Genomic DNA, 56,942 nt, shown 5'->3' with positions numbered 1-56,942 from the left:
GGTGATTCCATTGTCGTCAACGTCGCCGACGATGCGCAGCGCGCAAAGGCGCTGGCAACGCTGCAGGCACTGGCTGTTCCCGTCAGTGGCGGCCTCGGCCTTGGCGGCGGCACGCCGGACATCGAGGTCACCACTGCCGACAAGCAGATCAAGGTCGTGCTGACCGAGGCTGGCCAGCGCGACAAGCTCGACGCAGCCCTTCAGCAGAGCCTCGAGATCGTGCGCCAGCGTGTCGACCAGGTCGGCGTTGCCGAGCCGACGATCCAGCGGGTCGGCAGCGACCGCATGCTCGTCCAGCTACCCGGCCTGCAGGATCCGACCCGCTTGCGTGAGCTGCTTGGCAGCACCGCCAAGATGACGTTCCACATGGTGGCCAATGTCGCCAATGGCGAACCGTTGCCGCGTGGCGTCACCATGCTGCCCGACGCCAAGTCCGGCGCACAATATCCCGTCGAGGACCGTGTCGCGCTCGATGGCGCACGCCTCACCGATGCGCGCGCCGGCTTTGACCAGCGCACTCAGGAACCGCTCGTTTCGTTCCGCTTCGACAGCGTCGGCGCGCGCCAGTTCGCCGAGATCACCGCCGCCAATGTCGGCAAGCCATTCGCCATCGTGCTCGACGGCAAGGTGCTGTCGGCGCCAAACATCCGCGAACCGATCACCGGCGGTTCCGGCCAGATCAGCGGCAGCTTCAGCGTTGAAGAGACCGTGACGCTGTCGGCGCTGCTGCGCGCCGGCGCGCTGCCGGCACCGCTGACCGTCATCGAAGAGCGCACCGTCGGTCCCGATCTGGGCGGCGACGTCATCAAGATGGGCATCTACACCGGCATCGCCGGCTTCGTGGCCGTCGTGCTGTTCATGGTGGCGCTCTATGGCACCTGGGGCATGATCGCAAATTTCGCGCTCTTGCTGCACCTGATCCTGACCTTCGGTGTGTTGACGCTGATCGGCGGCACGCTGACTCTGCCTGGCATTGCAGGCATCATTCTCGGCATCGGCTTCGGCGTCGACGCCAACATCCTGATCAATGAACGCATCAGGGAGGAATCGAAGAAGGGGCTCAGCGCCTTCGCCGCCTTGGACAACGGCTTCAAGCGCGCGTACTCGACGATTGTCGACGCCAATGTGACGTCGCTGATCGCCACCGGCCTGCTGTTCACGTTCGGCTCCGGTCCGGTGCGTGGCTTCGCCATCACCATGTTCCTCGGCACCTGCCTGTCGATGTTCACCGCCGTTTCGGTGACCCGTATCCTGATGGCGGCAGTCGTTCGCCGCAGGCGCCTGAAGACCATCACCATCGAACCGCTGGTCCGCTTCTTCCCGGAAAAGACCTCGATCTCGTTCATGAAGGCGCGTTATCTCGGTATCGGCATGTCGATCTTCCTGTCGCTGGCCTCGATCGGCCTGTTCTTCAAGCCGGGTCTCAATTACGGCATCGACTTCAAGGGCGGCATCCAGGTCGAGATCGCGACGTCGACGCCGGCCGACCTGGCGCAACTGCGCAGCACGCTGGGCGGCTTGAACATCGGCGAAGTGGCGTTGCAGCAGATCGGCAGCGACGGCAACGTGCTGATCCGTGTCCAGCGCCAGGAGGGCGGCGAGGCGGCGCAGACCGCTGCCGTCGACACCATCAAGTCAGCGGTGCAGAAGCTCGACCCGAGCGTGAAGTTCGAACGCACCGAAGTGGTCGGACCGAAGGTCAGCGGCGAGCTGGCGCAGTCCGGCATCATGGCGGTGGTGCTGGCAGCCCTTGCCATGCTGGTCTACATCTGGTGGCGCTTCGAATGGAACTTTGCCATCGGCGCCATCGCCACGCTGGTGCTGGATACCACCAAAATGGTCGGCTTCTTCGCGCTGTTCGGGCTGGACTTCAACCTGACGGCCATTGCCGCGCTTTTGACCATCATCGGCTATTCGGTGAACGACAAGGTGGTTGTCTATGACCGCATGCGTGAGAACCTGCGCCTGTACAAGAAGATGCCGCTGCGCGAGATCATCGACATGAGCATCAATCAGGTGTTCGCGCGTTGTATTTACACCTCCGTCGCCATCCTGCTGTCGATGCTGCCGATGGCGATCTGGGGCGGCAGCGCGGTCGAGAACTTCGCCGTCCCGATGGTCTTCGGCGTGTTCATCGCAACGACGTCGTCGATCTTCATCGCAGCACCGATCCTGCTCCTGCTCGGTGATTGGTGGCAGCACCGCAGTGCAGGCCGCGAGCCATCGACTGCGGTTGCCGCAACCAAGGCCTAGCTGTCCCTGTCGGAGCCGTCCTTGTGGCGGCTCCGACAAAAGCCGACCTCAGGCCGGTCGGAAGCGCGTCATTTAAAGTCGTATGCGGTCAGCACATACAGGCGCTTGCGCCCGTGAGAATAGACTTCACGAGCGACGTCCTGGATTGAGATGCGAGCTGCATCGAAGGCGGCAAGATATCGCGTTTCATTGTCAACCGCCGGCTGGCTGGCTTTGAGCGCCTGAACCTCGACGAAAAACGGAACTTCGAACGTGCCGTCGTATCCAAGGAAACGTATGGCTCGCGGCGTCATAACTGCGGCTTCTGTTGGGAAAGGCAAGTGACATCGGTTGCTCCAATACAATGTCGTCGGGAAGATCAGATTGCCGAAGGGCGCCCAACGAATGGTGAGCCACCAAGGCGCTAGGTCCCAGGCGTAGCTTTGGCTTCCTGCGGATTGGAACCCAAACGTCCATCGCCTGGAAATCGGTTCGCTCTAATCAGGGGCGCCGATCGCGCTCATGTTTTCGGAATTCAGACAGTTGGAAGACAAGGGTGTCCTCCTTTCAGTTGGGGCTAGGGCACGATGGCCGCCCTCAATCAGCCGCGCCCTAAGACGAGCGGCCGACAATCGACCCTGCGCCTTTATTAAGTTCCCGTCTATGCGGTTGTGAAATATTTCGCGCGGCAAACGATTCTGAAATGGCAAAGAGCAGAGCCACGTAATACGTGGCGCGTTGCATTTGGAATTGCTTGCGCTGGGCAAAGTCAAGCGCCGAGGGCGTATGGATTGGGGTGCGTCTGGTTAGCTTGCGCGAATGAGCGTCTCAACGACGCATTTGGCTGCATACTGGCTTCATGATTCTTGCCTCCTGTCGGACGCCCGACCTTCCAAACGATGCGCTCGAATTTGCTGATGACGCGCTGCTCGATATCGTGCAGCGGCAGACGATCCGCTATTTCTGGGAGGGTGCCCATCCGGTCAGCGGTCTTGCCCGCGACCGCCAGAAGACCGCTGGCGATGCGCCGAACGATCTCGTGGCGATCGGTGGTTCCGGCTTCGGGATCATGGCCATCATCGTTGCGGTGGAGCGCGGCTGGGTCGATCGCGCTGAAGCCCTTCATCGATTGCATCGGATGCTCGATCTGCTTGAGGGCTCGCCGCGCTACCACGGCATGTTGCCGCATTTCATCAACGGCAGTACGGGCGACACCATTCCGTTCCGACGAAAGGACGATGGCGCTGACATCGTCGAGACGGCGTTTCTATTTCAGGGCCTGATTTGTGCCCGCGAATATCTTGATCAGACTGCGAGCGAGGAGCAGCGTTTTCGCGCTCGGGTGAACACGCTGCTGGCTCAGGCCGAGTGGGACTGGTTTGCGCGGAAAGGCAAGCTCTACTGGCACTGGAGCCCCAGACATGGCTGGGCCATGAACAATCCGATCGAGGGTTGGAACGAGTGCCTACTTGCATTCGTTCTTGCGGCGGGATCGCAGCATCATGCCATTGATCCGGATTGCTACCACGACGGTTTTGCTCGCGCCCCAACCTTTGAAAACGGGCGTAACTACAACGGAATCGTCCTGCAGCTTGGACCTAACTTTGGCGGACCGCTCTTTTTCGCGCACTACTCCTTTTGCGGGCTCGATCCCAACGGTCTCAGTGATCGCTATGCCGACTATTGGCAGCAAAATACTTGCCACGCATTGATCAACCACCAGCATTGCGTGCTCAACCCGCATGGTCACAAAGGCTATGGCGCGGATTGCTGGGGGCTTACCGCGTCTCACGGGCCGACTGCCTACATCGCGCATGCTCCTGACAGGGATGTCGGGGTCATCACGCCGAGTGCGGCCCTGTCCAGTTTTCCTTATGTGCCCGACCAGGCGATGGCCGCCCTACGCGGTTTCCTGACCAAGCCGAGGGATCGTATCTGGGGTCGTTTCGGCTTTGTCGATGCGTTCTGCGAAAACCGCAACTGGTATGCCCGGACCTATCTGGCCATAAACCAGGGCCCCATCGTCGCAATGATCGAAAACCACAGAACCGGGCTCTTGTGGAAGCTGTTCATGGGGGCACATGAAGTCCGGCTTGGTCTTGCCAGGTTGGGTTTCACCAGAACTGGAGCCACACAGCAGAAGGACCACCTAGGTGCGGACACCGTTCACGCTTCGCCCTCCCGGCGCAAAGCAGCTGGGTTTGTTGCGACCTAGCCGTTGGCGGCACGTACCTCGATGCGCAACAGGGCGAGCATTTCATCGAGATCGGCCCGGTCGGCGATCGAGATGCGCAGCCATTCCGGCAAGCCGTAGTCTTCGTTCGAGCGGATGATGAAACCTTTCCTGGCCAGCCGCGCCACGGTCTCCTGGGCCCAACCGGCATAGGCGCCGGGCAGGCGAACGAAGGCGAAGTTTGCGGCACTCGACGAAATCTCGAAGCCAAGCTTGCGCAGTTCGCCTTCGAGATAGTCGCGTTCTTCGGCGGTGCGGGTCCGCACGTGCTGGACGAAGTCCTGTTCGCCGACCGCGACAGTAGCCGCCACCTGCGCCAGTCCGTTGACGTTGCCGATGCCGCGGACATTGTTCAGCGCCGAAACCACCTCCGGATAGGCATAGGCCCAGCCGGCGCGTGCGGAGGCCAGGCCGTAGGCCTTGGAGAAGGTGCGGGTGACGATGACGTTGGGGTGGTGATCGGCGATCTCGAAGGTCGCGACCGCCTCGGCCGGGTCGACATATTCGGCATATGCGGCGTCGAGCACCAGGACGACGTGTGACGGCAGTTCGCGCGCCAGCCGCGCCACCTCGTCCATCGGCACCACCGAGCCGGTGGGATTGTTGGGATTGGCGAGGAAGACGACGCGCGTCTTGGGCGTAACGGCGGCCAGCAGTGCATCGACATCGACAGAGAAGTCGGGGCCAAGCGGTGCTTCGACCGCCTTGGCGCCGAGGCGATAGGCAACGATGGCGAACTGCAGGAAAGAATAGGCCGGAAACAGGATCTCGTCGCCGGCGCGTGCATAGACGCGGCCGACGGCATCGAGCAATTCCTCCGAGCCGTTGCCGCAGACGATGCGGGCGGGGTCGAGATTGAACTGCTTGCCGATCGCCGCGCGCATCGTTCCGCAGTTCGGGTCGGCATAACGATAGACGTTGGGAGCTGCCTCCCGAATAGCCTCGACCACGCCGGGCGCCGATCCGAGCCAGCTTTCGTTGAGGCCGAGATTGACGACGCGTGCCGCACCCGTGGTGTCGATTTTCTTGACGACGGTCAGCGTTCGGGCGGACAGGTAAGGTACTGGCAGGGACATTTCGCTTCCTTGAAGTCTAGTCGGAGCCGATCAGGATCTTGGTGTAGAGCGAGCGGAAGCGCTTGCGGTCCGCCGGCGGCTCCTTGAAGTGAGTGGCGTAGTAGCCGATCTGCTGGAAATAGGTGATGCGGGCGCGGATCAGGCTCTCGTCCTGGTCATAGCCCATCGCGGTAAAAGCCCGGACAAGCAGCGCCATACGAAAATCGTCCTGTGCCTGCACCTTGCGGGCGATCACTGCCGAACCGCGCGCCCAGTCGCGGATGGCGAGATCAAGCCGCGGGCTGAACGGGTCCTCCCTGATCCACACGCCGGTTACCGCGTCGAAGAAGGCCGGGCCGTCGATGACCTCCTGGTCGATGAGCGCCTCGAACGGCTTGCAGTTGCGCTGACGCCATTCCTCGAGAAGGCTGTCGAGCAAATCCTTCAGGTTCCTGAAGTGGAAGTAGAAGCTGCCGCGCGTGACCTTCAGCTGTTTCGACAGGTGATCGATCTTGACGTTGGCGATGCCCTTCTTTTCCAGCGCAGCGATGGCAGCGGCAATCCACGCTTCGCGCGACAGCGTTTTCCGTGCTTCGGACCTGGCCGATCGTTCGGGAGACGTTGGGCTGCGCTTCATCTCGTCGTTCCTCAGGGGAGGTTGCCGAAGCGCTCCAGCATCAGCGCGAAGAAACCATCGGCGTCGATGCGGCGCAGCACGTTGCAGTTCTTGCGGCGACCGGTGACGTGCCACCAGTCGACGACGGTCATGCCGATGGTCTCGGGCGACATCAACTCGATGGTGACGTTGCATTGCTTCTGCTCGTAGAGATGCGGTGCGAGCAGGTAGCCGGTGACGCAGGCGTCGTGGATGGGCCGGGCCTCGGTCGGGAATTTGTGCGAGCCGTACTGGCGGTAGAAATCGGCCATATTGGCGGCTTCGATTGCCGAACGGGTGCCGAGCGCACGCAATTGCTGCAGCCATTCCGGCGTCATCTGGGCGGTGTAGGTGCAGTCGATGCCGGCCATGGTCACCGGCACGCCGGAATCGAACACGACCGCAGCCGCATGCGGGTCGACCCAGATGTTGAATTCGGCGGCAGGCGTGGCATTGCCGCCCTCGAAGAAGCCGCCGCCCATCAGCACGACTTCGCGGATGCGCGGGATGATGCGCGGCTCCATCACCATCGCCATGCCGAGATTGGTCATGGGGCCAAGCGTGCAGACGGTGATTTCGCCTTCGGGGGCGGCCATCAACGTGTCGACAAGGAAGTTGACGGCATGCTTGTCCTGCAGCGGCTTTTCCGGCTCGGGCAGGACGCAGCCGTCGATGCCGGTCGGGCCATGGACATATTCGGCGGTCTTGAGCGCCTTGACCATCGGACGCGAGCAGCCGGCATAGACCGGCACGTCGGACCGGCCAGCGAGTTCGGCGATCTGCAGCGCGTTGCGCGAGGTCAGTGCCAGCGGCACGTTGCCGCCGACGGTGGTCAGCGCCAACACCTCGAGCTCGGGCGACCCCAGCGCGAACAGGATGGCAAAGGCGTCGTCCTGGCCGGGGTCGGTGTCGATGATGATCTTTCGCGGCGACATGGCTCTTCCCCAAGGTTCGATCGCCGGATAGCTTCGGCGGCATTGCAAGAATTGGGCGTCAATGCATACAGTACTGTATGTTATTTTCAAGACGGGTTGGCAGACCTCCCGTTGGCACATCGGGGAGAAATGAATGGGGCCTTCAGTCGATCCGGTGCCCGCTGGCGACATCCAGCCGAAGATCGCCGACGTCGTCATCGTCGGTGGCGGCATCATCGGCGTCAGTGCTGCGCTGTTCCTGGCGAGGAAGGGCATTTCGGTCGTCGTCTGCGAGAAGGGGCATGTTGCCGGCGAGCAGTCGAGCCGCAACTGGGGTTGGTGCCGGCGAATGGGCCGCGACCCCCGCGAGCTGCCGCTGATCGTCGAAGCGTTGAAGATGTGGGGCGGCATCGAAGAGCTGGTCGGCGAAGACGTGGGCTTTCGCCGCACGGGCATCCTGTATCTCTGCCAGGACGAAAGCGACGTCGAGCACCATGCCGAATGGGTGAGACGCGCCGGCGACTATGCGCTCGACTCGAAGATGATCGAGGGAAGAGCGCTGGCCGATCTCATGCCCGGCGCGCACAAGACGTTTAGGGCAGCACTGCACACGCCGAGCGACGGCAGGGCCGAGCCGCAGAAAGCAGCACCCGCGATCGCCCGTGCCGCCCAGCGCGCCGGCGCACGCATCCTTTTGCGCTGCGCGGTGCGCGAGATCGAGACCGAAGCGGGCCGCGTCTCGGGCGTGGTGACCGAGAACGGACCGATCCGGGCGAGCACCGTCGTCGTCGCCGGCGGCGCGTGGTCGAGCCACCTCTGTCGATCGGTCGGCATCCGCTTGCCGCAACTTGCCGTGCGCTCGTCGGTGATGCGTACCGGTCCTGTTGAAGGCGGCCCCGATGGCGCTGCCTGGACGGAAGGTTTTGCCTACCGCAAGCGTCTCGACGGCGGCTACACCATCGCCGACGGCACCATCAGCTATCATCATGTGAACCCCGACAGCTTCCGCTACTTCACCGATTTCCTGCCGATCCTGTCGCGGGAGTGGCGCTCCATCGGCCTGCGCTTCGGCGATTTCCTCGGTGGCCCATTCGGGCTTTCGCCCAGGCTGGAAGGCGAGGGCAGTGTCTATGAGCGGCACCGCACGCTTGATCCCGAACCGGCAGTTGCCCCGCTCGAGGCTGCTCGCGCCAACATGGAGAAGGTCTTCCCGGTGCTGAAAGGCGTACCTACGCTGCAGCGCTGGGCCGGCTTCATCGACGCCACGCCGGATGCCGTGCCGGTGATTTCGCCTGTCAAATCGCTGCCCGGGCTGGTCATCGCCACTGGCTTTTCCGGCCATGGCTTCGGCATCGGCCCGGCCGCAGGCAGGCTGGCCGCCGATCTGGTGATGGGCAATGCGCCGCTCGTCGATCCGCAGGCCTTCCGTTACGAGCGCTTCATCGACGGCACCAGGCATCGTCCGACGACGGGGGTATGATGGTGCTCAGCCGCCGGCAAGGATGCGCTGCATCTCCCGCAGGGCGGCATCGCGCTGCGGGTCCCGGCCCGCGGCGTAGGGCAGGCTGAAAGCCACCGGAATGTCGGGTGCGACGCCGATCCCCTCAAGCCGCACATCGTCGCCGATGACAGCGTCGGAGACCGCCACTTCGAGCAGGCTGTCGTCGGGCAGCAGATAGGCACGCCCGGCCAGCAACGCGCCGGCGGTGCGGGCGCCGACGAGCGGAATGCCGTTGCTCTTCAACGCATAGGCGAACAGTTCCAGACCGCTTCGCGCGCCTTCGTCGATGATCGCGACAACAGGTTTTTGCCAGCGCATATTGGCAAGTGTCGCCTCGCCCTTGCGCGGGATGAGCCGGAATGTCGGTGTATCGCCGACAAACAGCTCGGCCGCATCGGAAGGGCCGCCGCCCCAGCGGCCGCGCAGGTCGACGACCATGCCGTCGACGTCCTTGAGGCGACCGTCGGCCATTTCACGGGCAACGATGTCGAGACCATCAGGTGCCGAAAGGGTCCATAGCCTGACATAGCCTATGCGCTTTCCGTTTTGCTCGGAGACGCCGACGCTTGCCTCGATCGCCTGCTCGAATGTCCTGAGCGGACGCAGCCGCTCCACCGCTACCTTGACGGTCGTGGGTTCGGCACCGGCGTCCCGGCGCAGCCTGATCTCGACGGTGCGGCCGACCTTGTCGCTGAATGATGCAATCTCATGATAGGGCGCGCCGTCGACCGAAAGGATCTCGTCGCCAGTCAGGATCCCTGCCCGGGCCGCCGGGGAGCCGTCATAGACGTCGCTGACGAACAGCGACCCTGCCAGCGGTTCGGCGATCATGCCGATGCCGGGATAGCTGACCTGGCCGTCGGGCGGAAACAGCCGCCGCATGTCGTTGCGGATGGCAAAGCGGAAGATGTCGGCGAGCTCGAAGTAGGCGATCGTGTCGGGTTCGAAACGGCCGGTGTGGGAGGCCTGAAGACTGGCAAGCACGGTATCGATCGCCTTGTCGACCCGCGTCTCCGAACTGTTCGCGTTGAGTGGCCCGGTGCCGATTTCCTGCCTGACTGCTGCGCTGAACCGTGGCAGCGCCGAGGCGTCGTGGAAATTGTCGATGACGAGCTCGACGGCGCGGTCAAAGACGGCATTGCCCGATTTCGGCGGTGCCTCATCCGCCATAGCTGCCAAAGGCTGCAGCAGATGGAGGGCTGTCGCCATGAGGAAGCCGAGGGTCTTGATGTCCATGGGCGGTTCCTTCTCCGGTCCATTATCGGCCTAAGCGGCGGCAGGACGAGCCCCCTTGCTGACAAGTTTGCGTGAGCGGAACTGGCGCCATGCATGCGGTGGCCGGGTAGGTTTCACCCTATCCGACAGGGGGTCGGCACATCTGAAAGAGTAGGCCCGGTCCAACGCCCAAAGGTCCGCGAATCTATCCCGGCAGGTGTTGTGAGCCGGCGGTACAAAACCGATCATCCTCCCGAAAGCCACAGACAGGCGCCACGCCGCAACAATATTCGGGAGGACTTTTCATGGCCGGCTTCAATCAGCTTTTCGTTCCAGGACCGACCAACGTTCCGGAGAGTGTCCGGCAGGCGATGAACATGCCGATGGAGGACATGCGGGCGCCGGATTATCCAACCTTCACGCGCGGTCTGTTCACCGATCTGATGAAGGTCTTCCGCAACGAGACCGGCCGCGCCTTCATCTTCCCGTCCTCGGGCACCGGCGCCTGGGAGTCCGCCATCACCAACACGCTGAGCCCCGGTGATCGCGTGCTGATGTCGCGCTTCGGCCAGTTCTCGCATCTGTGGGTCGACATGGCCGAGCGCTTCGGCCTCGATGTCGACGTCGTCGATGTCGAATGGGGCACGGGCGTTCCCGTCGAGATCTATGCCGAACGCCTGGCAGCCGACAAGGAGCACCGCATCAAGGCGGTCTTCGTCACCCACAATGAAACCGCAACCGGCGTGACCAGCGATGTCGGCGCCGTGCGTGCCGCCCTCAACGCCGCCAAGCACCCGGCGCTGCTGTTCGTCGACGGAGTGTCGTCGGTCGGCTCGATCGACTTCCGCCAGGAAGAGTGGGGTGTCGACTGCGCAGTGTCCGGCTCGCAAAAGGGCTTCATGCTGCCGCCCGGGCTCGGCTTCCTGTCGGTCAGCCAGAAGGCCCTCAACGCTGCCAAGACTGCAAAATTCAGTCGCTGCTACTTCTCGTTCGAGGACCAGATTCGCGCCAACGACACCGGCTACTTCCCCTACACGCCGGCCGTCCAACTGCTGCGCGGCCTGCGCGCTGCCCTCGACCTGATCCAGGAAGAAGGGCTCGACAACATCTTCGAACGTCATCACCGGCTGGCGACCGGCGTGCGCAAGGCGGTCGACGCGTGGGGCCTGCGCGTCTGCGCCAAGGAAGCGAAGTGGAATTCCGACACGGTCAGCGCGATCGTGGTTCCGGAAGGCATCGACAGCGCCGACATCGTCCGCCGCGCCTATAACGGCTACCAGACCTCGCTCGGCGTCGGCCTCAACAAGGTCGCCGGCAAGGTGTTCCGCATCGGCCATCTCGGCTGGGTCAACGAAGTGATGATGTGCGGTGCGATCTCGGCCGCCGAGATGTCGCTGCGCGACTGCGGTGTCAAGGTTCAGCCAGGTTCTGGCGTCGGTGCCGCACTCGAACACTATCGCCTGTCGGCTCAGCCGGCCGTCGCCAAGGCAGCCTGAGGGAGGATCGCATGAGCCATACACTCCACCACCTCCGCAAGCTGCGCCTGCAACGCTCGGAGCTCGCCGTTCCGGGCTCCAATCCGGAGATGATCCGCAAGGCCGCCGACGGCGAAGCCGACTACATCTTCCTCGACATCGAGGATGCGGTGGCGCCGCCTGACAAGGAGCGGGCGCGCAAGAACATCATCCAGGCGCTGAACGAAATCGACTGGCGCGCCAAAGGCAAGACCATTTCGGTCCGCATCAACGGCCTCGATACCCATTACATGTACCGCGACGTGGTCGACGTGATGGAACAGGCAGGTGACAAGCTCGACACCATCCTGGTGCCCAAGGTCGGCGTGCCCGCCGACCTCTATACGGTCGACGCCATGGTCACCCAGATCGAGATGGCCAAAGGCTTCAAGACCCGCGTCGGCCTGGAAGCGCTGATCGAGACAGCACTTGGCATGGCCAATGTCGAGGCCATTGCTGCCTATGGCGGCCGGCTCGAGGCGATGCATTTCGGCGTTGCCGACTATGCCGCCAGCTGCAAGGCGCGCACGGTCAGCATCGGTGGCCTCAACCCCGATTACCCCGGCGATCAGTGGCACGCCGCCCTGTCGCGGATGACGGTTGCCTGCCGCGCCTACGGCCTGCGTCCGATCGACGGCCCGTTCGGCGATTTCTCCGATCCGGAGGCCTACATCGCCGCCGCCAAGCGTGCGGCAGCCCTCGGCATCGAGGGCAAGTGGGCAATCCATCCCTCGCAGATCGAGTTGGCCAACGCCGTGTTCTCGCCGCCGGAGAAGGAAGTCACCCGCGCCCGCCGCATCATCGAAGTGCTCAAGGAAGCCGAGGAGCAGGGCAAGGGTGCCGCAGCTCTCGACGGCAAGATGATCGACGCCGCATCCGAACGTATGGCCCGCAACGTCCTGGTCATGCACGACGCAATCGAGCAGTCGGCGCGGTCGCGCAACAGCCTGCCAAACTGAGGAGGAGTTCGACATGGATATTCATGAATATCAGGCCAAGGAACTGCTCGCCCGCTACTCGGTGCAGATCCCGCGCGGCGGCCTGGCCTACAGCCCGGAGCAGGCGACCTATCGCGCCAGCGAGATCGGCGGCGGCAAATGGGTGGTTAAGGCACAGATCCATTCCGGTGCCCGCGGCAAGGCCGGCGGCATCCGTATCTGCACCACTGACAACGAGGTCTCCGAGGCTGCCGAATCCATGCTCGGCCGCAAGCTGGTGACGCATCAGACCGGCCCCAAAGGCAAGCTGGTGTCGCGCCTCTATGTCGAGGAAACTGTCGACATCCGCCAGGAGCTCTATCTTGGCATCGTGCTCGACCGCAAGTCGGAGCGTGTCATGATCGTGGCCTCCGCCTCCGGCGGCATGGAGATCGAGGAGATTGCCGAAAAGCAGCCCGACTCGATCATCCGCGCCATCGTCGATCCGGGCGCCGGCATGCAGCAATTCCAGGCCCGCGAGATCGCCTTCGGTCTCGGCCTCGACAACAGCCTGATCGGCAAGGCCGTCGATACGCTGCTCGGCTGCTACAGAGTCTTCCGCGACTTCGACGCCTCGATGCTGGAGATCAACCCGCTCGTCATCACCAAGGACGGCAATCTGATCGCGCTCGACGCCAAGATGTCCTTCGACGAAAACGCGCTGTTCCGCCGCGCCGAGATTTCGGAGCTGCGTGACAAGTCACAGGAAGATCCGCGCGAAACCTTCGCCAGCGACCGTGGCCTGTCTTATGTCGGCCTCGAAGGCAACATCGGCTGCATCATCAATGGTGCCGGCCTCGCCATGGCGACGATGGACATGATCAAGATCGCCGGCGGCGAGCCTGCCAACTTCCTCGACATCGGCGGTGGCGCGTCGCCCGAGCGCGTCGCCAAGGCATTCCGCGCTGTGCTGGCCGACAAGAACATCGAGACCATCCTCGTCAACATCTTCGCCGGCATCAACCGCTGCGACTGGGTGGCCGAGGGTGTCATCAAGGCAATCCGCGAGGTCGGCGTCAACGTGCCGCTGGTCGTGCGGCTCGCCGGAACCAATGTCGAAGAGGGCCGGCGCATTCTCGCCGAGTCGGGCGAAAAGGTGATCGTCGCCGATACGCTCGCCGAGGCAGCCGAGAAATCGGTCGAAGCGATGCGCGCCTACGCGAAATCAAAAAAGAACTAAGGGAGGTCGAAATGGCAGTTCTCTTGAATCGCCGGACGCGTGTCATCGTCCAGGGTCTGACCGGCAAGATCGGCTCGTTCCATGCCGACGACATGAAGCGCTACGGCACCAATGTTGTCGGCGGTGTCACTCCCGGCAAGGGTGGCCAGGTCCATCAGGGCATTCCGGTGTTCAACACCGTTCGTGGTGCCGTGCGCGAGACCGGTGCGGAAGCCTCCATCGTCTTCGTGCCGCCGCCCTTTGCCGCCGACTCGATCATGGAAGCGGCCGAGGCCGGCCTGAAGCTCTGCGTCTGCATCACCGACGGCATCCCCTCGCAGGACATGATGCGGGTCAAGCGCTACATGCGTCGCTTCCGCTACGAAGACCGTATGCGTCTCGTCGGCCCCAACTGTGCCGGCGTCATCACCCCCGGCCAGGCGCTGATGGGCATCATGCCCGGCAACATCTACCTGCCGGGCCGGGTCGGCATCGTCGGCCGCTCGGGTACCCTCGGCTATGAAGCCGCCTCGCAGATGAAGGCGCTCGGCATCGGCGTTTCGACCTCGGTCGGCATTGGCGGCGACCCGATCAACGGCTCGTCCTTCAAGGACATCCTCAAGCTGTTCGAAGACGATCCGGACACGGATGCCGTGGTCATGATCGGCGAGATCGGCGGTCCACAGGAAGCCGAGGCCGCAGAATGGGCCAGGCACAACATGCGCAAGCCGCTTATCGCCTACATTGCCGGCCTTTCGGCGCCGAAGGGCAAGCGCATGGGCCATGCCGGCGCCATCATCTCGGCCTTCGGCGAATCCGCCCAGGAGAAGGTCGAGATCCTGCGCGAAGCCGGTGTGACCATCGTGCCGACCCCGGCAGCCTTTGGCCCGACCGTCGCCAGTGTGCTCGAGCAGCAGAAGAAGGCCGCCTGACCCGGCCTTTGGGGGAGCCTGCGCCGACCGGCTCCCCTCTGTCCGTCTGGTGCACTGCCGATTATCGATGATCCATCGCATGATGTGTCGTTTCGAACTGCTAGAGTGCGTCGTGCGCATCCGACCGGGATGCGTGGCGCTCCAAGCATGACCAAGGAATGGAAATGAAACCTCGCGTTATCGTCACCCGCCGCTGGCCCGCGGCAGTCGAGCAGATCCTGGCGGAACGCTTCGACACGACCTTCAATCAGGGCGATGCGCCGCTTGGCCCGACCGAGCTCAAGGCGGCGTTCCTGAACTTTGACGCGATCTTGCCGACCGTCAGCGACAAGCTGCCGGCGTCGGTCTTCCCCGATGCCGACATCCGCACCAGGATCCTCGCCAATTTCGGCGTCGGCTTCAGCCATATCGACACGGATGCCGCTCGCGCCCGTGGCATCGTGGTGACCAACACGCCTGGCGTGCTCACCGACTGCACCGCCGACATCGGCATGAGCCTGCTGCTTTCGGTCGCCCGCCGTGCAGGTGAGGGCGAGCGCCAGGTTCGCGCCGGCCAGTGGGCGGGCTGGTGCCCGACCCACATGATCGGCACCAAGGTCACCGGCAAGACGATCGGCATCATCGGTATGGGCCGTATCGGCAAGGCCATGGCCAAGCGCGCGCATTTCGGCTTCGACATGGATGTCGTATTCTACAATCGCTCCAAGGTCGACGATGAGGAAACCCGCGCCATGCGCGCGCGCCAGCTGGCAAGCATCGAAGAGGTGTTGGCAGCGTCCGACTTCGTGTCGTTGCATTGCCCCGGCGGTGCCGAGAACCGGCACCTGATCAATGCCGAGCGTCTCGCTGCGATGAAGCGCAGCGCGTTCCTGATCAACACGGCGCGCGGCGACGTGGTCGACCAGAAGGCACTCGTTGCGGCACTCGACAGCGGCACCATCGCCGGCGCCGGCCTCGACGTCTATGACGGCGAGCCTGACGTGCCCGGCGCCCTGATGCGCATGGAAAATGTGGTGTTGTTGCCGCATCTGGGCAGCGCCACCGAGGAAACCCGCGTGGCCATGGGTATGAAGGCGGTGGACAACCTGACCGCCTTCTTCGAGGGCCGCGCCTTACCCGACAAGGTGGTGTGATGTACCTCGACTGCTCGGTCTCGGCACTGGTCAAGCTTCGCGCGCAGGCAACCGCCCTGTTTCGCGAAGGTATCGCGGCGTCCGATCCCGAGCAGGCGGTCACTTCCACGCTTGAAACGAGAACCGATGACATCGCCGCGGCAAGGCGTGTCATCCTGATCGCCTTCGGCAAGGCGGCGTGCCCGATGGCGCGCGCGGCCTTGCCGTTCATCGGCGACAAGCTTGTTGCCGCTGTTGCTGTGACCAATTTCGAGAACCTGACGGAGATCGAAGGCGTCGAAGTGATATCAGGCGGTCATCCCTTGCCCGACGAAGGCAGCATCAGGGGTGCCGAGGTCATCGAGCGCGCTGCCCTGTCGGCCGAACCGGGCGACCTGGTGCTGGTGCTGGTCAGCGGCGGCGGCTCAGCACTCACCTGCGCTCCAGCTGTCGGTATCGCGCTCGCCGACAAGATCGCGCTCAACGACACGCTGATCCGCTGCGGCGCCGACATCAGCGAAATCAACGCCGTCAGGCAACTGTTTTCGCGGCTCAAGGGCGGACGCCTCGCCCAACTCGCGTCGCGGGCCAAAGTGTTGTCGCTCATCCTGTCCGACGTGCCCGGTGATGATGTCGGCACTGTCGCCAGCGGTCCGACCGCGCGGCCTTCGGCGACACAGGCCGAGGCCATCGCCATTCTCGACCGTTATGGTCTGGTCAGGACGCTGTCGCCGGCGCTCAAGGCGCATCTCGACCTGCTCGTAGAACGCGACCAGGTCGCGACCAGCTTCGACCATGTCGAGAACATCGTCATCGGCAGCAATGGCATTAGCCTGCAAAGGGTGATGCACAGCGCCGAGGCCAATTATCCGGTCGTCGTCAAGGCGGATGACTGGCTGAGCGGCGACGTATCAGATGTCGCCAAGACCTTGCACCGCATGGCGGTGTTCGCCGCCAGCCAGCGCGGTCCCGTCGCGATCGTCGCCGGAGGCGAGCCGACGGTTCGCGTCGCCGGCAACGGCAAGGGCGGACGCAACCAGGAACTGGCGCTGCGTTTCGCATTGCTCAATGAGTGGACCTCGATCAAGCGCCCCTGGGTTTTCCTGAGCGGTGGCACCGATGGCCGCGATGGCCCCACGGATGCCGCTGGCGCCATCGTCGACGCCGGCTCGACCACCTGGATGCGCAAGCTCGGCTGCAACCCGGTGGCGCATCTGCAGAACAACGATTCCTATCATGCGCTGGCATCGTCGGGCGACCTTCTGATGACCGGCGCCACCGGCACCAATGTCGCCGACCTGCAAATACTGCTGATGCAGTAGCCGCGACTGCGCTCTTCGGAACCTGTCCAGTCTGCGCTCGGCCAGTCGCTGGCCTGTTGACCGCATTGCTGCGTTTGTCAGAATCTGTTGAACGCGCCGCCGAAAATGTTTACTCTCGGTGAAATAGATTCAGCGAGCAGAGACAGGCGGCGGCATATGAGCAAGGACAAGGCAGCGGAAAAGAACGGGCATTCGAAGAAGAATGGCAAGGCCATGTCGGCTGCGGTTTCAGCTGGTGCCGCAAAGTCCGCGCTGTCTCACGTCTCGCCGCCGCTGCACCAGGATCCGCACGCCGTCCGCGACACGCGCGAAAAAGTGCTTGAAGTGGCGATCGGCCACGAGGTGCGGGCCTTCCGCAAGAAGCTCGGCATCACCGTCGCCGACCTTGCCTCGGCCACCGACATTTCCCTCGGCATGCTGTCGAAGATCGAAAACGGCATCACCTCGCCGTCACTGACAACGCTGCAGGCATTGTCGCGAGCGCTAGGCGTGCCGGTAACGGCCTTCTTCCGCCGCTTCGAGGAGGAGCGCAACGCCGTGTTCGTCAAATCGGGCGAGGGCGTCGACGTCGAACGCCGCGGTACGCGCGCCGGTCACCAGTACACGCTGCTCGGCCATATCGGTTCCGACACATCGGGCGTGACGGTCGAGCCCTATCTCATCACCTTGTCGGAAGATTCAGACGTCTTCCCGACCTTCCAGCATGACGGCATGGAGTTCCTCTACATGCTGGAAGGCGAGGTCGTTTACCGCCACAGCAACAATCTCTACCGCATGACGCCGGGCGACAGCCTGTTCTTCGATGCTGACGCGCCGCACGGCCCGGAAGAACTGACGCATCTGCCGATCAAATATCTGTCGATTATTTCTTATCCACGCGGTCGCGGCGGCGACTAAGGGCGGCGAGATTAAGAGAACTCGCCGTCACCACACGAGTCGACTGGAATTGTGCGGCTGTGGGCCGTGCCGAAGGTTAATCGGCCCCCACTGGGGACTGATCGATCATCTTCGATGCCTTCGTCTTTGCGGCCAGGGATGAGGGCCAGGGGTTCCCTGATGAGATATTGGCGTGATGGTCTTTTTGATCGTCTTCGGCGGCGTCAGCGGTTCAGGAGTTGAGTTGTACCTGAATAAATTAGGTTCACGCCAGCAAGATCAATCGGTGTTAGATGCTATCTGAAAACTCAAAATTGGCATTGATAATCCATGCGTATTATCCTGAGGAATTCAGTGAGATACTGAATATTGTAAATGAATCTGTCGACCTATTGAAGCTGTTTATTACGACGCCCCTTGAGAAAGAGGCGACGGTTTTAAATGCTCTTACCGCGTTCCAGGGTGATTACGTGGTTAGGGTCACTGAAAACCGCGGGCGGGATGTGCTGCCATTTCTGGATATTTATCCATCCGTTAAGAGTGAGGGGTTTGACCTCGTTATAAAGGTTCACACGAAGCGGTCGCCTCATCTTAGGGATGGAGAATCGTGGCGACGGGAGATGATTGGTGCATTGCTTGCCCGGGAAGCGCTTTTGCGCATGCAAGCGGCGTTCATGAATGATCGCTCATTAGCGGTGGTTGGCCCCGAAAAACAATTCGTCTACATCCGAGACTATATAGGCGGAAATAGTGAAGACGTAGGCAAGCTGGCAAAAAGCCTTGGCATTTCAGACGACCAAGTTACTGATGCTGGCTTCTTCGCCGGTACGATGTTCGCCGCTCGTGCCATTGCATTGGATCCCATCTTCAATCTCGGTTTCACAGGCAACGACTTTCCCGACGAGGCGGGACAAGTGGATGGCACCCTTGCTCATGCCTTGGAACGAGCGATGACCTTTGGAGCACTCTTGCTCGGCATGCGCGTAGCAACAGTAGAGGATTTAGATGGAGATGCAGTACCGAATAAGAGTCTGCAGTTCTCACTCAGCGGCACAGGGGGGGCTTTGCGTGTTACGGGCAGGACCTTGGAGCGGTCTGTGCGGCTCTGGCTAAGAGGTCGAATGCCGAAATAAGGGCATTCGCCCTAGAAGCGTGTCGCGTTTAATTTGCCTCATATCCTGCGGGCCTTGAAGAAGTTTCGGCACTGTGTGGGATGTAAGCGCCCAGCCGTAGCCGTTCAGTTGGCGTAATGATGCCAGGGCAGGAGCTGGTCGAGATCGCGGTTCGGCCAGCGGTCGGCGATGCGCTCAGTGCACTGCGGTTGGTGCGGCGCGCTGCAGTTCCTTGATGATCTGGCGCAGCCGCTCGTTCTCGACGCGCTCCGCCGCGCGCATCGCCTGAAGCGCGATCGGATCGTTGGTTTGAGGCTCGGCCGGGTTGCTCACAAGGCCGATTCAATCATGCATTCCAATGCTTTGCCTGCGTCTCTGGCCGCCCAGGGAATCAACTTGCCGCGACCGGCGCGCGCGTCTCGCGGGCGTCATGCACGCGCCGCCAATCCAACCCTTCCAGGAGCGCCTGCAACTGCGCCGCCGACAACCTCACCACGCCATCGGTGATGGCAGGCCAACAGAATTTCCCGTCCTCCAGACGCTTCGCAGCAAGCACACGCCGGTCCCGTCAAAGTACACCAGCTTGACCCCGGCGCGCTTGGCTCTGAAGACGTAGACCGCGCCAGAGAACGGATCGGCGCCCATCGTCTCGCGCACCAGCGCCGCCAGGCTCTCGGCCCCCTTGCGGAAGTCCACCGGCTTCGTCGCGACCATCACCTTGACCGCACCCGTCGGCCCGATCACGACCGCGCCTTCAGCGCACGGATCACCGCCGCCGTCTTGGCGTGGGCGCCACGACCGACCCGCATGGCGACGCCGTCAATCACCAGCTCGATCACGCCGGCTTCTCGCGCGGCCTTCCGCTTCCGTGTCTATCTCGCGCGCTTCCCCGCCGGTTCGGGCTCCGGTGCCGCGACTACTGCTGGAACAAACAATGGCTCTGGTGCCGGCGCATTCGCCAACGGCACCCGCGCGGACCGGCGCCAGGCGAACAGCTGCTGCGAGGACAACGCATATCGCCGACCACCGCGCTCGCGGTCTCGCCGGCATCGAAGCTTTCCGCCACGATCCGCGCCTTCTCCTCCGCCAACCATTCGCGCCGCCGTCCAGAACGCGTGAATATCTCAAGCCGTCGAACCGGCTCCTCGTTCCTGGACTTAAGCGCAAGCTCTGAAATCGTCATGTGTCGAAGCCCTCAAAGGCTCCGAGCATCGTGGCTCACGACCACGCGCGAAAGGTGGTGCCGGAACAGCGCTCACGGTGCATATGTCGAGACGCCACCAGAAGGCGCTGGCCTAACGCGCATCGCGACGGAAGAAGAGCTTTCTGATGTTCTAGCCGTCTACGGCCTTCCTGGGCCGGTGGAATTGGTCCCAGAACGGGTGTCGCCGGCTCAAGCTGAAATCGCGCTATACCAGTATGACGACGGCGTGTTGCTAGGTCAGGTAAACGCGCTGATCGACGCGTACCCTTATGAGCCCGTGCGCATCTGGTGGCGGAAGGCGAACTACATCTTACGCGATCACCCTTACTTGTGGGCGCTGTCGATCGAGCTCGGGCTGTCGGCGCCAGCGGTCGACGCGCTCCTGATCGCGGCCGGCAAGATTTAGCGGGGACCTAGCGATGCCTTCTCAGTCGACGGCGTGGTTCAAAAGAACTGGCTTCCCAGTCTTGATTAGCGAATAGACGTCATATGAACCCTCCTCTTCCATCCAATAAGGAAGAGGCCACCCTCGGTCGTGCTGGCAAACTGAAACGAGGAATACCGTTGAGCCAGAAGCGCAATTTCGGCGTTTGGATCGGAATACTTGCAGCAAGCACCGATAGATCAAAATCTGCGGCCTGTCGTATGTTACCTTCCGCTATGTCGGTTACCGAATAGCCGTCCATATCATTCCCCAGAGCCACGGGACCTCACCTTGTCACGCTGTGAATCAACTGCTGCCAAGACGAAAGATAGCGGTCAATGTTAAATTCGTCTCTGGCGGTTCTAACAGACTGACGGCGTAGCTCATCTGCCGACGTCGATCGTCCGATGAAGCGCATGAATTCAGCCAGTTCTTCAGGATCGCGAGAGTGAAAGCCGTTGATGCCGTTCTTGATGAACATGTCCACGTCATGGCTCGTGTAGCTAACGGAAACTAAGCCTGCCATCATCGCTTCAGCTCGCGTCCTGGGCATTGGCGAACGCCGCGTGGGGTTGAAGTAAGTCGTGTAGTTGGCCAGAGCGCGAACGTAGTTATGGTACTTTTGCGTCGCCCAACTGTTGCCGGCTGATACCTTGTTCCCTGGGTTCGGGACCGAAATTTCCGCAAAAGCGGCTTCTTCGGCCAGTGCCTCGCGGACTTTCTGATAGATGAAGTAGCCGTTATAGTGCGGGCGGGCCTTCATGGCGCGCTCAGCCATGGTCAATATGCCTTGGTTGTTCTCACCGGGCGGGAAGTCGCTCGGCGAAAGCCCGTGCCAGATGACGGTGGAATTCTTGAACCGCCATTCACGTTTAGCTTGGTGGCTATTGCAGACGACCACGGCGTCGCTCAATGCGTCTACCAATTGCTGCCGAGAATCTTCAAAAACGCTTTCGAGATCATTTCCAGCGTAGGTTCCATCGTACTGGCCGACGAACTGCGGAGTGCCGTGGCAGACCGCTATCGCCGGTATGTCTCGCTGATCCAAAAGCCAACGGAAATTGTTGCCCCAGTCCGTCGGAACGAACCCGTTACAGCGCTCGGGTTTGAGCACGTTTTCGTCAAAATGCAGAATTGCGAGATCGTAATCCTTGGGATTGATGGACGATGAGTGGACGAATCTGGAGTTGTCGGGCATCGGTCGGTGCCGCCAGTCCCAATCGTTGCACATCATGGTTCCCGCGTGGGTTGCCAAATCAAACCCATGCCCCAGTTTGTACAATTCGAACTGATGTGGGCAATGCCACCGATATGTAAGTACCCGTAACGGTAGCGTCTTCTTAATTGCTGGGGAAGCAACGGCGTCGGCAGTGTGGTTGGCAAGCCACTCACTGTCATCAACGGCTATCGGCGGCACTGCCGGACCCACCCACGCTGAAATAGCGTGGTAGGTTTGCTTAGACCAATGCCGTTCAATTTGCACCAACTCTGGATGCTTTGTATGTAGTCGGCGGAAATTGCGCATTGAACGAACCGCCTTATCGGCGGCGTGCTCGCTAACAGGATGTGAGACGTGGACTGCAAAGGTTTCGGCCAAGAATCGAATCTTGGCTCCAGCTTCGAATGCCCGGCAACCGAACTCGACGTCTTCCCATCCGAATCCGCTGGCAGGATCGCTTGAGTACCCAAATAGCTCGTCAAAAGGCTTATCAGGAAACGAATTCAGAAATTCTCGTCTGATGGAAAGGTTGCGAGTTACACAATTGACGAAGCTGGAAGGTGAAAAAGGATCCTGAATGCGCGATTTCTTCGCGCCCTCCTTGGGGTCCGCTTCCACGATTTCCAGAAGGGTAGCAGGAGGATCGTTTTCGGTCTCTATGCCGCGATGCCCTATCGCGATGTCAAAGCCATTGGTCAACGCCTCGACGTGGGCGTCAATCAATTGATGGTCGAACACGCAGTCCGCATCTGTAAAGAAAACGATGTCGCCACTGCTCGCTTCCCAACCCACGTTTCTCGACGCGCAATTGCCACGGTTGGATTCGTTCTCAATGATTCTGATGTTCAGATGCGCGGCTTGAGACGTGGAGAATTGGTTCCAATGCGTCCAGTCGCGCACGACATCGACATCGTTGCCAGGCGATCGATCATTGACGAGAATCACCTCAATCTCGCCACGATACCTTTGCTGGCGAAGACCCTCGAGAAAATACCTAACTTCACGCTCTTTTTGGTAGAGCACGGCGATCACACTCACCTTCGGTAGTGAGGGATGGGACTGGACAGCCATCGGCCGCGGGTTGCGAAGGACACGATCTAGCAGGCGAGCTGAATGGCTCGCCTGGAACCGTGGTATCATTTCCCGCTGCGCGCGCGACACGATGTCATGCCGGAGATGCTTGGAACCTATCAATGCATCTAGGCGATCGAACCAGTCATCCTCGGTCGCGGCCAAGAAACCTGTTTTTGCGTTTTGGATGCACGAGCTGTAGGAGAGACTCGGCGACGCGACAACAGGAACGCCGACAAGTGCGGCTTCGAATATCTTTAGTTCACTCTTACAAGACGTGAAATCATTGATTTCGAGGGGCGCTATCGCGATGTCGCAACTGGAAAGGAACTCCAACATCGCGTCATATGTTTTCAGTGGGTGCCGATGGACCCTCTCTGAAGGAAGCGACGTTGCTTCCAGATGTCCAACGATGTGGATCTGTAAGGTCGGGTGTTTTTCGAGTAGCCGCCTTATGGCTGAGGAACATTGAGCGAAATCATCTTCGTGCGTGGCGGTGCCCGAGAGGTAGCAAATACTCAGGTTGTCGTCTTTGAAGTCATCGATAGATCGGATGACCGGAGTCAACGAATGCGGTAAACTATTGGGGACGACAAACGCGCGCTTGCCCAAGGTCTCCAGTTCTTGCCGCAAGGGCCAAGTTGACGCGGTCACAACGTCCGCTAACTCAATGCAGCGACGATACCCTTCGAATCCGGATCGCATGCTGGCGCGCTCCTTCTCAGAGCGGTGCCTGTATGGCCAGAGTTGATCCATGCGCGCCGTGTCAAAAACCATATCGTCAATATCAGCGATGACGCAGCTGTCCTTTTTTCGGTTAGTTTGGATCATCTGGGCCAAAGTAGAGGCCAAGGAAACCCGGCAAAGGACAATATAGTCGGCGGCGGCGATGTCGTCCGGGGCTAAACTTTCTTGCCGGACAATTCGCGAGTTCCATCCCAACGACCTTAGCGCTGGCATAATGTTATGTGCGCGGTAACGTTGGGTCTGCAAATCGGTCGAATTCAAAACCCACAGAATGGATCTGTCCGATGGATAATCGAGATCATGGGATTGATCTTCATAACTCGTAGGAGAATGCGTGACCTGGGGCTGCTGCAGGAAGTGAACGAGCGGGTTGACGCCGTTCGGCAGGTCAGGATGGCGTTCGAGATATGCGGTGGTGATAAACTTGGGCCCGGGGCTGCGGCCTTCGCGCCAACCAGTTTTCACGAAATGGCGAAGTGGATCGGCGCCGGACAGCCTTACATCCGCGTACTGATCGAGGTACCATTGGGGATCGAAATACCCACTATTTCGCACAAGTAGGCGCTGTTTCTGGTACTGATACTTTCGAAACAGGCCTCTAATCAATGCTTTTCCCAATTTGCCCATGCTCCTAGATGCTGCAAGTCAAGGTCGAGCACTCGTTTGGTGCGTCAGTCGGCGGCCTATAGCCCAGACCGTCAGCGATCTCCAACAAAAATGATCCCGCTAAACGTTCCGCAATTCGTCCTGAATCATTACCAGCGTTTGCGAGCGACTAATCCGAGTTTCATTAGGCCGAGTCGACAGGGCGACGAAAAACTCAAAGCCTCCGGGAGTGATTAACTCCGAAATCCCGAGGGACAGGTGCCCTAACTCCCGTAGATCTTCTACGATGAGACGGAAGCTGGAAGGCACGTAACACCATACATGCGCGTCCATGTAGCGATTGGGGTCGCCGGCGCACATGTCATACATCACGATCGCTTTGTGAATGTCGTGTGTTATTCGTAGTTCATGGCGGTCGCTCTCCGACCATCCCGGGGCCCCACCTCGTTTTGCATTGTATGCGACGTGGTCAAAGATTGTGCCGGGTTGAGGGCGCGTCCTCCGTTCCAGATGTGCCTGGAGCACAGCGCCAACTGTTGAAATAGGCCTGAACACATCGAAACAAAATCGCTTGTCGGGAACAGCGATAACAATAAGTCCGTCGGGCGCGAGTAATGCCTCGCAGTCCTTTAAAAACATCAACATGTCGGGTGTGTGTTCAATAACGTGACTTGCGATGATGTAATCGTAGCTATTACGAGTTCCGATCAGTTCTGTAAGTGGGCGTCCATCTGACACATAGTCGACATCTTCGATGGTGGCGGTGTTGACGCTTGGATCGTTTTCGTACTTCTTGATCAAGGCTTGCTTGTCGGCGTGATCTACAATCTCGACATTGAACCCTTCGGATTTTGGCATGATAGGGTTATGGCTAGGTCCGATTTCCAAGCCGCGCCCGGCAGCGTTGACCAACCCTCTGAGGATTTGCTTGCGGTTATTGGTCATATTAGCCCCTGTGGCTAAGAAATTTTTCTCAACCCGAAATGTATATTAATGCCTTCGAAGTCGAACCATATAAACTCAAATGGGAGCTTCGTTTGCATGGCAGTTAGAAACGACTTCGTGCTTTCCGGCGTCCATGCATAGACGTGGATACTTTCCTGCTCGTTGAAACGGCGCAAGATCGACTCGTATGGCAGGCGTTTCTCGCTACCGACGAGTTCCTTGTTGTCGAAAAAGTCGCGGTATTGCTCCAGCGGCGCTTCGGGGGCGCGGCTTTCGTATGCTGATATGAGTGTATCGACACTAGCTGCCTCCCGCGGCCTATCGTAGGTTTTCTCCTTGTTTGGGATGATGGCGTAAATAACGCCTCCCGGTTTCAAAATTCGGATCCAGTCTTCTAGGGCAAGGCCGGGGTTCGCGAAGTGCTCGAAGCAGTGGCTGCTTACAACGAAATCGAGCGCGCCATCAGCTATGAACGTGTAGGGCACTGTCTTCGCAACCAGCGTTACTGGCTTGATGAGCGGCTCTCGTGCGTCGCCATTGTAGGTTCTGTGCAATTCGGCGGTACTGAGTCTGTCGAGATATAGTACCGTAGCGTCCAATTCGAACGGGTCGTGCAAGGCGCCGATCTCAATTCCTAGACCTTTGCAAAGGTCGTAAGCCTTCCGGCCTCCTGCAGTATTCTTCGAAGGCATTTGTGCTCCGACGTGTCGACATAATCGGGTGGAAGCTACCGCAACGCCGCAGCATGGACAATGCCGACTGGTCAGTTAGGGGGTGTTTGCGGCAGAGTTGGTAGTCGGACAATTTTCAAGAATTGCTCTGATGTCGTTTTGATGCCACGCTCGATGGCGTGGCGGAAACGATGTTCTACCGCCCACGAAACTACTGCCGCTAGAGACGTCACAGCGAGGGTAGCAAGAGCTATTCGAAGATAGGGAGAGGTTATGCCCCAGGAGTTCATCTCGCGGATCATTGCCACACCGACATTCTGGTGAAGTAAGTAGAGGGGGTAGCTAATTATGCCGACATAAACGATTGGTCTCCATATTCGGACGCGATGACACTGCACTCCAACGACTCCAATAACGGAGACAGCAGCAGCCCACGCGAAAAACGAACTCCAGCCCCAGACGAAATACATCGTGACGATGCAGGCGCTCACAATGGCGATCTGTTTTGCATAGCCAGCGCTTCGAGCTGCCATGCCTACTAAAAAGAATAGGCTGAAGGGGAAGAAAAGATATGAGCCTGAAATGCCCCTAAAGGGGGTAACGGGTGTTTCCAATGTCGATCCGTAGCCGGTGAAATGTATTATTGCCCCTAATGCCGTAAAGGCTATGAACATCCAAAGACCCAAGTTCGGCCTTATGAAATATAGCATGGCGAAGACTATGTAGAATTTCACCTCCACCAATATCGACCAGTAAGCGCCGTCGACTAGGCCGATCTTCGGGTCGACAAGAGGTAACCATAACATATTCTGAAATGCTGCCAGGTTCGAGACTTCGCGACCGGGGAGTCCCAGAACACCCACAACACTGGCCGTTATTATAACGGAAGCCACGAATGCTGGTTGAAGGCGAGTGAATCGGCGAACCAAAAACTGGCGTCTGGAATTCGACCTTTCGGCCGTCATCATAATACAATACCCGCTTACCACAAAAAATAAAAATACTCCGTACACTCCATGCCAGGGCCAGGGGATGCTTTGGTCGTAACCCATGTATTCTGAAGGAAATCTAGAAGTGTAGTGGAATATTAGTACAAAAAGGACCGCTATACATCGCAAGAAATCGATTGAGTCACTTCTTTTTTGGTTATTTTCAGACATGGTCGCCAATTTTCAAGCACACCGGGTTTCGCAAATAGCCTATTCCGAACTGGTTTGTTCGATCATAAGGCCACCTCTGGCCTACCGCCCCCCCCCCCCCCCGCGACACCGACAACCTCACTAGTCGCCGAAAACTAAGAGAAAAACAATGCGCCGCATCTTTCAGCGTGCGCTCCGCCGGGTCGCAGCGAGATACATCCGCAGACCTTCCTGGGCGATTATCGCGGCATAGTGATGAGTGATGGCAATTCCGCTGGCGCGCGCTGGGAGGGGCAACCCATATTGGATGCATGGTCCATTCCAGACGGCGCTTCGAGGCTACCCAGCGATGGGGCGCTCTCGACTAAGGGAGTGTCGGGACTTAACGCGCGACTTCAGCGGAACTTGGATGAGGCAATCGTTGGATCGGTGAAGGGTTGTCGACCAACGGCGACAGGACTTGGCCAGTTTGACTTCACCTGCGCAGCGGGATGTGTTGTCCGGACGTGGGTTGACGCCCGGCCGTGGAGGGTTGCGCTGGGTGGTCCAGCGTGGCCGCAATGCGAATTTTCATTCGCCCCTTTGTTTTTCTACAGGAATAAAAAATTCATGTCAGTTGAATTCGTTTCCGGAACCTGCTAGCTTTTGTCACAGGCAGCCAATCAGGTGAGGAAACCGGGATGTGCGGAATTGTAGGACTGTTTTTGAAGGACAAGTCGCTGGAGCCCCAATTGGGCGCATTGCTGTCCGAAATGCTCGTAACCATGACCGATCGTGGCCCCGATAGCGCGGGCATCGCCATCTACGGCGGCGGCACAAAAGGTCATGCCAAGGTCACCATCCAGTCGGCCAATCCGGACGTGGACTTCAAGGGTCTGGACGCCGAGCTCGGCAAGAAGATCGGCGCCAAGGTTTCGTCGACGATCAAGTCGACCCATGCCGTGCTCGACGTGCCGACCGAAAAGGTCGCCGAAGCCCGTGCAGCACTTGCCGAACTGCGCCCCAGCGTCCGTGTCATGGGCGCCGGCGAAGCGATCGAAATCTACAAGGAAGTCGGCCTGCCGGTCGAAGTCGTGAAGCGCTTCGACGTCACCAAGATGAGCGGCAGCCACGGCATCGGCCATACCCGCATGGCCACCGAATCCGCCGTCACCACGCTCGGCGCGCACCCCTTCTCGACCGGCCCCGACCAGTGCCTGGTGCACAACGGCTCGCTGTCGAACCACAACAACCTGCGCCGCGAACTGATCCGCGACGGCATGCGCTTCGAGACGGAAAACGACACCGAAGTTGCCGCAGCCTATCTGTCCTCGAAGATCGCGCACGGCCAGAACCTCGGTGAGGCGCTGGAAAGCAGCCTGAATGACCTCGACGGCTTCTTCACCTTCGTCGTCGGCACCAAGAACGGCTTCGGCGTCGTCCGCGACCCGATCTCCTGCAAGCCCGCCGTCATGGCCGAAACCGACCAGTACGTCGCCTTCGGCTCCGAGTATCGCGCCCTCGCCAATCTGCCAGGCATCGAAGACGCCAAGGTCTGGGAGCCCGAGCCGTCCACCGTCTATTTCTGGGAGCACTGAGATTATGCATTCAACAAATCTTGCGACCGCGCCTCTGCACCAGGCCAACTACGCGCCGAAGACCTTCGATCTGTCCAAGATCACTTTGCGCGAGTTCAACCAGGCTCTTCACAATGTGAAGGATGCCGCCGGTGAATCGAACTGGGAGGTTCTCAACCCCAAGGGCAGCCACGCCGTTGCCGTCGGCGCCGAACACGCGATCTCGATCGATGTGCAGGGTTCCGTTGGCTATTATTGCGGCGGCATGAACCAGAACAGCACGATCACCGTGCATGGTTCGGCCGGCCCCGGCGTCGGTGAAAACATGATGTCGGGCACGATCATCGTGAAGGGCGACGCCAGCCAGTACGCCGGCGCCACCGGCCGCGGCGGCCTGCTCGTCATCGAAGGCAACGCGTCGTCGCGCTGCGGCATCTCGATGAAGGGCATCAACATCGTCGTCCGTGGCAACATCGGCCACATGTCGGCCTTCATGGCGCAATCGGGCAACCTCGTCGTTCTCGGCGATGCCGGCGATGCACTGGGCGACTCGATCTACGAAGCCCGCCTGTTCGTGCGCGGCTCGGTGAAGAGCCTCGGCGCCGACTGCATCAAGAAGGAAATGCGCCCCGAGCACATTGCCATCCTGAAGGACCTGCTTGATCGCGCCGGCATCACCGACGTCAAGCCGGAAGAGTTCTCGCGCTACGGTTCTGCGCGCACGCTCTACAACTTCAACATCGACAACGCCGACGCTTACTGAGGAACACTATGAGCTATCACAATCCTCCGACGACGCCACGCAAGTCGGCCACGTTCGATGAATACGCGATGTCCGAAATCCGTCGCGCCGCAGCGACGGGCATCTATGACATCCGCGGCTCCGGCGCCAAGCGCAAGGTCCCGCATTTCGACGACCTTCTGTTCCTCGGCGCCTCGATCTCGCGCTATCCGCTCGAAGGCTACCGTGAAAAGTGCGACACCACGGTCGTTCTGGGCACGCGTTTCGCCAAGAAGCCGATCGAGCTGAAGATCCCGATCACGGTTGCCGGCATGAGCTTCGGCTCGCTGTCGGGGCCGGCCAAGGAAGCCCTTGGTCGCGGCGCAACGCTCTCCGGCACCTCGACCACCACCGGCGACGGCGGCATGACCGAGGAAGAGCGCGGCCACTCCAAGCAGCTCGTCTACCAATACCTGCCGTCGCGTTACGGCATGAACCCGCGTGACCTGCGTCGCGCCGACGCAATCGAAATCGTTGTCGGCCAGGGCGCAAAGCCAGGCGGCGGCGGCATGCTCCTGGGTCAGAAGATTTCCGACCGCGTCGCCGAGATGCGCACGCTGCCCAAGGGCATCGACCAGCGCTCGGCCTGCCGCCACCCCGACTGGACCGGTCCGGACGATCTCGAGATCAAGATCCTCGAAATCCGTGAGATCACCGACTGGGAAAAGCCGATCTACGTCAAGGTCGGTGGCGCGCGCCCCTATTATGACACGGCCCTTGCCGTGAAGGCCGGTGCCGACGTCGTCGTGCTCGACGGCATGCAGGGCGGCACGGCAGCAACCCAGGAAGTGTTCATCGAGCATGTCGGCCAGCCGACGCTTGCCTGCATCCGACCGGCAGTGAAGGCGCTGCAGGATCTCGGCATGCACCGCAAGGTTCAGCTCATCGTCTCCGGTGGCATACGCAATGGTGCGGATGTGGCCAAAGCGCTGGCGCTCGGTGCCGATGCAGTATCGGTCGGTACCGCGGCACTTATCGCACTCGGCGACAACGACCCGCGTTGGGAGGATGAATACCAGAAGCTTGGCACCACCGCCGGTGCCTACGACGATTGGCACGAGGGCAAGGACCCGGCCGGCATCACCACGCAGGACGTCGAGCTGATGAAGCGCGTCGATCCGATCGCGGCTGGTCGCCGTCTGGCGAATTATCTGAAGGTCATGACGCTTGAGGCACAGACGATCGCCCGTGCCTGCGGCAAAAATCACCTGCACAATCTCGAGCCTGAAGATCTCTGCGCTCTTTCGATCGAAGCTGCCGCCATGGCTGGCGTGCCGCTTGCGGGGACAAGCTGGGTACCTGGTAAGGGTCCCTTTTAAAACCACAAGGATTGGGAGGAGCAATTCATGGGTACGGCCTTCGAAGCCAAAATCGATCAGTCAGAGGTGACCGATCTCAAAGAGTTCGCAAGGGCTCGCAACATCAGATACTTCATGGTCTCGTATACGGACCTGTTCGGCGGCCAGCGCGCCAAGCTGGTACCGGCCCAGGCCATTTCGGACATGCAGAAGGACGGAGCCGGCTTTGCCGGCTTCGCGACTTGGCTGGACCTCACGCCGGCGCACCCCGACATGCTGGCCGTGCCGGATCCGCTCTCGGTCATCCAGCTGCCCTGGCGGCCGGAAGTGGCCTGGCTCGCATCGGACTGCCTGATGGAAGGCAAGGGTGTCGCCCAGGCACCGCGCAACACGCTGAAGCGCCTTGTCGCCGAAGCCGCCAAGGAAGGCATGCGCGTCAAGACCGGCGTCGAGCCGGAATTCTTCCTGACGACGCCGGACGGCAACCAGATCGCCGACGAGTACGACACGGCTGCAAAATCCTGCTACGACCAGCAGGCCGTGATGCGCCGCTTCGACGTCATCGCCGAAATTTGCGACGCCATGCTCGACCTCGGCTGGAAGCCCTACCAGAACGACCATGAGGACGCGAACGGCCAGTTCGAGATGAACTGGGAGTATGACGACGTCCTGCAGACCGCCGACAAGCACTCCTTCTTCAAGTTCATGGTTCGCTCGATCGCCGAAAAGCACGGCCTGCGGGCAACCTTCATGCCGAAGCCGTTCCAGGGTCTGACCGGCTCGGGCTGTCACGCCCACATCTCGGTGTGGGATCTTGCCGGCAAGTCCAATGCCTTCGCCGACAAGAACATGGAACTGGGTCTGTCGGAGAAGGGCCGCTACTTCCTCGGCGGCATCATGAAGCATGCTTCGGCGCTCGCCGCGATCTGCAACCCGACCGTCAACTCCTACAAGCGCATCAACGCACCGCGCACCGTCTCCGGTGCCACCTGGGCGCCGAACACGGTGACCTGGACCGGCAACAACCGCACCCACATGGTGCGTGTGCCCGGCCCTGGCCGCTTCGAACTGCGTCTGCCCGACGGCGCGGCCAATCCGTACCTGATGCAGGCGATCATTATCGCCGCCGGCCTCAGCGGCATTCGCACCAAGGCCGATCCCGGCCCGCGCAGCGATGTCGACATGTACCGCGAGGGCCACACCGTCACGCACGGTGCCAAGCTGCCGCTCAACCTGCTCGACGCACTGCGCGCCTATGACGAAGACAGCGAGCTGAAGGCTGCGATGGGCGAGGAGTTCTCCGCCGCCTACATCAAGCTCAAGCACCAGGAGTGGAACTCCTACGCGTCGCACTTCACCCAGTGGGAACGCGACCACACGCTGGACGTCTGAGGCACCCAAACAGGTATCGCGCCCGGTCTTGAAGGCCGGGCGCGGGCCTCGGATACACCTCACATTTCGCCGGAACACATGCGATGAAATATTCGATCTTCTCACTCGCCAAGGCTGCATTGTCGGGCCACAAGGGCTGGACCCGGGCCTGGCGCGATCCGGCGCCCAAGAGCCACTACGACGTGATCATCATCGGCGGTGGCGGCCATGGTTTGGCCACGGCGTATTTCCTCGCCAACGAATACGGCATCCGCAACGTTGCGGTGCTGGAAAAGGGCTGGATCGGCTCCGGCAATGCCGGCCGAAACACGACCATCATCCGCTCCAACTACGGTCTTCCCGGCAATACCGGCTTCTACGAGATGTCGATGAAGCTGTGGGAGCGCATGGAGCAGGATCTCAATTACAACGCGATGGTTTCCCAGCGCGGCATCATCAACCTCTACCACTCCGATGCCCAGCGCGACGCCTTTGCCCGTCGCGGCAACACCATGCGGATCAACGGCATCGACGCCGAACTGCTCGACGCGGTGCAGATCCGCAAGGAACTGCCATTCCTCAATTATGACAGCCCGCGCTTTCCGATCATGGGCGGCCTGCTGCAGCGACGCGGCGGCACCGCCCGCCACGACGCGGTTGTGTGGGGCTACGCCCGCGCCGCCGACCAGCGCGGCGTCGACATCATCCAGAACTGCGAAGTCACCGGCTTCGTGCGCGACCACAACGGCAAGATCACCGGCGTCGAGACGTCGCGCGGCAAGATCAGCGCCGGGAAGGTCGGCATGGCGGTCGCCGGCAACACCTCCCGCGTGGCGGCGATGGCCGGCATGAAGCTGCCGATCGAAAGCCATGTGCTGCAGGCCTTCGTCTCCGAAGCGATCAAGCCGCTGATCCCAGGTGTCATCACCTTCGGCGCCGGCCACTTCTATATCAGCCAGTCCGACAAGGGCGGCCTTGTCTTCGGCGGCGACCTCGACGGCTACAACTCCTACGCCCAGCGCGGCAACATGCCCGTCATCGAAGACGTTTGCGAAGGTGGCATGGCGGTCATGCCGATGATCGGCCGCGTCCGCATGCTGCGCCAGTGGGGCGGCATCATGGACATGTCGATGGACGGCACGCCGATCATCGACAAGACGCCGATCGATGGCCTCTACCTCAACGCCGGCTGGTGCTATGGCGGCTTCAAGGCGACGCCGGCTTCGGGCCTCGTCTTCGCCCACCTCTTGGCGCGCGACGAACCGCATCCGGAAGCGGCACGCTTCCGGCTCGACCGGTTCCGCCGCGGCGCGATGATCGATGAAAAGGGCCAGGGCGCCCAACCCAACCTGCACTGAAAGCGAGACTGGCGGAATGCGTATTGCATGTCCTTTCTGCGGCGAACGCGAGAACGGCGAGTTCACCTATCTCGGCGACGCTTCGCCCAAGCGGCCCAACTTCGCAGTCGATAGCGGCGAAAGCCCCGAGGGCGTCGAGGACGCCTTCTACGACTACGTCTATCTGCGCGACAACGTCGCCGGCTACATGCGCGAGTACTGGTACCACGGTGGTGGCTGTCGCTCGTGGCTGATCGCCGAGCGCAACACGGTGACGCATGAATTCAGATCGGTGACCGCAGCCCCAGGCGTTGGCGCGGCCAAGCCGGTGCAGGCAGGAGAATAAAGATGTCGGGCTATTCCGGATCCGAACCGCTCGGCAGGACGGCCGCACTCGAGGGCGCGCCGACCAGCGCCCGCAGCCAGGCAGCTTCAGCCAGCCAGTCGCATCGCCTGCGCAGCGGCGGCCTGATCGACCGCCAGCAGCCGCTGCAGTTTTCGTTCGATGGCAAGGTCATGTCGGGCTTTGCCGGCGACACGCTGGCCTCGGCGCTGGTCGCCAACGGCGTCAAGCTGGTCGCACGCTCGTTCAAGTATCATCGCCCGCGCGGCATCATCACCGCAGGCTCCGAAGAGCCGAGCGCGCTGGTCGAGATGCGCAGCGGCGCCCGCAAGGAGCCGAACACCCGCGCCACCACGCAGGAGCTCTATGACGGGCTGGTTGCCCAGAGCCAGAACCGCTGGCCGTCGCTGCGCCGCGACTTCATGTCGATCAACCAGCTGGCCGCGCCGATCTTCGTCGCCGGCTTCTACTACAAGACCTTCATGTGGCCGGCGAAGTTCTGGGAGAAGGTCTACGAGCCGCTGATCCGCCGTGCGGCTGGTCTCGGCAAGAGCGCCGAGTTGCCCGATCCAGACCATTACGACAAGGCCTGGGCGCATTGTGACGTGCTCGTCATAGGTGGTGGTGCCGCTGGTCTTTCGGCTGCCCTGGCGGCTGGCCGCGCCGGGTCGCGCGTCATCCTCGTCGAGGAAGACAGCCGTCTCGGCGGTCGTCTGCTCAGCGACGGTGGCGAGATCGACGGCATGCATGCCGAGGAGTGGGTGCGTCGTACGACCGACGAACTCACAGCCCTTCCGAATGTCCGCATCATGGTCCGCACGGCGCTGTTCGGTGTCTACGATGGCGGCGTCTATGCCGCGCTCGAGCGTGTCAACGACCATGTTCCGGTGCCGGGTCCGCATCAGGTCCGCCAGCGTGTCTGGCGCATCGTCGCCAAGCGTTCTGTGGTGACGGCAGGCGCCATCGAGCGGCCGATCGTTTTCCCGGGCAACGACCGTCCGGGCGTGATGATGGCATCCGCCGTGCGCACCTATGTCCACCGTTTCGCGGCGATGCCGGGTCGCAAGGTGGCGCTGTTCACCAACAATGACGACGGCTGGCGCACGGTCGAGGCAATCCAGCAGGCCGGCGGCGACATCGCTGCCGTGATCGATCCGCGCGGCAAGGTGCCGGCGGAATACCAGGCGCTTGCCGAGCTTTCTGACCTGCGCGTGCTTTCGGGCGGTGTCTCCGACGTCAAGGGTGGCGTCGACGGCGTGCGCGGTGTCGTCGTCACCGACGGCAATGGCCGTACGCAGCAGATCGACGCCGACTGCCTCGCCGTCTCCGGCGGCTGGAACCCGAATGTCGGGCTGTCCTGCTTCCATCGTGGCCGGCCGGTCTGGCGCGACGACATCGCCGCCTTCGTTCCCGGCGATTCGCCGAAGGGCATGACCACTGCCGGTGCCGCCAATGGCGAGTTCTCGCTCGGTGCCTGCCTGCGTGATGGTCATGCGGCAGGTGCAGCCGCCGCCGCCGAATGCGGCGCATCCGGCAATGCCGGCGAGGCGTCGGAAGCCGGCGACGAAGTCTATGCGATCTCGCCGCTCTGGCAGGTCAAGGCCAAGGGCAAGGCCTTCGTCGACTTCCAGCACGACGTCACCGCGTCGGACGTGACGCTGGCGCAGCGCGAAGGTTTCGAAAGCGTCGAGCATCTCAAGCGCTATACCACGCTCGGCATGGCGACCGACCAGGGCAAGACGTCGAACATCACCGGCCTCGCCATCATGGCCGAAGCCACCGGCCGCACCATCCCGCAGACCGGCACGACGATCTACCGTCCGCCCTATGCGCCGGTGGCGATCGGCGCGCTCGCCGGCCATCATCGTGACGAAAACTTCCATGCCTGGCGCCTGACGCCGTCGCATCACTGGGCTGCTGCCCGGGGCGCGGTTTTCGTCGACACCGGCCTGTGGAAGCGCGCGCAGTGGTATCCGCAGCCGGGCGAAAAGGACTGGCTGGAGTCGGTGACCCGCGAAGTGCTGGCCGTGCGCAACGGCGTCGGCTTCTGCGACGTCTCCACCCTCGGCAAGGTCGATGTCCGCGGTGCGGACGCCGGCACCTTCCTCGACCGCGTCTATATCAATGCCTTTTCGTCGCTTGCCGTGGGCAAGGCGCGTTACGGCCTGATGCTGCGCGAGGACGGCATTGTCATGGACGACGGCACGACCTCGCGTATCGCCGAAGACCACTACTTCCTGACCACGACCACGGCCAAGGCCGGCCCTGTGATGGCGCATCTCGAATTTTGCCGCCAGGTGCTCTGGCCTGAACTCGACGTGCAACTGTCGTCGGCTTCGGACCAGTGGGCGCAGTTCTCGATTGCTGGGCCCAACACCCGCAAGCTGCTCCAGGAACTTGTCGATCCGTCCGAGGACATGTCCAACGAAGGTTTCCCCTTCATGGGCGCCCGCGAGGTCAAGCTGCGCGGCGGCGTCACTGCCCGCTTGTTCCGCATCTCGTTCTCAGGTGAAATCGCCTTCGAAATTTCGGTCCCGGCTCGTTATGGCGCTGCCATGGCGCAGAACCTGATGATCGCCGGCCGCGACCTGGGCGTCACGCCCTACGGTACCGAAGCCCTGGGTGTGATGCGCATCGAAAAGGGCCACGTCGCCGGCCCCGAGCTCAACGGCACCACGACCGCCGACGATCTCGGCCTCGGCAAGATGATGTCGAAGAAGAAGGACTTCATCGGCCGCGTCATGGCCGGTCGCGAAGCACTGACGGCACCTGACCGCCAGGTCGTCGTCGGCATCAAGCCGCTCGACCAGAAGCGTCGCCTGCGCTCCGGCGCCCATGTCGTTCCCAAGGGCGCGATCCCCGGTCCGGAAACCGACCAGGGCTACGTCACCTCGGTCTGCTATTCGCCGATGCTGGAACAGTGGATCGGCCTTGGCCTGGTCGAACGCGGCCGCGAGCGTTTCGGCGAAGTCGTGCGCATCCACGACCCGTTGCGCAGCGAAGACTACGAAGCCGAAATCTGCAACCCAGTCTTCTACGATCCAGAAGGAGCGCGCCAGCGTGGTTGATTATCTCTGGAACACCCAATCGCCGTTGCAGAAGGCGCTTGTTCCCGGCCGCCATGGCGCCGCCGGCGCACATGCCGGCGTGACGCTCAATGAAGTGCGCGATATCGTGCTGGTGCAGGTCATGGCCCGGCGCGGCAAGGCAGCAGAGACGGCCAAAGCCGCCAAGAAGCTGTTCGGCATCGAGGCGCCGGCTACGCCCAAGGCTGTCACCGGCAAGACGGCGACGCTGATCTGGTCGGGCCCCGATCAGTTCACGGTCATTGCGCCCCGGACCGACGAGGCGTCGCAGCTTGCGGCCATGGTGCAGGTCTTTGCCGGATCAGCATCTTTGTCCGACCAGTCGGATGGCCGCTGCTTGATCCGGGTTTCAGGCCCACGTGGCCGCGACGCCATCGCCAAATTCTCGTCGCTCGATCTGCATGACCTGGCCTTTCCGGTCGGCGCTGCGGCGAACACGTCGGTCGACCACACGGCAGTCAACTTGTGGCGCGACGCAAATGGCGCTGACGGGCATCCTGTCTACAACATGCTGGTGTTCACCAGCTTTGCCGACAGCCTGTGGCACACCATCGTGGACTCGTCGCTGGAATATGGCGTCGAGGCGGCGAGCGCCCGGGCGGCCTGACGCGCCAAACGTTCCAGGAGATACAAAGCCCTGTTCCAGCGAGCGGGGCTTTTTTCGCTTGGCTCGCTGGTTCGCGAGGGCAGGCTGTAACTCAGTCGCGAAAAATGATGTTGCCGCAAACGCTGGAGCGTTCGCGGCAAAAGGTCGTTCGGAGAGGATTGGATCAGGCCTCGCAGGCCTTGCGCAGCTCGATCAACGAGGCTGTCGGACGCAGCAGCGACAGTGTCAGCCGCTCGACGCAGATCGGCATCACCAGCTTGGCGCCATCGGCATAAAGCGAGCCTCCCGAAGCGCGGAACGAACCCTTGTCGACGATGGTTTCGAGCACGTCGCGGGTGCGCAGCGGCAACAGGTCGGTGCACGCGCTCATGCGCGCGAAGATGTGGCTGATGGGGACGTTGTAGCCGTCGACGGCTACGAGAGGCTCTTCATTGCCTTCCTTCCATTCCTCAAGCGCTTCGAGCGCGTCATGGAACGCGTTGTGGAGGGTGATGGGCGCGTGGCCTTCATACAGTTCCGGCAGCACTTTCTGCATGTGCATGTTCCTCTTCAATCTCGTTTGGATCGTGCTGCGGCGATGCGGATCAGGGTAGTGGACCTCACTTTCACGCACTCCCGTACTTGCCTTATATGCAACATATTTGCACATGAGTTAAATCGCGTCCACTGCAAAACGCGCTGGACCAATCCACGCCAACATCCTGATCGTGTGCTTGCGGCGATAGTCCAATCTGGGCTTGGAGATCATCGTTCGGCCAGTTTCGGCACCACCCGAACGAATGGGAAATCTACCCGTCCGGGGCGTTTTCAAGCCGGCACAAAAACTGTCTGCTGTCAGTTAGGAAAACTGCATCTTTCCCGACAGCCGGCTCAACGAAACGGCACGGGGAAACAACTCGAGATGAATGGGTGTCGCTTGGAGGAGAGCAGACCACTCAGCTTTCGCGAAGACGTGCGCAGCCTGCTGTTCAGGGTGCTGCTTTCAGTCGTCAGCGAACGCGAGCCCGATATGGCGGAGGTTCTTACCGGCCGCGTGAGCCTTGATGCGCTCGAAAGCGGGCAACGCATTGCCGCGCTGCAGGCCACCGGCATCTGGTTCCAGCTTGTTGCCATCGCCAATGAACTTCTGGCGATGCGCTCGCGTCGCGAACTCGAACAGATGGGCGGGGCCGACGAGGTCATCGGCTCTTTTGCCAATGTGATGGGCGAAATAGCAGCCGGCGGCTACCCGGCCGAGCAGATCCAGACTACCCTCGAAGAGCTCTGCGTCGGCCCGACGATGACGGCGCATCCGACCGAGGCCAAGCGCGTCACGGTTCTCGAAATCCACCGCCGCATCTACCGCAAGCTGACCGAGCTCGAGCAGCAACGTTGGGCGCCGCGTGAACGCGAACAGCTGATCGACGATCTCAAGAGTGAGATCGAGCTGTTGTGGATGTCGGGCGAGCTGCGGCTCGAGCGCCCGTCGGTCGAGCGCGAGATCGCCTGGGGCCTGCACTTCTTCCGCGAAGTGATCTTCGAAGCGACGCCCAAGCTCTATGACAGCGTCGAAGAGGCGCTGGCCCGTCACTATCCCGAATACGATATCAAGGTGCCGTCCTTCATGCGGTACGCCTCGTGGATCGGTGGCGACCGCGACGGCAATCCGAACGTCACGGCAAAGATCACGGCCTATGCGCTCAACGAGTGCCGCCAGGCGATCGTCGGCTGGTACATCGGCCAGGTGCGCAAGCTGGTCACCGTGCTCAGCATCAGCGCCAATGTCGTCGACATTCCCGATACCTTCATCAAGGCGCTTGGGCATGCGCTGCATCGCTCCGGCAATGCCTCGGAGATCGTGGCGCGCAATCCCGACGAGCCGCTGCGCCAGTTCGCCGGTGCCATGCTCGACCGGCTGGAGGCAATGCGCGGCGCAGCCTCTGCCAAGCCTTATACCCGATCGGAAGGCTTCAAGACCGACCTGCGTGAGCTTGAAAACGTGCTGACCCAGCTTGGCGGCAAGCTCATCGCCAGACGCTTCGTCCGACCGCTGCGCCAGCAGGTGGAGACTTTCGGCTTCCGTACCGTTTCGCTCGACATCCGCCAGAATTCGACGGTGGTGAACCGTGTGCTGGCAGAGCTGTTCAAGCTCGCCGACCCGGCCGCGGCACCTGCACCCGACACGCCGCAATGGACGCAGCGTATCAGGGCGGCGCTCAACTCCGGCGAGCAGCTGGAGGTTGACAGGCTGGCGCTGTCGGAGGAAGCGCAGGAGCTGCTCGATCTGTTCGACGTCATCCGCAAGGCTTCGGCCGGCTTGAATGGTGGCGCTGTCGGTGCCTTCATCCTGTCGATGACCCGGTCGAGCGACGATCTGCTCGCCGTCTATCTGCTTGCACAATATTCCGGCTTGGCGACGGCCATGGATGGCAGCGGAACCATCGCACTGCGTGTCGTTCCGCTGTTCGAAACCATCGCCGATCTGCGTGCCGCGCCAGACATTCTCGATCAGCTGTTCGGCGTCTCGATCGTTCGCCGGTCGGTTCGTGACTTCGGCAACCGCCAGGAAGTGATGCTCGGCTATTCCGACTCAAACAAGGACGGCGGGTTCCTCGCTTCCAACTGGGAGCTCAACAAGGCGCAGCGGCGCATCACGGCACTTGGCACCAAGCGCAAGGTCAAGATCAGCTTCTTCCATGGCCGCGGCGGTTCTGTCAGCCGTGGCGGTGCGCCGACGGGCAGGGCGATCGCCGCCCAGCCGGCGGGGACCATTGGCGGCGCGATGCGCGTCACCGAGCAGGGCGAGGTGGTGTCGTCCAAGTTCGCCAATCGCGGCACCGGGCTCTATCAGCTCGAAATCCTTGCTGCGAGCGTCTTCGCCCACAGCGTCAAGTCGCAGAACGAGGCCGAACTCAAGGACATTCCGGAGTTCAGCGAAGCTCTGGAAGCGCTGACCGGTATGTCCCAGGCGTCCTATTCTGGGCTGATCAACGAGCCGGGCTTCATCGATTACTTCAATCAGGCGAGCCCGGTCGAGGAGCTGGCGCTGCTCAAGATCGGCTCGCGTCCGGCCCGTCGTTTCGGCGCCCGCGACATCTCCGATCTGCGTGCCATCCCTTGGGTGTTCGCCTGGAGCCAGAACCGTCACCTGCTGACCAACTGGTACGGCATCGGCAGTGCGCTGAACTCGTTCGTCAATGTCCGCGGCGATGCCGGCCTGGATCTGCTCAGGCAGATGTTCGAGCGCTCGCGCTTCTTCAGGCTGGTCATCGACGAGGTCGACAAGGGTCTCTACCAATCCGACATGGACATCGGAAAGCTCTATGCCGGGCTGGTCCAGGACCGCGAGGTCGGCGAGCGCATCTACGCCAAGATCTCGGCTGAGTATGCGCTGACCAGGCGGATGATCTCCGAGGTCAATGGCGGCCTGAAATTGTCCGAGCGCTTTCCGGCCTTCAAGCGCCATTTCGACCGCATCCGCCCGCAGATGGACTCGATCCATCGGCTGCAGGTGCAACTGCTGCGCGAGGTGCGCGCCCAGGACGACGCGACCGTCAACCCGAAGCGGGCCGTCAATGCGCTTCTGCTTTCCATCAATTGCATTTCCGCCGGTCTCGGCTGGACCGGATGACCCAGATTTCAGGCGTCTCAGGCGCCGCTAGGAGGAGCCCATGAATATCCCGACAAGACCCGGCATCGGCAGTGCCCGCAACTTCTTCCGCACGGGCGTCGCCCAGGCAGACCCCGCTGTCAGCGATGCGATGGGGCGCGAGCTTCAGCGCCAGCGCGACGAGATCGAACTTATCGCCTCGGAGAACATCGTCTCCAGGGCGGTGCTCGAAGCACAAGGCTCGGTGTTGACCAACAAATATGCCGAGGGCTATCCGGGCCGCCGCTATTATGGCGGCTGCCAGTATGTCGACGAGGTCGAGGACCTGGCGCGCGAACGCGCCAAGGCGATGTTCAACTGCAGCTTCGCCAACGTACAGCCCAACTCCGGCAGCCAGGCAAACCAGTCGGTGTTCATGGCGCTGATGCAGCCGGGCGATACGTTCCTCGGTTTGAATCTCGCCGCGGGCGGTCACCTGACCCACGGCGCGCCGGTCAACCAGTCGGGCAAGTGGTTCAATGTCGTCTCCTATGGCGTCAAGACCGACACCCACCGCATCGACATGGATGAGGTCCGCGACCTCGCTAAGAAGCATCAGCCCAAGGTGATCCTCGCCGGCGGTTCTGCCTATCCGCGCATCATCGACTTCAAGGCATTCCGCGAGATCGCTGACGAGGTCGGCGCCAAGCTGTTCGTCGACATGGCGCATTTCGCTGGCCTGGTGGCCGGTGGCGTGCATCCCAACCCGCTCGAACACGCCCATGTCGTGACGACGACCACGCACAAGACGCTGCGCGGTCCGCGCGGCGGCATGGTGTTGTCCAATGACGAAGAGATCGGCAAGAAGATCAATTCGGCGGTGTTCCCGGGTCTCCAGGGCGGTCCGCTGATGCATGTCATCGCTGCCAAGGCGGTCGCCTTCGGCGAAGCGCTGACGCCTGATTTCAAGGTCTATGCCGCAAATGTCGTCTCGAACGCCAAGGCGCTGGCCGAAACGCTCCAGGACGGTGGCGTCGACATCGTCTCCGGTGGCACCGACACGCATCTGATGCTCGTCGATCTCAGGCGCAAGAACCTCACCGGCAAAGCGGTGGAAGCTGCTCTGGGTCGCGCCCACATCACCTGCAACAAGAACGGCATCCCGTTCGATCCGCAGGGGCCGATGGTCACGTCAGGCGTTCGCCTGGGCACACCGGCATGCACGACGCGCGGCTTCCTCAATGAGGAGTTCCGCCAGGTCGGCCGCATGACGATGGCCGTCATCGACGGGCTTGCGGCCAATGGCGAGGAAGGCAACGCCAAGATCGAAGCTGCCGTTCGTGAGGAAACGCACGATTTGGTCAGCCGATTCCGAATCTACGACTGAAATCTGTCGCTGCAGAGCGGGCGCACCTTGGCGAATTCGATTGGAATGCGCCAAGGTACGATGTCGATGGCTGGCTGATGGCGCAACACAAGAAGCTCAAAGTCCTGATCGCCGAGCGCAACCCGCTGGTGATTTCGGCTTTGCGCGACATGATCAGCCGCGACGAGCGCTTCGCCTTCGTCGAGGGGGTGCAGAGCGGCGATGCCTTCATCAGGGCGGTGGCCTCGGCTGAGCCGGCATTCGATGTCGCGATCGTTGCCTGGAAGCTGTCCGACATGGATGCCAGCGAGGTTCTCACCGAGTTGCAGCGCCGACAGCTCACCGCGCGCATGGTGATCTTTTCCAACGACCACGACGTCGGCATCCTGAAGCAATGTGTGCGCCTGGGCGTGCAGGGTTTCTGCTATCAGTTCGACGATCCCTGCATCCTGTTCGACACGCTGCTTGCGGTCGCCAATGGCCGCATCTGTATCCCCTACATCGATGTCGCCAAGATCAACGAGACGCCGCTGTCGCGACTGACGACGCGCGAACTCGAGCTGCTCGGCGTGCTGGCCGACGGCTGGACCAACCTGCAGATCGCGACGCGGACCGGAATCTCCGAGAACACGGTCAAGTATCACCTGAAGAATCTCTACGACAAGCTGGGCGTGCGCAACCGCGCCATGGCAGTCGCGCTTTATGCCAGCGAACGCAAGCGCGGCCCGCAGACGGGCACCCGATAGAGCCGTTCAGGGCAAGCCGAGGGCCTGTTTTTCTTCAGCCTCCGAGAGCGGCGCCCCGGCCTGGGTCGTGGACAGATAGGCATCGACAGTTTCCGAAGCCCCGGCCGGAGCATAGTCCTGTCCGGCAGCCGGTGCCGCCACGGCAAGCCTTACGTCCCACTGCTGGCCGGCGCGGCAAACGACCGAAACGAGGGACGAGCCTGACGCGCGGTGAAGCTCGAACTCGCGGCAGAGCGCGCCGGCGCCATCACGGAAACTGGAAACGAGCCGTACAGTCGTGTCGCCGACAGTCACATCGCTACCTGACGGCGTTGCATTGAGCGTTCTGATCATCGCCGGGTCGGTAATCCCAGCAAGGACAAGGCCGTCCGCAACTGGCATGCCTGCCTTGCCGGCGAGATAGCCGCCGGCGCCGACGATGACGGCGGCAAGCGATGCCGCGAGCGGCAGCGTCCAGCTCGAGCCGACCTTGCTCGGTGTTGCCTTCGGCTGGAAGGTCACGACGTTGTCTGTCGCAGGCTGCTGGATTGGTTCAGCAGTTGCGTTTTCGCGCATGCGCGCCTCATCGATCATCTTCTGCACCGACTGCGTCAGCGCCTCGGGAACCGGCTCGTCGATCAGCGGCTTCAGCGCCGCTGACGCTTTGGCGCGGCTTTCCAGGAAGGTGGCGATGCGGACAATGAGCGCATCGTCGCTGCCCATAGCCTCCTCGATCGCCGCCGTGGTTTCGGCGTCGAGTTCGCCGTCGGCGAAGGCCATCAGTGTTTCGTCGTCGAAATCGCGCCTGTTCATGCCTTCCCACCTTTACCCGGTGAACGGTCGGTTGCGGCGTTTATTCCAGCCGCCTCTGCAAGATTCTTGCGGGCCCGGGCAAGCCTGCTCATCACTGTACCAATGGGGATGCCCAGCACCTCGGCCGCCTCCTTGTAGGACAGGTCTTCGACGCAGACGAGCAGCAAGACCTCGCGCTGATCGTCAACAAGCTCGTCGATTGCCGCGGCCACGCTTTGCAGCGTCAGCCGGGCTTCGGCGTCATGCTCGCCGCTTACGCCGACGATGTCGTTGCGGTCGTCGATATCCTCGCGCGGGCCGGCCGTCTTGGTCCGGCGCACCTGGTCGATCCACAGGTTGCGCAGGATGCGGAACATCCATGCATCGAAGCGGGTGCCCGCTTCGAACCGGTCCTGGCTGGCGAGCGCTCGTTCGCATGCCGCCTGCACGAGGTCGTCGGCTAGATCACGCGACCGGCACAGCGAGATGGCGAACCGACGCAGATTGGGTAGGAAAGCGATCAGCCGATCGCTGACCGAAACATCGTCACCCTTCATGCAGTCCTATCCTGTCTCTCCCGCGGAAATCGGCGAGGTGATGGAATAAACCGGTCTCCCGTCCGTTGGGCTCAAAATGCACAAATGTAGTCAAAATGATATGGGATGACGAAAGGCTTATGTGGATCGCTAACAATTGCCATCAGCGCGCCATATCGCCGGGGAAAGGACAAACCATGAAGCTGAAGCGCCCGTCAGGTTCCCTTGCGCTTGTGTTCGCGGTGGCGCTGGGCGGCGCGACCTTTGGCGCGTCCGTGGTCACTCCCATGCGGGGAGAGGTTTTCGGCGGCGGGATTGCGCTGGCCGATGACGACGATGATGATGGCGGCGGAAGCCGCTCGGAGAGCAGGGATTCCAGCTCGCCGGGAACGGGGAAGGGGCGTAATCTCTCCGATCTCTTCGGCAAGCCTGAGCCACGACGCAAGGTGGTCCGTACAGCGCCCGCGCTTGTGCGCGAGGCGCCACGGGAGATCGTGGCAATCGGCCTCGATCAGGCCTCGATCACGCGCCTGACCGCCGCGGGCTACGGCATCAGCGACCGGGCCGATGTTCCGCTCGTTGGAGCCGAAATCGTCAAGCTCACTGTTCCCAACGGCACGACGCTCGAAGCGGCGCGTGCCGAGGTAGCGGCCACGGCACCCGATGCGGTCGTCGACTTCAACCATTTCTACCGCCCCGACCAGGACCGTGCCGAAGCTTGTGGCGCGGAACAATGCCTGGCGCGCCATGTCGTCGGCTGGCCGGAGGCATCTGACATGCCGGATCGCTGCACGGCATCGACGCGAATCGGCCTCATCGACACGGCGATCAATGAGGAACATCTCGCCTTTGCCGGCGGGCGGATCGAGACGATCCGACTGGCGGCTGGTGACCTGCCTGAGTCCGGGCGCCAGCACGGCACCGCGGTGGCAGCCCTTCTCGTAGGCTCGGCGGAAAGCCGAACGCCGGGCCTCGTGCCCGGCGGCGAACTCGTTGCGGTGGATGCTTTCCAGCGCAATGGCAATGACGACCGGTCCGCCGTCTACGATCTTGTGCGGGCGATCAACCTGCTGGCGGGCAAGGGGGTGCTCGTCATCAACATGAGCCTGACGGGTCCGGCTAACCTTCTGCTGGAACGAACGGTCGAAGCGGCGGCAATGCGCGACATCGTGCTGGTCGCAGCCGCCGGCAATGGCGGCCCGCGCGCCGCCCCGCTCTACCCCGGCGCCTACGAGCCTGTGATTGCCGTAACGGCGATCGACCGGCGCAAGAATCCCTACCGGCGGGCCGGAGCCGGCGATCATATCGACATCGCAGCACCCGGCGTTCAGGTCTGGACGGCGGCCTCGGTCAAGGGCGCCTCATCAAAGACCGGCACGTCCTTTGCCGCACCTTTTGTCACGGCGGCAGTGGCGATGGTCAAGGCCGCCAATCCTGAGCTCAAGGCCGGCGAGGTCGAGACGCTTTTGCGCCAGGGTGCCGAGGATCTCGGCAAGCCCGGCAAGGATCCGGTGTTTGGCTGGGGCCTGCTCAATGCGCGAACGATCTGTCGGAGCTGAGCCGCAGGCGACGCGCGAGAGGCGTCTCGTATCATACTGTTTTCATGCCGATTTGCAGGTTCCGCGCCGAGATTGAAAATAGTTTGCCGGCGATGGAATAGGTTCTCGCAACGCCCGTTCTTCCTGACGTAGCCGCTCGGCGGCGCAATTCAGGAGAACCGCAAATGCCAATCCCTTGCTCGCCTTGTCAGGCACTACGAAGGCCTTCTTCCACGACGGGGAGAGGGCAATGATCGCGCAGTTGCTACAGACGCCCTTCGCGGCCGAACTCGCTCGCTTCTGCATCAACCTGACCGGCATGTCGGCACTGCTGTTCGGCATGTATTACCGTCGCTATCGCGACAAGGAACTGGTCACCGCCGCGGCGCTATTCAACATCTTCGTCTTTGCCGTGCTGACCGTGCTGTCGACCGTGCAGTTTGGGGTTGCCGCCGGCTTCGGACTGTTCGCCATCCTGGCGCTGTTCACGCTCCGATCGGAGCCACTGTCGAAGACCGAAATGACCTACTTCTTCGGCAGCGTGGCGATTGCCGTCATCTGCTCGGTCCAGGGCACGACCTTGCCCTTCGTGGCGGTGACGGTTGCCTTGGTGCTCGTCGGTGCCTTCGTCGTCGATCATCCCCGCATGCTGCAGTCGGTCAGCGGTACCAAGGTGTCGCTCGACAAGATCAATGTCGCGCTGCTGTCGGACCCCGCTGCCATGCGCTGCGAGCTGTCCCAGCGGCTGGGCGTCGACGTGCTGTCCTACCAGGTGCTGCAGCTCGACTACATCACGGAAATGGCGAAGCTCAATGTCCATTATCGCAAGCACTGACGTGCTGATCGCAGGCGGCTTCGCGCCGATCAGCCTGAAGGCTCTGAACGGCAAGGCCGCCATGCTGGAGCGGCTGGACAACAAATATGTTGTCGACGGCACCGTGCTGATGCAGGCCGCCGGCACTTTCACCGAGGTCTTCGACATGTTGGAGATCGAAGGCCGGCGCGCCTTCACTTACGAGACCTGCTACTTCGACGACGCCGGGCGCCGCAGCTATTTCGACCACCACCAGGGCCGGCGGCAGCGGGCCAAGGTGCGCATCCGGCGCTATGTCGAGGCGGGGCTATGCTTTCTGGAAGTGAAGCTCAAGGACAAGCGCGGCATGACCGTCAAGAAGCGCCTCGACCTCGACGTCGAGAGCTTCGGCAAACTCGACGACGAGGCAGTGACCTTCATCGACAAGGTCTACCACGCGCAATACGGCCAGACCTTCCCACATCAACTGTCCCGTGTCCTCGACATGCGCTACCGCCGCATGACGCTGGTGGCCCGGCAGGGCGGCGAACGCATGACCATCGACACCGGTCTCGAGTTCTTTGCCGGCGGCGCGCGTCGTGCCGTCGACCCCAACCTGTTCATCCTCGAAACCAAGTCGGCAAATGGCAATGGCGTTGCCGACGGCATCCTCAGGGCGCTGCACCAGCACCCGACCAAGCGCTGCTCGAAATATTGCGTCGCCACCGCGCTGCTGAACCCCGGCACCAAGCACAACCGCTTCCTGCCGGCGCTGCGCAAGCTTGGCAGCGTGACCGATCGTCCAGCCCTGCACCAGCCAAACATCCAATAGGAGTGAGAGACATGATCAAGCACTTTACCGCCGCGCTGCTCGGCGCTTCAGCCCTCGTGCTCGCGGCCCCCGTCATGGCAGGTTCGTCCGAACTTGCAGTGCTGGACAGCAGGCCTGCTCCGGCAACCGCGCCGGACGGCCAATCGATCAACGAACTGTCCGGCCTGGCCTGGGATGCCGACGAGAAGCTGCTTTACGCCGTCTCCGACGACGGCGTGCTGCATCACTTCCGGCTCGAGATCGCGGACGGCAGGATCGCCAATCTGGAGCCCGTCCAGTCGGTGCCGTTGAGGGCAGGCATGGCCCCACAGGTCGTCAACGCCGAGGGGCTGGCCGTCAGCAATGGCAACAACGGCAAGCAGGGCGACACCCAACTTCTCGTCGCCTTCGAGGATGGGCCGGCTATCCATCGCTTCAAGCCCGACGGCACCGTGCTCGGTGCGCTGCAACTGCCGGAAGCACTGGCCGATGCGGCAAAGTACAGCGAGGCCAACAGCCGCCTCGAAGCGGTGGCAATCGCGGGTTCGCTTGGTGTGGTCACTGCACCGGAGGAGGCGTTGCTGAGCGAGCCGGGCGACACCCACACCATCCATGGCCTCGACGGCAGGCGCTGGAGCTTCGCTACCTTCCAGCCCAAGCGCAGCAACCTCAAGGCAATCGAGCCGATGCCGGAAGGTCGCCTGCTGCTGATTGAACGGACGCGCCAACAGAAGGGCGCGCCAAGCATCGGCCGCCTCAGGGTTTTCGATCCGAATACATGCGGCGAGGCCAATGTTTGCGCTGTCGAAAATCTCGACCCGGGGGTCAGCCAGTTGCTCACTGACAACTTCGAAGGACTGACCGGCCTTGGTGGCGATCTCTATCTGCTGGTCACAGACAAGACGAAGAAGGAAGGGCCTGCAAGCTTCGTTCTGGTCTCGGTCAAATCAGGCGCCTGATCCCCACCTTCCCATAGTGATTGGCAGCAACCGGCTTCACATGCTGGCTGCCGCCGCTGGCGTTTGAGGTTGCCGCGAACGTCAGCCGACTCTCTTTGCCGCTCACTCTGCGAAAACATAACGTGCAGGGACGCTCCCGCCCGTTTGGGCAATGCGGACCGCCCGTTAGCGACCTCTGGCGTAAAATTTCCGACACCGCGTCGGGCCAACAAAATCCAATCGATTCAATGACATTGGGTTTCGTCGAAAGTCGTGGTGCGACAAGTGCGCGCGGTCGTCACTTGACAGGAAATTAACTTTGCCAGACATTCCTCAGGGGAAATTAATTTCCCGCAGAAGCAAACCAGAATGAAGCCGAAAACGGCCGTGGTGCAGGAGGAAAAATGGAAGCGACTTTAAGTCAGCAACGCGGGGACGCGACTCTCGAACAGCGCATCGACAAGATGCACGGGCGTGATCGAGCGGGCCTCGTGGCATTTGTCGTGGTGCTGTGGTGCACCATGTTGTTTGCCCTGTTCAGTGTGTGGTCCTACATCGCGCTGCCGGAAATCCGCATCATCCTGTCCATCGCCTGCGGGCTGGTCCTGATCTTCAACACGGCGGCCATCGTCGCCATGCTGCGCCACTATGTCGAAGACAAACACTTCATCTATGGCCTCGACCTCAAGCATCTCGACGAGATGCGTCGTCGGCGCGGCTGAGGAGCGCTCAATGGCTTACAAACCTCCGAAACAGAGTCTCGCCGGCCAGATTTTCGACGTCGTGACCTTGCTCGTCCTGACCATCGGCGCGCTCTACGTTCCGCTCTATCTGGGTCTGGCGGGCGCCGTCAAAGTGCCCAATCCGATCGCCAATCCGACCTGGGAAGCGCTCGGCCAGAACGCCGCCGAGCAGCAGCAATGGGCTGCCCTCGGCATCACCGATCCGGCGGCCGCCAATGACATCATCACCGCCCGCTTCGACTACAGCTTCAGCTGGAGCGCGCTGATCGTCATGGTCGTGCTGGTCATCGGTTACTTCGTCATGGTCGTGCGGTTGTCCGACAAGGAATACCGCGAAGTCATCGACGAGCGCTTCGGCGACAAGAAGCGCTAGGGGAGGCCACAATGGATATCTGGAACATTCTGGAATACGCGGCCTGGGCGCTCTCCGCGCTGTTTGGCGTCCTGATGCTCATCGACCTCGTCCGCATCGACAGCACCTATGACAACGAGCTGCTGATCTCCTCTCGCGAAGGCGAGATCGAGGCGACCGCAGAACGCCACGAGATCTGAGGGGACGACGATGGCAAATGTGACTTCAACCGCAGCCGAGCCCGAACGGCTCCAGCTGCTGCGCGTGCTCGGCCCCGCCCATATCTGGGCGCTGGGCGTCGGCATCGTTCTCGTCGGCGAATATATGGGCTGGAACTTCTCGGTCGGCAAAGGTGGCATGATCGCCGGCCTGATCGCCTGCTGGGTGGCCGGCCTGCTCTATACCTGCGTCGCCATGATCGACTCCGAGGTGACCTCGACGGTCGCCGCGGCCGGCGGCCAGTACGCGCAGGCCAAGCATATCGTCGGCCCGCTGATGGCCTTCAATGTAGGCCTGTTCCTGGTCATGGCCTACACCATGCTGGAAGCGGCCAACGCGATCACTGTCGGCTTCCTGCTCGACACGGTGGCCGGCATGCAGGGGCATAGTGGCCTCAACCAGCAACCCTTCATCATCCTCGCTATCATGTTTCTGGCATGGCTCAACTATCGCGGCGTGCTGGCGACGTTGACCTTCAACCTGATCATCACGGCGATTGCCTTCCTTGCGATCATCACGCTGTTCATCTCGGTACAGTTCGGCGCCTCCAGTGTGCCGCTCGACTTCTCGGCCGTGACCTCCGATCCGCTGCCTTACGGTTGGGTCGGCATCGTCGCGTCACTGCATTTCGGCCTCTGGTACTACCTCGGCATCGAAGGCACCTGCCAGGCCGCAGAGGAAGTGCGCTCGCCGGCGCGGTCGCTGCCTTACGGCACCATGGCCGGCATCATGACGCTGCTGATCGCCGCGACCATGACCTGGTATGTCTGCTCGGGCCTCATTCCGTGGGAATATCTCGGACAGGCCGGCACGCCGTTGTTCGATGCAGCGCGCGTCACCGGCAGCACTACACTGATGATCCTGCTGTTTGTCGGCACCACCTTTGCAACGCTTGCATCGGCAAACGGCTGCATCAACGATGCCTCGCGCGCCTGGTTCTCGATGGGCCGCGACCGCTACCTGCCGAGCTGGTTCGGTGCCGTGCACCCAGTCTACCGCACGCCTTACCGTTCCATCGTCTTCCTTGTTCCGATCGCGTTGATCTTCGCGCTCGGCGCACCGCTCGACCAGGTCGTGACCTTCTCGATCCTGTCGGGCCTGCTCGGCTACACCTTCATGACCTTCAACATGGTGATGTTCCGCAACAAGTGGCCGCTCGACACGATCAAGCGCGGTTATGTCCATCCGTTCCACCCGCTGCCGACCATCGTGCTCTTGATCCTGTGCTCGACGGCCTACTTCGCGGTGTTCCTCGGCTATGGCACGCAGCTCAGCGCGATGATGTGTTTCTACATCGTGGCCTCGCTCTGGTTCCATTTCCGGCGCTACCAGTTCGTGCGCCGCGGCGACCAGTTCACCATGCCCTGGCCGAAGCCGCAGGGTTACTGACCAGGCATGGCGGCGCGGATCTCCGCGCCGCCATCTTCCAAAAAACAAGGCGTTGCCGATGCTCACCACGCTTGCCTTCGCTGCCTTCGTCGCAGTTTCCTGCGGCTGGATCGGCACGCGCGCGGTCCGTGACCATCGCGGCGCCCTCGCCGAACGCAGGAGGCTGCTCGATGACGCGGCCAGGCTGCTCCAGAATTCGAAGGTTACCTTCGGCCACGACCAGTTCCCGGTCCTGGTCGGCGAGACCAGAGATGGCCGCCGGGCCAAGATCGAACTCATTGCCGACACGATGGTCACGCGGCGACTGCCGCAGCTGTGGCTCAGGGTGACGCTCAGCGAAAGCGGGGAGCGCAACAGGCCGACAATCGGCGCGCTCGCCCGGCCGACAGGCGCGGAATACTACTCTCTGGTCCATGACATGCCGGAATGGCTATCACCGGCGCAGACTGACGCCTCGCTGCTGATGCGCGGCGATGGCCGTGCAACGGCATGGCAGGTGGAGCGCGTCTCGGCGCTGTTCCGCAGCCTGTTTGCCGACCCGAAGGTCAAGGAAGCCGTCATCACGCCGCGTGGCACCCGTATCATCCGCCAGGCCGCACAGGGCGAGCCTGGTGCGCACAAGGTGCTGAGGCAGGTGCGTTTTCCGCTGACGGCGATTCCCGCTGACTTGGTGGCACTGGCCATCGACGAAGCTGAAACGCTGAGCGCCTTGCTGGTCGAAGACGACATCGTCGCTCCCGTCTATCAAGCGGCTTGAGGGTTCCATGACAAAAACGATCAATCCTTATGTCGTTCTGGCCTTGGCTGTCGTGCTGCCCGGTGCCGGCCACGTCGCGGTACGCGACGCGACGCGCGGGCTCGCCTTCGCCTTCTTTGTCGTTTTGTTTTCCGTGCTGTCCTACGTCACTACGACGCCGGAAACATCGTTCCTTGGCCGCCATGCCGGCGGCCTGTTCGTCTGGGCGCTGTCGATACCGGATGCCTATCGACGGGCGCGGATACGCTGGTTCATGGCTCCGAAGGTCTGACTCTTCAGCTCGCCAGCCTGCAATCGCCGCGGCCGGCCAAGGCGTCGAGATTGCCGGCGTTGGGGCAGAAATCCCGATAGGATGCCTCGAAATCTCTGGTTTCCAGCCGGTCGCTGCAGACGCGTCGTGCCGGGCACATCATGCAGGTCCGGCGCATGTCGCGGTTCCATTCCGGGTAGCGGTTCTCGAAAGTCTCTGCGTCGATACCCTTGGACTTGATGGCCTCGGGCAGCAGGATCTTTGAGGCGAAGGCAAGACGCATGGCCTGCCTGAAGTCCGACCGCGATAGCCCGCACTCTGCCAGCATGCGTTCGCCGTCATTGCCGAGTTGGCTGATCTCCAACACCGCGGCACGCCGCTGGCGCCAGTCCTTGAAGCGGAGCACGACTGTTCGCCAGAGCTCGTACGACTGCGGCATCGTATTCATTGCTGCTATCTCCCACATTCACGAGACACCCTCACCCTTTGCAACTGTTGCAGGCGGGGCGGCAGCGTTCCTTGCGCTGGATCAAGCTGGCGGCGAAAAAAAAAGGCGGGTTGCCCTGCGTGCAACCCGCCCCACCAGAGGCCTGTTTGAATCTGCCGGTCAGGCGGCAGATTGGGAGATCACGCCGCGGCGGATCTGGTCTTCCTCGATGGATTCGAACAGTGCGCGGAAGTTGCCTTCGCCGAAGCCCTCGTCGCCCTTGCGCTGGATGAACTCGAAGAAGATCGGCCCGATCACGGTCTTCGAGAAGATCTGCAGCAGAATCTTGGTCATGCCGCCGTCGACCACGCCTTCGCCGTCGATCAGGATGCCGTGCTTCTTCATCTTGTCGAGCGGCTCGTCATGGCCATGCACGCGGTTGCGCGACATCTCGTAATAGGTGTCGGGCGGGCCGGGCATGAATTTCAGGCCCTTGTCGGCGATCCGGTCGGTGGCGGCATAGATGTCGTCAGTGCCGACCGCGATGTGCTGGATGCCTTCGCCCTTGTACTTCCTCAGATATTCCTCGATCTGGCTGGTGTCGTCTTTCGACTCGTTCAGCGGAATGCGGATCTTGCCGCAGGGCGAGGTGATGGCACGGCTGACGAGACCGGTGATGCGGCCGTCGATGTTGAAGAAATGGATCTGCTTGAAGCCGAACAGCTCGCGGTAGAAGTCCCACCACTTGTCCATGTTGCCGCGATAGACATTGTGGGTCAGGTGGTCGAGGAAATAGAACCCGACGCCCGCAGGCTTCGGATCGGCTTCGCCGAGCCAGTCGAATTCAGCTTCATAGGCCGAGCCCTTGGTGCCGTATTTGTCGACGAAATAGAGCAGCGAGCCGCCGATGCCGACGATGGCCGGCACGTCGAGCGCCTTGTCCGTGCCGGTGTAGGGGGTAGCGCCCTTCGACACCGCGTGGTCGAAGGCGTGCTTGGCATCGACCACGCGCCAAGCCATCGAGGCAGCGCAGGGGCCGTGCTCATCGACGAAGCGCATGGCATGGCTGCCCGGCTCGGCGTTGATGATGTAGTTGATGTCGCCCTGGCGCCAGACGGTGATCTTCTTCGTCTTGTGGCGAGCCACAGGCTGGTAGCCCATGCGGGCGAAAAGCTCTTCCAGCTTCTCGGGTTCGGGATGGGCGAATTCGACGAATTCGAAGCCGTCGGTGCCGGCGGGGTTGTCGTCGCTGATCCTGGCCGGGGGCGCATCGTGCGGGAACGGACCCATAGAAATTCCTCCTCAAAACTCGGTAGTGCATATTGTGCCCTCGATTCCATGCAATGTGCTTGCATTCTGGCCTCCTATGGGTCGATCTATGCGCGGAACGTGCATGGATGTGGAGGTGTATGCAATGAATGAGGTGCTTGACCAATTCGACCTCAAGATCCTGCGCGCGCTGCAGCTCGACGGGCGGCTGACCAACAACGAACTGTCGGAGAAGATCGCGCTGTCAGCTTCGCAGTGCTCGCGTCGGCGTGCCCGGCTGGAGGCGGAGGGCTTCATCCGCGGCTATCAGGCCATGCTCGACCGCGAGCGACTGGGGCTCGATCTGCTGGTGGTGATCTCGGTGACGCTTGCTACCCACAATCGCGACAACGCCCAGCGTTTCGCCCGCCTGGTCAACGACCTGCCAGAGGTGCTCGAGGCCTATTCGCTGACCGGCGAGATGGACTACCACATCAAGGTCGTGGTGCGGGGATTGTCGGACCTGTCGCGCTTCGTCAACGAGGTTCTGTTGCCACATGATTCCGTACAGCATGTGAAGACAGCGATCGTGCTGAACACGCTGAAGCAGTTCGGGCCGCTGCCGATCGGGTAGGGCGCGCAAAGCGCGACGCGGGCGCCCTCCCGCCCCCTTGTGGGGAGCGGACTAACGCCGCTTGGCCAACAGCGCCCGCTCGACATCGGCCAGTCCTGCTTCGATGCGCTCGATGGCACCCGTGCCGAGCGCCTTTTCAAGGGTTGCCTGATAGGTGTGGGCGAGGTCAGCGATTTCGCGATAGGCTTTCTGGCCGGCTGCCGTCAGTTCCAAATGTTCGACCCGCCGGTCGGTCTCGTTCTCCCGGCGCTTCAGCCAGCGGCGCTCCTCGAGTGCGGCGACGGCGCGGCTGACCTTGGTCTTGTGCATGTTGGAATGCGTGCCGATCTCGGTCGCGGTCATGCTGCCGACGCTGCCCAAGGCGGCGAGCGCTCGCCATTCGGGCCGCGTCATCTGGAAGCGCTGCTTGTATTCCCTGGAAAAGCTCAGGCTGATCAGCTCCGCCGCCCGGTTCAGCCGATAGGGCAAAAAGCTCTCCAGATCGAATGCGTCCGGCATCTCAATCCTTTGATAGTTACAAAATCGACGGTTACACTTGCAACCATCTCGACGTTCTCACGTCCGCCAGGGAGGTGCAAGACATGCTGGACAAGGCCACCAAACAAGCATCACTCGCGACTGCCACCGGCTATATGCCGGGCTTTGGCAATGATTTCGAGACCGAGGCATTGCCGGGCGCGCTGCCGCAAGGCCAGAACAGTCCGCAGAAGTGCAATTATGGCCTCTATGCCGAGCAGCTGTCGGGTTCGCCTTTCACCGCCCCGCGCGGCACCAACGAGCGTTCCTGGCTCTACCGCATCCGACCGAGCGTTCGGCACACCAAGCGCTTTTCCAATGCCAGCTATCCGCACTGGAAGACTGCACCTTGCCTCGACGACCATTCCTTGCCGCTCGGCCAGCTGCGCTGGAACCCATTGCCGGAGCCGAAGGACAAGCTGAACTTCATCGAAGGCATCCGCACCATGACGACGGCGGGTGATGCGATGACCCAGGTCGGCATGGCGGCGCATGCCTACATCTTCAACGGCGACATGGTCGACGACTACTTCTTCAACGCCGATGGCGAGCTGATGATCGTGCCGCAGGTGGGCACCATCCGCGTCTTTACCGAAATGGGCGTCATCGACGTCGAGCCGTCGGAGATCTGCCTCGTGCCGCGCGGCATGATGTTCAAGGTTTCGCGCCTGGGCGATGCCGCTTTCCACCGCGGCTATGTCTGCGAAAACTATGGCGCCAAGTTCACACTGCCGGATCGCGGCCCGATCGGCGCCAACTGCCTTGCCAACCCGCGCGATTTCAAGACGCCCGTCGCCGCCTATGAGGACAAGGAAACGCCCTGCCGCGTGCACGTCAAATGGTGCGGCAAGTTCTATATCACCGAGATCGGCCACTCGCCGCTCGACGTCGTCGCCTGGCACGGCAACTATGCGCCGTTCAAATACGACCTCAGGACATTCTCGCCTGTCGGCGCGATCCTGTTCGACCATCCGGACCCGTCAATCTTTACAGTGCTGACGGCGCCGACCGAAGAAGCAGGGACCGCCAATGTCGACTTCGTCATCTTCCCGCCGCGCTGGCTGGTGGCCGAGCACAGCTTCCGGCCGCCCTGGTATCACCGCAACATCATGAGCGAGTTCATGGGCCTCATTCATGGCCAGTACGACGCCAAGGAGGAGGGCTTCGTGCCCGGCGGCATGAGCCTGCACAACATGATGCTGCCGCATGGGCCTGATGCGATGGGTTTCGAGAAGGCGTCCAACGGCGAGCTCAAGCCGGTCAAGCTCGACCACACCATGGCCTTCATGTTCGAGACGCGTTTCCCCCAGCAGCTGACCAAGTTCGCCGCCGAACTGGAGACGCTGCAGGACAATTACATCGACTGCTGGGACGGTCTCGAGCGCAAGTTCGACGGCACGCCCGGTATCAAGTGAAGCATCAAGTGAGGACGTAGATGAAGCTCGCCACGCTGAAGGATTCCACCCGTGACGGCCGCCTTGTCGTGGTCTCCCGCGACCTGACACGCTGTTCGGAAGTCGGCCACATCGCCCGCACCTTGCAGGCGGCACTTGACGACTGGGCCCATGTCGGTCCGCGCCTCGCCAATGTCGCCGAGGGCATCGAGACCGGCTCGCAGCCGACCATGCGCTTTCATGAGCACGATGCCACCTCGCCGCTGCCGCGCGCCTATCAGTGGGCCGACGGCTCAGCCTATGTGAACCATGTCGAGCTGGTCAGGAAGGCGCGGGGCGCCGAGATGCCCGCGAGCTTCTGGACCGATCCCCTGATGTATCAGGGCGGCTCGGACTCGTTCCTCGGCCCACGCGACCCGATCGTCATGGCCGACGAAGCCTGGGGCATCGACTTCGAGGGCGAAATCGCAGTCATCGTCGACGACGTGGCGATGGGGGCAACATCAGATGAGGCGCGCGATGCCATCCGCCTGGTCATGCTGGTCAACGACGTGTCGCTGCGCGGCCTGATCCCTGCCGAGCTCGCCAAGGGCTTCGGCTTCTTCCAGTCCAAGCCGTCAACGGCGTTCTCGCCGGTCGCCGTTTCGCCCGATGAACTCGGCGACGCCTGGCGCGACGGCAAGCTGCACCTGCCGCTGCTGACCAGCATTAACGGGCAGCCGTTCGGCCGCG

52 protein-coding genes and 2 pseudogenes (2 of these 54 only partly in view) are annotated in these 56,942 nt (G+C 61.9%); 37 read left to right on the top strand and 17 right to left on the bottom strand.

All coding sequences use genetic code 11. From position 1 onward, the window contains the following. Window positions 1-2,253 carry the 3' portion of a protein translocase subunit SecD gene (gene secD / locus H5P29_RS30495; RefSeq protein ID WP_154384333.1) on the top strand. Its footprint begins 282 nt before the window's first position, so only the last 2,253 of its 2,535 coding nucleotides appear in the window; its start codon lies off the left edge, out of view; its stop codon occupies window positions 2,251-2,253. A gap of 68 nt (window positions 2,254-2,321) precedes the next feature. Here secD and H5P29_RS30490 read toward each other — a convergent pair whose 3' ends face one another. Beyond that, a complete protein-coding gene (locus H5P29_RS30490) occupies window positions 2,322-2,546 on the bottom strand; it encodes a DUF1488 family protein (RefSeq protein ID WP_371818662.1) in 225 nt (74 codons plus the stop codon). A gap of 545 nt (window positions 2,547-3,091) precedes the next feature. Here H5P29_RS30490 and H5P29_RS30485 point away from each other — a divergent pair. Next, a complete protein-coding gene (locus tag H5P29_RS30485; protein WP_083948831.1) occupies window positions 3,092-4,447 on the top strand; it encodes a glucoamylase family protein in 1,356 nt (451 codons plus the stop codon). Here the strand turns inward: H5P29_RS30485 and H5P29_RS30480 are convergent. Genes H5P29_RS30480 through H5P29_RS30470 form a run of 3 tightly spaced genes read right to left on the bottom strand, consistent with a single transcriptional unit; the run spans window position 4,444 to window position 7,110 of the window. Further along, window positions 4,444-5,541, bottom strand: a complete 1,098-nt coding sequence (locus H5P29_RS30480; protein ID WP_067967847.1) for a histidinol-phosphate transaminase — start codon at window positions 5,539-5,541, stop codon at window positions 4,444-4,446. The two genes, H5P29_RS30485 and H5P29_RS30480, sit on opposite strands and share 4 nt — an antisense overlap. A 16-nt stretch (window positions 5,542-5,557) precedes the next feature. Beyond that, window positions 5,558-6,157, bottom strand: a complete 600-nt coding sequence (locus tag H5P29_RS30475) for a TetR/AcrR family transcriptional regulator (RefSeq protein WP_067967850.1) — start codon at window positions 6,155-6,157, stop codon at window positions 5,558-5,560. Window positions 6,158-6,168: 11 nt separating this feature from the next. Next, entirely contained in the window at window positions 6,169-7,110 is a 942-nt protein-coding gene (locus H5P29_RS30470; protein ID WP_067967852.1) for a nucleoside hydrolase, read from the bottom strand. A 133-nt stretch (window positions 7,111-7,243) separates the two neighbouring features. Between H5P29_RS30470 and H5P29_RS30465 the strand changes: the two genes are divergently transcribed. Then, window positions 7,244-8,569: an FAD-binding oxidoreductase gene (locus H5P29_RS30465; protein WP_067967855.1), complete on the top strand. Its 1,326-nt coding sequence runs from the start codon at window positions 7,244-7,246 to the stop codon at window positions 8,567-8,569. 6 nt (window positions 8,570-8,575) lie between these two features. Here the strand turns inward: H5P29_RS30465 and H5P29_RS30460 are convergent, their stop codons facing one another. Then, entirely contained in the window at window positions 8,576-9,826 is a 1,251-nt protein-coding gene (locus tag H5P29_RS30460) for a S41 family peptidase (protein ID WP_067967858.1), read from the bottom strand. 284 nt (window positions 9,827-10,110) lie between these two features. On the opposite strand from H5P29_RS30460, the gene H5P29_RS30455 reads away from it, so the two are divergent. The 8 genes from H5P29_RS30455 to H5P29_RS30420 all read left to right on the top strand — a co-directional run bounded on the left by H5P29_RS30455 (window position 10,111) and on the right by H5P29_RS30420 (window position 18,830). Next, entirely contained in the window at window positions 10,111-11,301 is a 1,191-nt protein-coding gene (locus tag H5P29_RS30455) for an aminotransferase class V-fold PLP-dependent enzyme (protein WP_067967860.1), read from the top strand. Between the two features lie 11 nt (window positions 11,302-11,312). Beyond that, a complete protein-coding gene (locus H5P29_RS30450) occupies window positions 11,313-12,278 on the top strand; it encodes a CoA ester lyase (protein WP_067967863.1) in 966 nt (321 codons plus the stop codon). Between the two features lie 13 nt (window positions 12,279-12,291). After that, entirely contained in the window at window positions 12,292-13,476 is a 1,185-nt protein-coding gene (locus H5P29_RS30445; RefSeq protein ID WP_154384334.1) for a malate--CoA ligase subunit beta, read from the top strand. Between the two features lie 11 nt (window positions 13,477-13,487). Next, entirely contained in the window at window positions 13,488-14,387 is a 900-nt protein-coding gene (gene sucD / locus H5P29_RS30440; protein ID WP_067967870.1) for a succinate--CoA ligase subunit alpha, read from the top strand. 158 nt (window positions 14,388-14,545) lie between these two features. Next, a complete protein-coding gene (locus H5P29_RS30435) occupies window positions 14,546-15,520 on the top strand; it encodes a D-glycerate dehydrogenase (protein WP_185910436.1) in 975 nt (324 codons plus the stop codon). Continuing rightward, a complete protein-coding gene (locus tag H5P29_RS30430) occupies window positions 15,520-16,821 on the top strand; it encodes a glycerate kinase (RefSeq protein WP_154384336.1) in 1,302 nt (433 codons plus the stop codon). Before H5P29_RS30435 ends, H5P29_RS30430 begins: the two co-directional genes overlap by 1 nt. Before the next feature lie 156 nt (window positions 16,822-16,977). After that, window positions 16,978-17,718 (top strand): XRE family transcriptional regulator, encoded by a 741-nt coding sequence (locus H5P29_RS30425; RefSeq protein WP_154384337.1) that lies wholly within the window; start codon window positions 16,978-16,980, stop codon window positions 17,716-17,718. 293 nt (window positions 17,719-18,011) lie between these two features. Then, window positions 18,012-18,830: a rhamnan synthesis F family protein gene (locus H5P29_RS30420; RefSeq protein WP_185910435.1), complete on the top strand. Its 819-nt coding sequence runs from the start codon at window positions 18,012-18,014 to the stop codon at window positions 18,828-18,830. Window positions 18,831-19,004: 174 nt separating this feature from the next. Here the strand turns inward: H5P29_RS30420 and H5P29_RS30415 are convergent, their stop codons facing one another. Beyond that, a complete protein-coding gene (locus tag H5P29_RS30415) occupies window positions 19,005-19,142 on the bottom strand; it encodes a hypothetical protein (protein ID WP_154384339.1) in 138 nt (45 codons plus the stop codon). 58 nt (window positions 19,143-19,200) lie between these two features. Next, window positions 19,201-19,523: pseudogene (gene tnpB, locus H5P29_RS30410) on the bottom strand (IS66 family insertion sequence element accessory protein TnpB). Window positions 19,524-19,594: 71 nt separating this feature from the next. Between tnpB and H5P29_RS30405 the strand changes: the two are divergent. Continuing rightward, window positions 19,595-20,419, top strand: a complete 825-nt coding sequence (locus H5P29_RS30405; RefSeq protein ID WP_154384340.1) for a hypothetical protein — start codon at window positions 19,595-19,597, stop codon at window positions 20,417-20,419. Between the two features lie 304 nt (window positions 20,420-20,723). Here H5P29_RS30405 and H5P29_RS30400 read toward each other — a convergent pair whose 3' ends face one another. The 4 genes from H5P29_RS30400 to H5P29_RS30385 form a co-directional block, all read right to left on the bottom strand. Further along, window positions 20,724-24,101 carry a glycosyltransferase gene (locus H5P29_RS30400; protein WP_154384341.1) on the bottom strand — a complete coding sequence of 1,126 codons (3,378 nt, stop codon included), beginning with the start codon at window positions 24,099-24,101 and terminating at the stop codon, window positions 20,724-20,726. 99 nt (window positions 24,102-24,200) lie between these two features. Continuing rightward, a complete protein-coding gene (locus H5P29_RS30395; protein WP_154384342.1) occupies window positions 24,201-25,025 on the bottom strand; it encodes a methyltransferase domain-containing protein in 825 nt (274 codons plus the stop codon). Between the two features lie 14 nt (window positions 25,026-25,039). After that, the gene (locus tag H5P29_RS30390; RefSeq protein ID WP_154384343.1) at window positions 25,040-25,717 is read right to left on the bottom strand and encodes a methyltransferase domain-containing protein; all 678 of its coding nucleotides are present in this window, start codon (window positions 25,715-25,717) and stop codon (window positions 25,040-25,042) included. A gap of 71 nt (window positions 25,718-25,788) precedes the next feature. Next, entirely contained in the window at window positions 25,789-26,856 is a 1,068-nt protein-coding gene (locus tag H5P29_RS30385) for an acyltransferase (protein ID WP_154384344.1), read from the bottom strand. Between the two features lie 177 nt (window positions 26,857-27,033). Between H5P29_RS30385 and H5P29_RS30380 the strand changes: the two are divergent. The 9 genes and pseudogenes from H5P29_RS30380 to H5P29_RS30340 form a co-directional block, all read left to right on the top strand. Then, window positions 27,034-27,170: pseudogene (locus H5P29_RS30380) on the top strand (transposase); the annotation flags it as partial. 345 nt (window positions 27,171-27,515) lie between these two features. Further along, complete coding sequence (locus H5P29_RS30375) at window positions 27,516-28,412, top strand: glutamine amidotransferase family protein (protein ID WP_154384345.1); 897 nt, start codon at window positions 27,516-27,518, stop codon at window positions 28,410-28,412. A gap of 4 nt (window positions 28,413-28,416) precedes the next feature. Beyond that, a complete protein-coding gene (locus H5P29_RS30370; RefSeq protein WP_067967917.1) occupies window positions 28,417-29,154 on the top strand; it encodes a GXGXG domain-containing protein in 738 nt (245 codons plus the stop codon). An 8-nt stretch (window positions 29,155-29,162) separates the two neighbouring features. After that, entirely contained in the window at window positions 29,163-30,491 is a 1,329-nt protein-coding gene (locus tag H5P29_RS30365) for an FMN-binding glutamate synthase family protein (RefSeq protein WP_067967920.1), read from the top strand. 27 nt (window positions 30,492-30,518) lie between these two features. Further along, the gene (gene glnT, locus H5P29_RS30360; protein WP_067967923.1) at window positions 30,519-31,862 is read left to right on the top strand and encodes a type III glutamate--ammonia ligase; all 1,344 of its coding nucleotides are present in this window, start codon (window positions 30,519-30,521) and stop codon (window positions 31,860-31,862) included. A gap of 83 nt (window positions 31,863-31,945) precedes the next feature. Continuing rightward, window positions 31,946-33,199 (top strand): sarcosine oxidase subunit beta family protein, encoded by a 1,254-nt coding sequence (locus tag H5P29_RS30355; protein ID WP_067967926.1) that lies wholly within the window; start codon window positions 31,946-31,948, stop codon window positions 33,197-33,199. 16 nt (window positions 33,200-33,215) lie between these two features. Continuing rightward, a complete protein-coding gene (locus tag H5P29_RS30350; RefSeq protein WP_067967931.1) occupies window positions 33,216-33,524 on the top strand; it encodes a sarcosine oxidase subunit delta in 309 nt (102 codons plus the stop codon). Window positions 33,525-33,526: 2 nt separating this feature from the next. Beyond that, the gene (locus H5P29_RS30345; protein WP_246670709.1) at window positions 33,527-36,589 is read left to right on the top strand and encodes a sarcosine oxidase subunit alpha family protein; all 3,063 of its coding nucleotides are present in this window, start codon (window positions 33,527-33,529) and stop codon (window positions 36,587-36,589) included. Further along, window positions 36,582-37,214 carry a sarcosine oxidase subunit gamma gene (locus H5P29_RS30340; RefSeq protein WP_067967934.1) on the top strand — a complete coding sequence of 211 codons (633 nt, stop codon included), beginning with the start codon at window positions 36,582-36,584 and terminating at the stop codon, window positions 37,212-37,214. Before H5P29_RS30345 ends, H5P29_RS30340 begins: the two co-directional genes overlap by 8 nt. A gap of 163 nt (window positions 37,215-37,377) precedes the next feature. Here H5P29_RS30340 and H5P29_RS30335 read toward each other — a convergent pair whose 3' ends face one another. Further along, window positions 37,378-37,755 carry a hypothetical protein gene (locus tag H5P29_RS30335; protein WP_169808393.1) on the bottom strand — a complete coding sequence of 126 codons (378 nt, stop codon included), beginning with the start codon at window positions 37,753-37,755 and terminating at the stop codon, window positions 37,378-37,380. A 375-nt stretch (window positions 37,756-38,130) separates the two neighbouring features. Here H5P29_RS30335 and H5P29_RS30330 point away from each other — a divergent pair, with 375 nt between their 5' ends. The 3 genes from H5P29_RS30330 (at window position 38,131) to H5P29_RS30320 (ending at window position 42,894) form a co-directional block, all read left to right on the top strand. After that, the gene (locus tag H5P29_RS30330; protein ID WP_154384346.1) at window positions 38,131-40,824 is read left to right on the top strand and encodes a phosphoenolpyruvate carboxylase; all 2,694 of its coding nucleotides are present in this window, start codon (window positions 38,131-38,133) and stop codon (window positions 40,822-40,824) included. A 40-nt stretch (window positions 40,825-40,864) separates the two neighbouring features. Beyond that, a complete protein-coding gene (gene glyA, locus H5P29_RS30325) occupies window positions 40,865-42,169 on the top strand; it encodes a serine hydroxymethyltransferase (RefSeq protein WP_154384347.1) in 1,305 nt (434 codons plus the stop codon). Between the two features lie 77 nt (window positions 42,170-42,246). Further along, window positions 42,247-42,894 (top strand): response regulator transcription factor, encoded by a 648-nt coding sequence (locus H5P29_RS30320; protein WP_154384348.1) that lies wholly within the window; start codon window positions 42,247-42,249, stop codon window positions 42,892-42,894. A gap of 6 nt (window positions 42,895-42,900) precedes the next feature. On the opposite strand, the gene H5P29_RS30315 is transcribed toward H5P29_RS30320, so the two are convergent. Both H5P29_RS30315 and H5P29_RS30310 read right to left on the bottom strand, forming a co-directional pair. Next, window positions 42,901-43,686 carry an anti-sigma factor gene (locus tag H5P29_RS30315; RefSeq protein ID WP_067967948.1) on the bottom strand — a complete coding sequence of 262 codons (786 nt, stop codon included), beginning with the start codon at window positions 43,684-43,686 and terminating at the stop codon, window positions 42,901-42,903. Then, complete coding sequence (locus H5P29_RS30310; RefSeq protein ID WP_067967951.1) at window positions 43,683-44,222, bottom strand: RNA polymerase sigma factor; 540 nt, start codon at window positions 44,220-44,222, stop codon at window positions 43,683-43,685. Before H5P29_RS30310 ends, H5P29_RS30315 begins: the two co-directional genes overlap by 4 nt. Before the next feature lie 176 nt (window positions 44,223-44,398). On the opposite strand from H5P29_RS30310, the gene H5P29_RS30305 reads away from it, so the two are divergent. From H5P29_RS30305 to H5P29_RS30260, 10 genes are all read left to right on the top strand, one after another. Next, window positions 44,399-45,760: a S8 family serine peptidase gene (locus H5P29_RS30305; RefSeq protein ID WP_083948836.1), complete on the top strand. Its 1,362-nt coding sequence runs from the start codon at window positions 44,399-44,401 to the stop codon at window positions 45,758-45,760. A 229-nt stretch (window positions 45,761-45,989) separates the two neighbouring features. Further along, window positions 45,990-46,574 carry a DUF4956 domain-containing protein gene (locus tag H5P29_RS30300; RefSeq protein ID WP_154384349.1) on the top strand — a complete coding sequence of 195 codons (585 nt, stop codon included), beginning with the start codon at window positions 45,990-45,992 and terminating at the stop codon, window positions 46,572-46,574. After that, the gene (locus H5P29_RS30295; RefSeq protein ID WP_067967954.1) at window positions 46,552-47,364 is read left to right on the top strand and encodes a polyphosphate polymerase domain-containing protein; all 813 of its coding nucleotides are present in this window, start codon (window positions 46,552-46,554) and stop codon (window positions 47,362-47,364) included. The genes H5P29_RS30300 and H5P29_RS30295 overlap by 23 nt, the downstream gene beginning before the upstream one ends. Before the next feature lie 11 nt (window positions 47,365-47,375). After that, the gene (locus tag H5P29_RS30290; RefSeq protein ID WP_067967956.1) at window positions 47,376-48,302 is read left to right on the top strand and encodes an esterase-like activity of phytase family protein; all 927 of its coding nucleotides are present in this window, start codon (window positions 47,376-47,378) and stop codon (window positions 48,300-48,302) included. 383 nt (window positions 48,303-48,685) lie between these two features. Further along, the gene (locus H5P29_RS30285) at window positions 48,686-49,003 is read left to right on the top strand and encodes a hypothetical protein (protein WP_067967959.1); all 318 of its coding nucleotides are present in this window, start codon (window positions 48,686-48,688) and stop codon (window positions 49,001-49,003) included. Between the two features lie 10 nt (window positions 49,004-49,013). Then, window positions 49,014-49,397, top strand: a complete 384-nt coding sequence (locus tag H5P29_RS30280; protein ID WP_067967963.1) for a hypothetical protein — start codon at window positions 49,014-49,016, stop codon at window positions 49,395-49,397. Window positions 49,398-49,408: 11 nt separating this feature from the next. Beyond that, a complete protein-coding gene (locus H5P29_RS30275; protein WP_154384350.1) occupies window positions 49,409-49,576 on the top strand; it encodes a hypothetical protein in 168 nt (55 codons plus the stop codon). A gap of 10 nt (window positions 49,577-49,586) precedes the next feature. Beyond that, window positions 49,587-50,984 carry an APC family permease gene (locus tag H5P29_RS30270; protein ID WP_067967966.1) on the top strand — a complete coding sequence of 466 codons (1,398 nt, stop codon included), beginning with the start codon at window positions 49,587-49,589 and terminating at the stop codon, window positions 50,982-50,984. 58 nt (window positions 50,985-51,042) lie between these two features. Next, on the top strand, window positions 51,043-51,741 hold the full coding sequence (locus H5P29_RS30265; protein ID WP_067967970.1) for a hypothetical protein: 699 nt from the start codon (window positions 51,043-51,045) through the stop codon (window positions 51,739-51,741). Window positions 51,742-51,748: 7 nt separating this feature from the next. Next, the gene (locus H5P29_RS30260) at window positions 51,749-52,012 is read left to right on the top strand and encodes a hypothetical protein (protein ID WP_067967972.1); all 264 of its coding nucleotides are present in this window, start codon (window positions 51,749-51,751) and stop codon (window positions 52,010-52,012) included. Window positions 52,013-52,016: 4 nt separating this feature from the next. Here H5P29_RS30260 and H5P29_RS30255 read toward each other — a convergent pair whose 3' ends face one another. Next, on the bottom strand, window positions 52,017-52,439 hold the full coding sequence (locus H5P29_RS30255; RefSeq protein WP_067967975.1) for a hypothetical protein: 423 nt from the start codon (window positions 52,437-52,439) through the stop codon (window positions 52,017-52,019). A gap of 159 nt (window positions 52,440-52,598) precedes the next feature. Beyond that, window positions 52,599-53,708: a 4-hydroxyphenylpyruvate dioxygenase gene (hppD, locus tag H5P29_RS30250; RefSeq protein WP_067967978.1), complete on the bottom strand. Its 1,110-nt coding sequence runs from the start codon at window positions 53,706-53,708 to the stop codon at window positions 52,599-52,601. Window positions 53,709-53,832: 124 nt separating this feature from the next. Here hppD and H5P29_RS30245 point away from each other — a divergent pair, with 124 nt between their 5' ends. Continuing rightward, window positions 53,833-54,300 (top strand): Lrp/AsnC family transcriptional regulator, encoded by a 468-nt coding sequence (locus H5P29_RS30245; protein ID WP_067968504.1) that lies wholly within the window; start codon window positions 53,833-53,835, stop codon window positions 54,298-54,300. 51 nt (window positions 54,301-54,351) lie between these two features. On the opposite strand, the gene H5P29_RS30240 is transcribed toward H5P29_RS30245, so the two are convergent. Continuing rightward, window positions 54,352-54,798, bottom strand: coding sequence for a MarR family winged helix-turn-helix transcriptional regulator (locus H5P29_RS30240; RefSeq protein WP_067967980.1), 447 nt, complete (start codon window positions 54,796-54,798; stop codon window positions 54,352-54,354). An 83-nt stretch (window positions 54,799-54,881) separates the two neighbouring features. Here H5P29_RS30240 and hmgA point away from each other — a divergent pair, with 83 nt between their 5' ends. Both hmgA and H5P29_RS30230 read left to right on the top strand, forming a co-directional pair. Further along, on the top strand, window positions 54,882-56,231 hold the full coding sequence (gene hmgA / locus H5P29_RS30235) for a homogentisate 1,2-dioxygenase (protein WP_067967982.1): 1,350 nt from the start codon (window positions 54,882-54,884) through the stop codon (window positions 56,229-56,231). A gap of 20 nt (window positions 56,232-56,251) precedes the next feature. Further along, a protein-coding gene (locus tag H5P29_RS30230; protein WP_154384351.1) for a fumarylacetoacetate hydrolase family protein crosses the window boundary here: on the top strand, window positions 56,252-56,942 show its 5' portion. Its footprint extends 326 nt past the window's final position; 691 of the gene's 1,017 nt are visible here — the first part of the coding sequence; its start codon is at window positions 56,252-56,254; its stop codon lies beyond the right edge, outside the window.

Source organism: Aminobacter sp. MDW-2, from assembly GCF_014250155.1.
In the GTDB taxonomy this organism is placed as follows: Bacteria; Pseudomonadota; Alphaproteobacteria; order Rhizobiales; family Rhizobiaceae; genus Aminobacter; species Aminobacter ciceronei.
This window is presented reverse-complemented; position numbering and strand designations above follow the sequence as displayed.

Coding starts and splice junctions, on each gene's coding strand:
- H5P29_RS30490 (WP_371818662.1), bottom strand. CDS start 2,546: ATGACGCCGCGAGCCATACGTTTCCTTGGATACGACGGCACGTTCGAA.
- H5P29_RS30485 (WP_083948831.1), top strand. CDS start 3,092: ATGATTCTTGCCTCCTGTCGGACGCCCGACCTTCCAAACGATGCGCTC.
- H5P29_RS30480 (WP_067967847.1), bottom strand. CDS start 5,541: ATGTCCCTGCCAGTACCTTACCTGTCCGCCCGAACGCTGACCGTCGTC.
- H5P29_RS30475 (WP_067967850.1), bottom strand. CDS start 6,157: ATGAAGCGCAGCCCAACGTCTCCCGAACGATCGGCCAGGTCCGAAGCA.
- H5P29_RS30470 (WP_067967852.1), bottom strand. CDS start 7,110: ATGTCGCCGCGAAAGATCATCATCGACACCGACCCCGGCCAGGACGAC.
- H5P29_RS30465 (WP_067967855.1), top strand. CDS start 7,244: ATGGGGCCTTCAGTCGATCCGGTGCCCGCTGGCGACATCCAGCCGAAG.
- H5P29_RS30460 (WP_067967858.1), bottom strand. CDS start 9,826: ATGGACATCAAGACCCTCGGCTTCCTCATGGCGACAGCCCTCCATCTG.
- H5P29_RS30455 (WP_067967860.1), top strand. CDS start 10,111: ATGGCCGGCTTCAATCAGCTTTTCGTTCCAGGACCGACCAACGTTCCG.
- H5P29_RS30450 (WP_067967863.1), top strand. CDS start 11,313: ATGAGCCATACACTCCACCACCTCCGCAAGCTGCGCCTGCAACGCTCG.
- H5P29_RS30445 (WP_154384334.1), top strand. CDS start 12,292: ATGGATATTCATGAATATCAGGCCAAGGAACTGCTCGCCCGCTACTCG.
- sucD (WP_067967870.1), top strand. CDS start 13,488: ATGGCAGTTCTCTTGAATCGCCGGACGCGTGTCATCGTCCAGGGTCTG.
- H5P29_RS30435 (WP_185910436.1), top strand. CDS start 14,546: ATGGAAATGAAACCTCGCGTTATCGTCACCCGCCGCTGGCCCGCGGCA.
- H5P29_RS30430 (WP_154384336.1), top strand. CDS start 15,520: ATGTACCTCGACTGCTCGGTCTCGGCACTGGTCAAGCTTCGCGCGCAG.
- H5P29_RS30425 (WP_154384337.1), top strand. CDS start 16,978: ATGAGCAAGGACAAGGCAGCGGAAAAGAACGGGCATTCGAAGAAGAAT.
- H5P29_RS30400 (WP_154384341.1), bottom strand. CDS start 24,101: ATGGGCAAATTGGGAAAAGCATTGATTAGAGGCCTGTTTCGAAAGTAT.
- H5P29_RS30395 (WP_154384342.1), bottom strand. CDS start 25,025: ATGACCAATAACCGCAAGCAAATCCTCAGAGGGTTGGTCAACGCTGCC.
- H5P29_RS30390 (WP_154384343.1), bottom strand. CDS start 25,717: ATGCCTTCGAAGAATACTGCAGGAGGCCGGAAGGCTTACGACCTTTGC.
- H5P29_RS30385 (WP_154384344.1), bottom strand. CDS start 26,856: ATGTCTGAAAATAACCAAAAAAGAAGTGACTCAATCGATTTCTTGCGA.
- H5P29_RS30375 (WP_154384345.1), top strand. CDS start 27,516: ATGTGCGGAATTGTAGGACTGTTTTTGAAGGACAAGTCGCTGGAGCCC.
- H5P29_RS30370 (WP_067967917.1), top strand. CDS start 28,417: ATGCATTCAACAAATCTTGCGACCGCGCCTCTGCACCAGGCCAACTAC.
- H5P29_RS30365 (WP_067967920.1), top strand. CDS start 29,163: ATGAGCTATCACAATCCTCCGACGACGCCACGCAAGTCGGCCACGTTC.
- glnT (WP_067967923.1), top strand. CDS start 30,519: ATGGGTACGGCCTTCGAAGCCAAAATCGATCAGTCAGAGGTGACCGAT.
- H5P29_RS30355 (WP_067967926.1), top strand. CDS start 31,946: ATGAAATATTCGATCTTCTCACTCGCCAAGGCTGCATTGTCGGGCCAC.
- H5P29_RS30350 (WP_067967931.1), top strand. CDS start 33,216: ATGCGTATTGCATGTCCTTTCTGCGGCGAACGCGAGAACGGCGAGTTC.
- H5P29_RS30345 (WP_246670709.1), top strand. CDS start 33,527: ATGTCGGGCTATTCCGGATCCGAACCGCTCGGCAGGACGGCCGCACTC.
- H5P29_RS30335 (WP_169808393.1), bottom strand. CDS start 37,755: ATGCACATGCAGAAAGTGCTGCCGGAACTGTATGAAGGCCACGCGCCC.
- glyA (WP_154384347.1), top strand. CDS start 40,865: ATGAATATCCCGACAAGACCCGGCATCGGCAGTGCCCGCAACTTCTTC.
- H5P29_RS30320 (WP_154384348.1), top strand. CDS start 42,247: ATGGCGCAACACAAGAAGCTCAAAGTCCTGATCGCCGAGCGCAACCCG.
- H5P29_RS30315 (WP_067967948.1), bottom strand. CDS start 43,686: ATGAACAGGCGCGATTTCGACGACGAAACACTGATGGCCTTCGCCGAC.
- H5P29_RS30310 (WP_067967951.1), bottom strand. CDS start 44,222: ATGAAGGGTGACGATGTTTCGGTCAGCGATCGGCTGATCGCTTTCCTA.
- H5P29_RS30305 (WP_083948836.1), top strand. CDS start 44,399: ATGAAGCTGAAGCGCCCGTCAGGTTCCCTTGCGCTTGTGTTCGCGGTG.
- H5P29_RS30300 (WP_154384349.1), top strand. CDS start 45,990: ATGATCGCGCAGTTGCTACAGACGCCCTTCGCGGCCGAACTCGCTCGC.
- H5P29_RS30295 (WP_067967954.1), top strand. CDS start 46,552: ATGTCCATTATCGCAAGCACTGACGTGCTGATCGCAGGCGGCTTCGCG.
- H5P29_RS30290 (WP_067967956.1), top strand. CDS start 47,376: ATGATCAAGCACTTTACCGCCGCGCTGCTCGGCGCTTCAGCCCTCGTG.
- H5P29_RS30285 (WP_067967959.1), top strand. CDS start 48,686: ATGGAAGCGACTTTAAGTCAGCAACGCGGGGACGCGACTCTCGAACAG.
- H5P29_RS30280 (WP_067967963.1), top strand. CDS start 49,014: ATGGCTTACAAACCTCCGAAACAGAGTCTCGCCGGCCAGATTTTCGAC.
- H5P29_RS30275 (WP_154384350.1), top strand. CDS start 49,409: ATGGATATCTGGAACATTCTGGAATACGCGGCCTGGGCGCTCTCCGCG.
- H5P29_RS30270 (WP_067967966.1), top strand. CDS start 49,587: ATGGCAAATGTGACTTCAACCGCAGCCGAGCCCGAACGGCTCCAGCTG.
- H5P29_RS30265 (WP_067967970.1), top strand. CDS start 51,043: ATGCTCACCACGCTTGCCTTCGCTGCCTTCGTCGCAGTTTCCTGCGGC.
- H5P29_RS30260 (WP_067967972.1), top strand. CDS start 51,749: ATGACAAAAACGATCAATCCTTATGTCGTTCTGGCCTTGGCTGTCGTG.
- H5P29_RS30255 (WP_067967975.1), bottom strand. CDS start 52,439: ATGAATACGATGCCGCAGTCGTACGAGCTCTGGCGAACAGTCGTGCTC.
- hppD (WP_067967978.1), bottom strand. CDS start 53,708: ATGGGTCCGTTCCCGCACGATGCGCCCCCGGCCAGGATCAGCGACGAC.
- H5P29_RS30245 (WP_067968504.1), top strand. CDS start 53,833: ATGAATGAGGTGCTTGACCAATTCGACCTCAAGATCCTGCGCGCGCTG.
- H5P29_RS30240 (WP_067967980.1), bottom strand. CDS start 54,798: ATGCCGGACGCATTCGATCTGGAGAGCTTTTTGCCCTATCGGCTGAAC.
- hmgA (WP_067967982.1), top strand. CDS start 54,882: ATGCTGGACAAGGCCACCAAACAAGCATCACTCGCGACTGCCACCGGC.